This window comes from Streptomyces sp. UW30 (genome assembly GCF_008042075.1).
Lineage (GTDB): Bacteria > Actinomycetota > Actinomycetes > Streptomycetales > Streptomycetaceae > Streptomyces.
This window is the reverse complement of record NZ_RDBN01000043.1, coordinates 185,616-240,506: the sequence shown is the minus strand read 5'-3', so window position 1 is coordinate 240,506 and position 54,891 is coordinate 185,616. Positions and strand designations below refer to the sequence as shown.

Annotated in this window: 56 protein-coding genes (1 of these 56 cut by a window edge); 28 read left to right on the top strand and 28 right to left on the bottom strand. The window is 71.0% G+C overall.

Annotation, left to right across the window (positions count from 1 at the left end; genetic code table 11):
- The 3 genes in view from egtC to egtA are tightly spaced (each overlapping or abutting the next) and all read right to left on the bottom strand, a layout consistent with a single transcriptional unit that may run on beyond the window.
- A protein-coding gene (gene egtC, locus EAO75_RS31460) for an ergothioneine biosynthesis protein EgtC (protein ID WP_147998539.1) crosses the window boundary here: on the bottom strand, positions 1-383 show its start. The gene continues 409 nt to the left of window position 1, outside the view; only the first 383 of its 792 coding nucleotides appear in the window; the start codon lies at positions 381-383; its stop codon lies beyond the left edge, outside the window.
- A complete protein-coding gene (egtB, locus tag EAO75_RS31455) occupies positions 383-1,702 on the bottom strand; it encodes an ergothioneine biosynthesis protein EgtB (protein WP_147998538.1) in 1,320 nt (439 codons plus the stop codon). Before egtB ends, egtC begins: the two co-directional genes overlap by 1 nt.
- On the bottom strand, positions 1,699-3,006 hold the full coding sequence (egtA, locus tag EAO75_RS31450) for an ergothioneine biosynthesis glutamate--cysteine ligase EgtA (protein ID WP_147998537.1): 1,308 nt from the start codon (positions 3,004-3,006) through the stop codon (positions 1,699-1,701). Before egtA ends, egtB begins: the two co-directional genes overlap by 4 nt.
- A 339-nt stretch (positions 3,007-3,345) precedes the next feature.
- On the opposite strand from egtA, the gene EAO75_RS31445 reads away from it, so the two are divergent.
- Entirely contained in the window at positions 3,346-4,170 is an 825-nt protein-coding gene (locus tag EAO75_RS31445; protein WP_147998536.1) for a TIGR02452 family protein, read from the top strand.
- Here EAO75_RS31445 and EAO75_RS31440 read toward each other — a convergent pair.
- From EAO75_RS31440 to EAO75_RS31425, 4 genes are all read right to left on the bottom strand, one after another.
- Positions 4,155-4,601, bottom strand: coding sequence for a type II toxin-antitoxin system PemK/MazF family toxin (locus tag EAO75_RS31440; protein ID WP_147998535.1), 447 nt, complete (start codon positions 4,599-4,601; stop codon positions 4,155-4,157). The genes EAO75_RS31445 and EAO75_RS31440 overlap by 16 nt on opposite strands.
- 43 nt (positions 4,602-4,644) lie before the next feature.
- Positions 4,645-6,120 (bottom strand): flotillin family protein, encoded by a 1,476-nt coding sequence (locus EAO75_RS31435; RefSeq protein WP_147998534.1) that lies wholly within the window; start codon positions 6,118-6,120, stop codon positions 4,645-4,647.
- A 134-nt stretch (positions 6,121-6,254) separates the two neighbouring features.
- On the bottom strand, positions 6,255-6,473 hold the full coding sequence (locus EAO75_RS31430; RefSeq protein WP_261989494.1) for a hypothetical protein: 219 nt from the start codon (positions 6,471-6,473) through the stop codon (positions 6,255-6,257).
- 39 nt (positions 6,474-6,512) lie between these two features.
- Positions 6,513-7,937 carry an amidase gene (locus EAO75_RS31425; RefSeq protein ID WP_147998533.1) on the bottom strand — a complete coding sequence of 475 codons (1,425 nt, stop codon included), beginning with the start codon at positions 7,935-7,937 and terminating at the stop codon, positions 6,513-6,515.
- Between the two features lie 247 nt (positions 7,938-8,184).
- Between EAO75_RS31425 and EAO75_RS31420 the strand changes: the two genes are divergently transcribed.
- The 3 genes from EAO75_RS31420 to EAO75_RS31410 all read left to right on the top strand — a co-directional run bounded on the left by EAO75_RS31420 (position 8,185) and on the right by EAO75_RS31410 (position 11,211).
- Positions 8,185-9,573, top strand: a complete 1,389-nt coding sequence (locus EAO75_RS31420) for a glycoside hydrolase family 43 protein (RefSeq protein ID WP_147998532.1) — start codon at positions 8,185-8,187, stop codon at positions 9,571-9,573.
- Between the two features lie 124 nt (positions 9,574-9,697).
- Positions 9,698-10,336, top strand: coding sequence for a TetR/AcrR family transcriptional regulator (locus EAO75_RS31415; RefSeq protein WP_147998531.1), 639 nt, complete (start codon positions 9,698-9,700; stop codon positions 10,334-10,336).
- A 188-nt stretch (positions 10,337-10,524) separates the two neighbouring features.
- Positions 10,525-11,211, top strand: coding sequence for an alpha/beta fold hydrolase (locus EAO75_RS31410; RefSeq protein ID WP_147998530.1), 687 nt, complete (start codon positions 10,525-10,527; stop codon positions 11,209-11,211).
- Between the two features lie 80 nt (positions 11,212-11,291).
- Here EAO75_RS31410 and EAO75_RS31405 read toward each other — a convergent pair whose 3' ends face one another.
- Positions 11,292-12,047, bottom strand: coding sequence for a nuclear transport factor 2 family protein (locus EAO75_RS31405; RefSeq protein ID WP_147998529.1), 756 nt, complete (start codon positions 12,045-12,047; stop codon positions 11,292-11,294).
- 106 nt (positions 12,048-12,153) lie between these two features.
- Here EAO75_RS31405 and EAO75_RS31400 point away from each other — a divergent pair, with 106 nt between their 5' ends.
- Positions 12,154-13,110 carry an AraC family transcriptional regulator gene (locus EAO75_RS31400; protein WP_222724002.1) on the top strand — a complete coding sequence of 319 codons (957 nt, stop codon included), beginning with the start codon at positions 12,154-12,156 and terminating at the stop codon, positions 13,108-13,110.
- Between the two features lie 39 nt (positions 13,111-13,149).
- Here the strand turns inward: EAO75_RS31400 and EAO75_RS31395 are convergent, their stop codons facing one another.
- Positions 13,150-14,070 carry an RNA polymerase sigma-70 factor gene (locus EAO75_RS31395; protein WP_147998527.1) on the bottom strand — a complete coding sequence of 307 codons (921 nt, stop codon included), beginning with the start codon at positions 14,068-14,070 and terminating at the stop codon, positions 13,150-13,152.
- 124 nt (positions 14,071-14,194) lie between these two features.
- Positions 14,195-14,701, bottom strand: a complete 507-nt coding sequence (locus tag EAO75_RS31390; protein WP_147998526.1) for a hypothetical protein — start codon at positions 14,699-14,701, stop codon at positions 14,195-14,197.
- A 289-nt stretch (positions 14,702-14,990) separates the two neighbouring features.
- On the opposite strand from EAO75_RS31390, the gene EAO75_RS31385 reads away from it, so the two are divergent.
- Positions 14,991-15,461: a hypothetical protein gene (locus tag EAO75_RS31385; protein WP_147998525.1), complete on the top strand. Its 471-nt coding sequence runs from the start codon at positions 14,991-14,993 to the stop codon at positions 15,459-15,461.
- Positions 15,462-15,510: 49 nt separating this feature from the next.
- On the opposite strand, the gene EAO75_RS31380 is transcribed toward EAO75_RS31385, so the two are convergent.
- Complete coding sequence (locus EAO75_RS31380) at positions 15,511-16,485, bottom strand: alpha/beta hydrolase (protein WP_147998524.1); 975 nt, start codon at positions 16,483-16,485, stop codon at positions 15,511-15,513.
- 236 nt (positions 16,486-16,721) lie between these two features.
- Here EAO75_RS31380 and EAO75_RS31375 point away from each other — a divergent pair, with 236 nt between their 5' ends.
- Positions 16,722-17,690, top strand: a complete 969-nt coding sequence (locus EAO75_RS31375; RefSeq protein WP_147998523.1) for a TerC family protein — start codon at positions 16,722-16,724, stop codon at positions 17,688-17,690.
- Here the strand turns inward: EAO75_RS31375 and EAO75_RS31370 are convergent.
- Positions 17,602-18,864, bottom strand: coding sequence for an MFS transporter (locus tag EAO75_RS31370; protein ID WP_147998522.1), 1,263 nt, complete (start codon positions 18,862-18,864; stop codon positions 17,602-17,604). The genes EAO75_RS31375 and EAO75_RS31370 overlap by 89 nt on opposite strands.
- 56 nt (positions 18,865-18,920) lie before the next feature.
- On the opposite strand from EAO75_RS31370, the gene EAO75_RS31365 reads away from it, so the two are divergent.
- Together EAO75_RS31365 and EAO75_RS31360 are read left to right on the top strand one after the other, a co-directional pair.
- Positions 18,921-19,901: an ArsR/SmtB family transcription factor gene (locus EAO75_RS31365; protein ID WP_147998521.1), complete on the top strand. Its 981-nt coding sequence runs from the start codon at positions 18,921-18,923 to the stop codon at positions 19,899-19,901.
- Positions 19,902-19,975: 74 nt separating this feature from the next.
- A complete protein-coding gene (locus tag EAO75_RS31360; RefSeq protein WP_147998520.1) occupies positions 19,976-20,857 on the top strand; it encodes an LLM class F420-dependent oxidoreductase in 882 nt (293 codons plus the stop codon).
- A 10-nt stretch (positions 20,858-20,867) separates the two neighbouring features.
- On the opposite strand, the gene EAO75_RS31355 is transcribed toward EAO75_RS31360, so the two are convergent.
- Entirely contained in the window at positions 20,868-21,092 is a 225-nt protein-coding gene (locus tag EAO75_RS31355) for a hypothetical protein (RefSeq protein WP_147998519.1), read from the bottom strand.
- 116 nt (positions 21,093-21,208) lie between these two features.
- Here EAO75_RS31355 and EAO75_RS31350 point away from each other — a divergent pair, with 116 nt between their 5' ends.
- Positions 21,209-22,114: a LysR family transcriptional regulator gene (locus tag EAO75_RS31350; RefSeq protein WP_147998690.1), complete on the top strand. Its 906-nt coding sequence runs from the start codon at positions 21,209-21,211 to the stop codon at positions 22,112-22,114.
- Between the two features lie 58 nt (positions 22,115-22,172).
- On the opposite strand, the gene EAO75_RS31345 is transcribed toward EAO75_RS31350, so the two are convergent.
- Positions 22,173-22,736 (bottom strand): NADPH-dependent FMN reductase, encoded by a 564-nt coding sequence (locus EAO75_RS31345; RefSeq protein ID WP_147998518.1) that lies wholly within the window; start codon positions 22,734-22,736, stop codon positions 22,173-22,175.
- Between the two features lie 100 nt (positions 22,737-22,836).
- Between EAO75_RS31345 and EAO75_RS31340 the strand changes: the two genes are divergently transcribed.
- The 4 genes from EAO75_RS31340 (at position 22,837) to EAO75_RS31325 (ending at position 27,331) form a co-directional block, all read left to right on the top strand.
- Positions 22,837-23,511 carry a TetR/AcrR family transcriptional regulator gene (locus EAO75_RS31340; protein ID WP_187284649.1) on the top strand — a complete coding sequence of 225 codons (675 nt, stop codon included), beginning with the start codon at positions 22,837-22,839 and terminating at the stop codon, positions 23,509-23,511.
- A 91-nt stretch (positions 23,512-23,602) separates the two neighbouring features.
- Complete coding sequence (locus EAO75_RS31335; protein WP_147998517.1) at positions 23,603-24,637, top strand: LacI family DNA-binding transcriptional regulator; 1,035 nt, start codon at positions 23,603-23,605, stop codon at positions 24,635-24,637.
- Positions 24,638-24,686: 49 nt separating this feature from the next.
- On the top strand, positions 24,687-25,865 hold the full coding sequence (locus tag EAO75_RS31330) for a 4-hydroxybenzoate 3-monooxygenase (RefSeq protein ID WP_147998516.1): 1,179 nt from the start codon (positions 24,687-24,689) through the stop codon (positions 25,863-25,865).
- A gap of 29 nt (positions 25,866-25,894) precedes the next feature.
- The gene (locus EAO75_RS31325; RefSeq protein ID WP_147998515.1) at positions 25,895-27,331 is read left to right on the top strand and encodes a benzaldehyde dehydrogenase; all 1,437 of its coding nucleotides are present in this window, start codon (positions 25,895-25,897) and stop codon (positions 27,329-27,331) included.
- Between the two features lie 35 nt (positions 27,332-27,366).
- Here the strand turns inward: EAO75_RS31325 and trxA are convergent, their stop codons facing one another.
- Positions 27,367-27,753, bottom strand: coding sequence for a thioredoxin (gene trxA, locus EAO75_RS31320; RefSeq protein WP_147998514.1), 387 nt, complete (start codon positions 27,751-27,753; stop codon positions 27,367-27,369).
- 122 nt (positions 27,754-27,875) lie between these two features.
- Between trxA and EAO75_RS31315 the strand changes: the two genes are divergently transcribed.
- The gene (locus EAO75_RS31315) at positions 27,876-29,303 is read left to right on the top strand and encodes a dihydrolipoyl dehydrogenase family protein (protein ID WP_147998513.1); all 1,428 of its coding nucleotides are present in this window, start codon (positions 27,876-27,878) and stop codon (positions 29,301-29,303) included.
- Positions 29,304-29,324: 21 nt separating this feature from the next.
- On the opposite strand, the gene EAO75_RS31310 is transcribed toward EAO75_RS31315, so the two are convergent.
- Positions 29,325-29,972 (bottom strand): peptide deformylase, encoded by a 648-nt coding sequence (locus tag EAO75_RS31310; protein WP_147998512.1) that lies wholly within the window; start codon positions 29,970-29,972, stop codon positions 29,325-29,327.
- Between the two features lie 144 nt (positions 29,973-30,116).
- On the opposite strand from EAO75_RS31310, the gene EAO75_RS31305 reads away from it, so the two are divergent.
- Positions 30,117-31,517: a PepSY-associated TM helix domain-containing protein gene (locus tag EAO75_RS31305; protein WP_147998511.1), complete on the top strand. Its 1,401-nt coding sequence runs from the start codon at positions 30,117-30,119 to the stop codon at positions 31,515-31,517.
- An 80-nt stretch (positions 31,518-31,597) separates the two neighbouring features.
- Here the strand turns inward: EAO75_RS31305 and EAO75_RS31300 are convergent, their stop codons facing one another.
- Genes EAO75_RS31300 through EAO75_RS31290 form a run of 3 tightly spaced genes read right to left on the bottom strand, consistent with a single transcriptional unit; the run spans position 31,598 to position 32,938 of the window.
- Positions 31,598-31,945, bottom strand: a complete 348-nt coding sequence (locus EAO75_RS31300) for a tetratricopeptide repeat protein (RefSeq protein ID WP_147998688.1) — start codon at positions 31,943-31,945, stop codon at positions 31,598-31,600.
- A gap of 49 nt (positions 31,946-31,994) precedes the next feature.
- Positions 31,995-32,450: a MarR family winged helix-turn-helix transcriptional regulator gene (locus EAO75_RS31295; protein ID WP_147998510.1), complete on the bottom strand. Its 456-nt coding sequence runs from the start codon at positions 32,448-32,450 to the stop codon at positions 31,995-31,997.
- Positions 32,447-32,938, bottom strand: coding sequence for a MarR family winged helix-turn-helix transcriptional regulator (locus EAO75_RS31290; RefSeq protein ID WP_147998509.1), 492 nt, complete (start codon positions 32,936-32,938; stop codon positions 32,447-32,449). Before EAO75_RS31290 ends, EAO75_RS31295 begins: the two co-directional genes overlap by 4 nt.
- Positions 32,939-33,051: 113 nt before the next feature.
- Here EAO75_RS31290 and EAO75_RS31285 point away from each other — a divergent pair, with 113 nt between their 5' ends.
- On the top strand, positions 33,052-34,017 hold the full coding sequence (locus EAO75_RS31285; protein ID WP_147998508.1) for a pirin family protein: 966 nt from the start codon (positions 33,052-33,054) through the stop codon (positions 34,015-34,017).
- A gap of 234 nt (positions 34,018-34,251) precedes the next feature.
- Here the strand turns inward: EAO75_RS31285 and EAO75_RS31280 are convergent, their stop codons facing one another.
- Positions 34,252-34,974, bottom strand: coding sequence for a DedA family protein (locus EAO75_RS31280; RefSeq protein ID WP_147998507.1), 723 nt, complete (start codon positions 34,972-34,974; stop codon positions 34,252-34,254).
- 150 nt (positions 34,975-35,124) lie between these two features.
- Between EAO75_RS31280 and EAO75_RS31275 the strand changes: the two genes are divergently transcribed.
- From EAO75_RS31275 to EAO75_RS31250, 6 genes are all read left to right on the top strand, one after another.
- On the top strand, positions 35,125-35,499 hold the full coding sequence (locus EAO75_RS31275) for a BlaI/MecI/CopY family transcriptional regulator (RefSeq protein WP_147998506.1): 375 nt from the start codon (positions 35,125-35,127) through the stop codon (positions 35,497-35,499).
- Entirely contained in the window at positions 35,496-36,437 is a 942-nt protein-coding gene (locus EAO75_RS31270) for a M48 family metalloprotease (RefSeq protein ID WP_147998505.1), read from the top strand. The genes EAO75_RS31275 and EAO75_RS31270 overlap by 4 nt, the downstream gene beginning before the upstream one ends.
- Before the next feature lie 133 nt (positions 36,438-36,570).
- The gene (efeO, locus tag EAO75_RS31265; RefSeq protein WP_147998504.1) at positions 36,571-37,728 is read left to right on the top strand and encodes an iron uptake system protein EfeO; all 1,158 of its coding nucleotides are present in this window, start codon (positions 36,571-36,573) and stop codon (positions 37,726-37,728) included.
- Positions 37,729-37,757: 29 nt separating this feature from the next.
- A complete protein-coding gene (efeB, locus tag EAO75_RS31260) occupies positions 37,758-39,008 on the top strand; it encodes an iron uptake transporter deferrochelatase/peroxidase subunit (RefSeq protein WP_147998503.1) in 1,251 nt (416 codons plus the stop codon).
- Positions 39,009-39,050: 42 nt separating this feature from the next.
- Positions 39,051-39,896 (top strand): iron uptake transporter permease EfeU, encoded by an 846-nt coding sequence (gene efeU / locus EAO75_RS31255; protein WP_147998502.1) that lies wholly within the window; start codon positions 39,051-39,053, stop codon positions 39,894-39,896.
- Between the two features lie 45 nt (positions 39,897-39,941).
- Positions 39,942-40,589 carry a hypothetical protein gene (locus tag EAO75_RS31250; RefSeq protein WP_261989493.1) on the top strand — a complete coding sequence of 216 codons (648 nt, stop codon included), beginning with the start codon at positions 39,942-39,944 and terminating at the stop codon, positions 40,587-40,589.
- A 35-nt stretch (positions 40,590-40,624) separates the two neighbouring features.
- Here EAO75_RS31250 and EAO75_RS31245 read toward each other — a convergent pair whose 3' ends face one another.
- The 3 genes from EAO75_RS31245 to EAO75_RS31235 are packed head-to-tail and all read right to left on the bottom strand — an operon-like array spanning position 40,625 to position 43,405.
- Entirely contained in the window at positions 40,625-42,004 is a 1,380-nt protein-coding gene (locus EAO75_RS31245; protein ID WP_147998501.1) for a sensor histidine kinase, read from the bottom strand.
- A complete protein-coding gene (locus EAO75_RS31240; protein WP_147998500.1) occupies positions 42,001-42,663 on the bottom strand; it encodes a response regulator transcription factor in 663 nt (220 codons plus the stop codon). Before EAO75_RS31240 ends, EAO75_RS31245 begins: the two co-directional genes overlap by 4 nt.
- Positions 42,617-43,405, bottom strand: a complete 789-nt coding sequence (locus EAO75_RS31235; RefSeq protein WP_147998499.1) for a phosphatase PAP2 family protein — start codon at positions 43,403-43,405, stop codon at positions 42,617-42,619. Before EAO75_RS31235 ends, EAO75_RS31240 begins: the two co-directional genes overlap by 47 nt.
- A gap of 273 nt (positions 43,406-43,678) precedes the next feature.
- Between EAO75_RS31235 and EAO75_RS31230 the strand changes: the two genes are divergently transcribed.
- Positions 43,679-44,524 carry a hypothetical protein gene (locus tag EAO75_RS31230; protein ID WP_147998498.1) on the top strand — a complete coding sequence of 282 codons (846 nt, stop codon included), beginning with the start codon at positions 43,679-43,681 and terminating at the stop codon, positions 44,522-44,524.
- Between the two features lie 103 nt (positions 44,525-44,627).
- Entirely contained in the window at positions 44,628-45,179 is a 552-nt protein-coding gene (locus tag EAO75_RS31225) for a fused DSP-PTPase phosphatase/NAD kinase-like protein (protein WP_147998497.1), read from the top strand.
- A gap of 21 nt (positions 45,180-45,200) precedes the next feature.
- On the opposite strand, the gene EAO75_RS31220 is transcribed toward EAO75_RS31225, so the two are convergent.
- From EAO75_RS31220 to EAO75_RS31200, 5 genes are read right to left on the bottom strand one after another with little or no spacing between them, the layout of a single operon-like run.
- The gene (locus EAO75_RS31220; protein WP_147998496.1) at positions 45,201-46,646 is read right to left on the bottom strand and encodes an MATE family efflux transporter; all 1,446 of its coding nucleotides are present in this window, start codon (positions 46,644-46,646) and stop codon (positions 45,201-45,203) included.
- A 7-nt stretch (positions 46,647-46,653) separates the two neighbouring features.
- Complete coding sequence (locus EAO75_RS31215; protein WP_147998495.1) at positions 46,654-47,685, bottom strand: cysteine synthase family protein; 1,032 nt, start codon at positions 47,683-47,685, stop codon at positions 46,654-46,656.
- A 41-nt stretch (positions 47,686-47,726) separates the two neighbouring features.
- Positions 47,727-49,070: a Y4yA family PLP-dependent enzyme gene (locus EAO75_RS31210; protein WP_147998494.1), complete on the bottom strand. Its 1,344-nt coding sequence runs from the start codon at positions 49,068-49,070 to the stop codon at positions 47,727-47,729.
- Entirely contained in the window at positions 49,061-50,050 is a 990-nt protein-coding gene (locus tag EAO75_RS31205; RefSeq protein ID WP_147998493.1) for an ornithine cyclodeaminase family protein, read from the bottom strand. Before EAO75_RS31205 ends, EAO75_RS31210 begins: the two co-directional genes overlap by 10 nt.
- Before the next feature lie 49 nt (positions 50,051-50,099).
- Entirely contained in the window at positions 50,100-51,086 is a 987-nt protein-coding gene (locus EAO75_RS31200; protein ID WP_147998492.1) for a TauD/TfdA family dioxygenase, read from the bottom strand.
- A gap of 376 nt (positions 51,087-51,462) precedes the next feature.
- Here EAO75_RS31200 and EAO75_RS31195 point away from each other — a divergent pair, with 376 nt between their 5' ends.
- From EAO75_RS31195 to EAO75_RS31185, 3 genes are read left to right on the top strand one after another with little or no spacing between them, the layout of a single operon-like run.
- Entirely contained in the window at positions 51,463-53,022 is a 1,560-nt protein-coding gene (locus tag EAO75_RS31195) for an ABC transporter substrate-binding protein (protein ID WP_147998491.1), read from the top strand.
- Complete coding sequence (locus EAO75_RS31190) at positions 53,007-54,020, top strand: ABC transporter permease (RefSeq protein ID WP_410092499.1); 1,014 nt, start codon at positions 53,007-53,009, stop codon at positions 54,018-54,020. The genes EAO75_RS31195 and EAO75_RS31190 overlap by 16 nt, the downstream gene beginning before the upstream one ends.
- Positions 54,017-54,889, top strand: coding sequence for an ABC transporter permease (locus tag EAO75_RS31185; protein ID WP_147998490.1), 873 nt, complete (start codon positions 54,017-54,019; stop codon positions 54,887-54,889). The genes EAO75_RS31190 and EAO75_RS31185 overlap by 4 nt, the downstream gene beginning before the upstream one ends.
- Positions 54,890-54,891 lie beyond the last annotated feature (2 nt).

The following is a 54,891-nucleotide window of genomic DNA, read 5'->3' as shown; positions in this document are numbered from 1 at the left end:
AGCGGTGCGAGCGAGCCCGGCCAGCCCTTCACGGCGCCGTTGTGGCTGAACAGCCAGGGACCCGAGGCGAACGGCGCCGCCGCGGCCTCCTGGTCGGCGCCCGGCACCGTCGCGTCCCGTACGGCCGCGAGCAGCGCTGTGCTCCGTACGACCCGCGCGAGATCGGCGAAGGACGGATCCGCCCAGATGGGCCCGGCCCGGCGGTACCGCGCCGGCACCGGGTCTCCCTCGGCGTACCAGCCGACCCCGAAACCGTCGGCGTTGACGGTCCCGTGCCGCTGGCGCCGAGGTGCCCAGGACTGGCGGTACAGGCCGTGCTCGGGCTCCCCGAGGAGCCGGCCGAGCGGCTCCTCGGGGCCCAGGTAGGCCAGATGACGGCACATCAGACGGTTCCGGCGGAGCGGGCCGTGCGGAAGCCGGAGAAGATCTGCCGCCGTATCGGATAGTCCCAGTTGCGGAAGGTGCCCCGGCAGGCCACCGCGTCCACGGCGAACGAACCGCCGCGCAGCACCTTGTGCTCCGGCCCGAAGAACACGTCCGAGTACTCCTTGTACGGGAACGCCTGGAAACCCGGGTACGGCAGGAAGTCGCTCGCCGTCCACTCCCACACGTCACCGATCAACTGCCGTACACCGAGCGGCGATTCGCCCTCCGGGTAGCTACCGGCGGGCGCCGGGCGCAGATGCCGCTGGCCGAGGTTGGCATGCTCGGGCGCGGGGTCGGCGTCGCCCCACGGGTAGCGCGTCGAGCGGTCCCCGGCCGGGTCGTGCCGGGCGGCCTTCTCCCACTCGGCCTCGGTGGGCAGCCGGCGTCCGGCCCAGCGGGCGTAGGCGTCGGCCTCGTACCAGCACACGTGCAGCACCGGCTCGTCGGGCGGGACGACCTCCGTGACGCCGAAGCGGCGCCTGAGCCACTGCTTGCCGTCCCGGCGCCAGAACAGCGGCGCGTGGATGGAGTGCTGCCGGATGTGCGCCCAGCCCTCCGGCGTCCACCAGCGTTCGGTGTCATAGCCGCCGTCCGCGATGAACGCCTGGTACGCGGCGTTCGTCACCGGCGTGACATCCATGTAGAACGCCGGGACCTCCCGCCGGTGCGCCGGGCGCTCGTTGTCCAGCGCCCAGGGCTCGGTGGAGGTGCCCATCGTGAACGGGCCGCCGGGGACCAGGACTTCGGACGGCCCCGTGAACAGGGGCACCGGGTCCGGGTCCGGCGCGGTCAGGGCCTGCGGGCCCTTCCGGAGCTGATGCGTGATCAGCATCGTCTCGTCGTGCTGCTGCTCGTGCTGCGCGATCATCCCGAAGGCGAAGCCCGCCTCGGTCAGCCGCGTCCCGTGGAACGCGGTGCTCTCCAGGATGTCCAGCACTCTTCCGCGCACCTCCGCCGCGTAGTGCCGGGCCTCGGTCGGCGGCAGCAGTGGCAGCGTGGGCCGCGCGGCGCGCGGGTGCTCGAAGGCGTCGTAGATGCCGTCGATCTCGGGCCGCATCGCGTCCCGCCCGCCCACCGTCCGGAGCAGCCACTGCTCCTCCTGGTTGCTGATGTGCGCGAGGTCCCACACCAGCGGAGACATCAGCGGCGAGTGCTGGGCCGTCAGGTCGGGGTCCTCGACGCAGCTGGTCAGCAGGGTCGTGCGGGCACGGGCGGTGGTGAGGGTGGTCAGTGCCCGCTCGCGGAGAGTATCGGCGTCGAAAGCGGGGTCCGTCATGTGCGGATGTCCTTCCCGTGCAGGGTGCGGTCCGTGCCGTAGAGCTCGTCCAACAGGTCGTCGGCGGGGCAGCGGCCCCGTACGACATAGCGGTCCCGGTACGCCGCCACGGCGTCCACGACCTCGGTCGTGGCGCCCAGCCGGGGCAGGGCCCGAAGTGCCGTCGCGAAACAGATGTCCGCCACCTCCCGCAGCTCGGGGTCGGCGAGGCCCGAGCGGGCCGCGTCGATCCACAGCGGGTTGTGCGGGGCGGGCAGCGGCCGCGCGCGCTCGGCCAGCGGCTTCACGGCCCGGTACGCGGTCTCGGCCGCCTCCGGGTCGTCGAAGAGCGCGGTCGCCACGGCGAGCGGCACGATCCAGCCGTTCTCGCCGGGCTGGGCGTCGATCATGCGCAGTTCCAGATGGCCACGCGGTCTGACCGGCGGGAACAGCGTCGTGAGGTGGTAGTCCAGGTCCTCCTGCGTCGGCGGCCTGGGCGCCCCCGATCTGGTCCACTCCCGGAACGAAAGACCGTCCGGGACATCCCACGGGCCGTCGTCCTCCCGCCGTACGCACATCACCGGCGCGTCCACCACATGCCGCGCCCAGGCAGCCCGTGGATCGCCGTCCAGCGCAGGAGCGCCCGCGCGCCCCGCGCCTATCTCCATCCACAGCAACTGGCGGGTGGAGAGCCAGCCGGTGGGCTCGCCCCCGGCCAGCGGGGAGTTGGCGAAAGCGGCGACGAGCACGGCGCCCAGATGGTGTGCCAGCCACCAGCGCCGCCCGTGCCCGAGCGGTCCTGGCTCCTCGTAGCCCGCGTCCAGGCAGACCTGCACCGAGGCGGAGGTGCACATCATGGCGCGACCGGCCGGGCCCGCCCGGTCCAGGTACGCCTCCATGGCGTCATAGCGCGGCTGGCGCAGGAAGCGCCGGGGCGTGTGCCAGGGATCGTTGCCCATTCCGACCAGACCGAGATCGTGCTCGCGCAGTACCGCGCGGGCGGCGTCGAGGTCGGCGGAGACGGTACCGATGCACTCCATGAGCGAGGTGGCGGGCGGGGAGCTCAGCTCCAGCTGACCGCCGGGTTCGACGGTGAGCGCCGACCTCAGGGGCACGGTCCGTAGTGCGGCGTAGGCCGCTTCGAGTCGTTCGGGTGTCACGGGGAGCTGCGGGCTGCGCAGCTCATGGACGAGCCATTCCACTTCGACCCCGAGGGTGCGTGGCGGGCCGGTCTTGAAGCAGATGCCCCGGACCAGGGCCTCCACCTCGGCTTCGGTGACTGCGGAGCGCGGCTGCTCCGTACAGTCGCTCACCGAATCTGACATGTCTTGGATCCTCCTGAGAGTCCACGATGCCGCCCGGCCCGGATCTTGTGGGCGGGCCGGCACACTCGTCCCACCCAAGACCTTCTCGTCGCTTCGCACAAGGGTGCGTACTGGCACGTTCCGGGTACGTAATCTTTGCGTTCCTGGCGTTAGCAGGGGCTTTCCCGATTGTTCTCGGTCGGCTGTGGGCCCGGAATTTCTGTTGCACCGCATCACCAGCATCGCTCAGGATGCCCGCATGAGCACGGCGGGGGAGATCGCGGGCGGCCGCGAGGGTTGCACGACGAGGGCGCGCACATCGGTGGCGCGCGGTGACATGGCGCGCACAGGGGTCGCGCCATGAGCGCGCGCCTGCGCGGCATCGCGCAGCAGACGGAGCAGATCGTGGCGGCGGGGACGTACCGGGCGCCGAACGGCCGCGAGGTGTCCGTCGCGGCGGCGATCGAGGCGGCGCGGGCGGGCACGCGGATGTACGGGCCGGGTCCTGTGCCGGTGCCGTCGTTCTCCGCCGTCGATACGTCCTTCGAGGTCACCGGCGAGAGCAGCCTGGAGGCCGCCCACCGGCTCGGCGGCGACACGGCCGTACTGAACTTCGCCTCGGCCCGCAATCCCGGCGGCGGCTTCCTGAACGGCGCCCAGGCCCAGGAAGAGGCCCTGTGCCGCGCCTCGGCGCTGTACACCTGCCTGCTCGGGGCCCGCGAGTTCTACGACCACCACCGCGCCCACCGCGACCCGTTCTACACGGACCGTGTCATCCACTCACCCGGCGTGCCCGTCTTCCGCGACGACCGCGGCCGCCTGCTGGACGAGCCGTACACGACCGGCTTCCTGACCGCCGCGGCACCGAACGCGGGGGTCGTCCGGCGTACGGCCCCCGAGCGCACCGCCGAGCTGCCCCGCGCGCTCGCGACCCGCGCCGAGCGGGTGCTGGAGACGGCCGCCGCGCACGGGTACCGGCGACTCGTGCTGGGCGCCTGGGGCTGCGGGGTGTTCCAGAACGAGCCCGCGCAGGTGGCGGGCGCGTTCCGCGCGCTGCTCGGGTCCGGCGGCCGGTTCGCCGGGGCCTTCGACCACGTGGTGTTCGGGATCCTCGACCGCACGCCGGACAGCCCGGTGCGAGCGGCGTTCGCCAAGGCGTTCTCGCAGCGTCAGGTCCAGCCGTAGCGCTCGTGCAGACGCTGCCGGACCAGGTTGAACCGCCCCCGGTCCAGGGCGCACGCCTCCCGGCGCATGCCCTGCTCGTGCAGCCGCAGGATGCGGTCCACGTCCACCCAGGAGTCGCGGCCCGACCGGTCCCACGGCCCGCTGCCGATCGCCACCCACTCACGGTCCCCGTCGTGCCGCTTGCTGGAGAGCTGCACGGCGAGGAGGGTCCCGCCGTTCTCCCGCGCGACGACCAGCACCGGGCGGTCCTTGCCCCGTCCGTCGTTCTCCTCGTAGGGGACCCAGGTCCAGACGATCTCGCCGGGGTCGGGGTCGCCGTCGTGCGCGGGGGAGTACTCGGTGCGCACCTTGCCGACCGCGCGCGGGTCGGCCTCGGTCGTGGCGGTGGGGCCGAAGCGGCCCGGAACGTTCTCGTCGGTATACGTGCTCACGGGGGCACCTTAGGGGCTGCCCCCGTGAGTTACGCGTGAAGGGTCACTTCTCGTCCATCGGCACCTTCTGGTTCTGGGCGAGCCCATTGAGCGGCGAGGCCTCCGCAGCCGCCTGACCGTTCTGCTGCATCGACGAGAGCAGCTGACGCGCCAGACCCAGCCCCGTACCGCCCATGGTGAGCGCCTTGGCGAACATGTCCGCCATGCCGTCGGCGCCGTTGAGCACCACCATGTTGTCGACGTTGCCGAACGCGGACGCGCCGGCCAGCACGATCTCCGGCCAGTTCTCGGCGAGTTGCTGGGCGACGACCGCTTCCTGGTTCTCGGCGAGGGCCGCGGCACGTGCCTTGATGGCCTCCGCCTCCGCGAGCCCCTTGGCCTTGGTCGCCTCCGCGTTCGCGAGCCCCTTGGCCTGGGCCGCGGCTGCCTCGGCCTCACCGGTGGCCCGCGTGGCCGCAGCCGTGGCCGCGCCGCGCGTCTTCGTCGCCTCGGCCTCGGCGCCCGCGGCCGTCTTGACCCGGGTCGCCTCGGCGGCGGCCGCCAGCTCCGTCTCCTTCGCCTTGGCCTCGGCCGCCGAGATACGCGCGTCACGCTCGGCCTCGGCCAGTGTCCGCTTCTCGTAGGCCTGCGCGTCGGCGGGCTTGCGGACATCGGCTTGGAGCTGCTGCTCACGCCGGTGCGCCTCCAGTTCGGCGACCCGCGTCTCCTGGACGACGACCTCCTGCCGGGCGGCCGCGTCGGCGAGCGGCCCGGCCTGCCGGGCCTTGGCACCCGCCTTGTCGCGCTCGGCCTGGTAGCCGGCCTGGAGGATCTCGCTGTCCCGGGTCGCCTCGGCCATCCGCGCGTAACTCTGCTGCTCCGCCTCGGTGGCGAGCCGGTTCGACTCGGCCTGCGCGATGCGCGCGTCCCGCTGCACGGCCGCCGCGTGCGGGGCGGCCAGGTTCTTGATGTACCCGGTCGGGTCCTCGATCTCGTGGATCTGGAGCGAGTCGACGATGAGGCCGAGCTTCTCCATCTCCGTACCGCACGCCGCCCGCGTCTGCCCGGTGAGCTTCTCCCGGTCGCGGATCATGTCCTCGACCGTCAACCCGCCCACGATGGACCGCAGATGACCGGCGAAGACGTTGTGCACCCGCTCGGACATCAGCTTCTGCTGGTCCAGGAAACGGCGGGCCGCATTGGCGATCGACACGAAGTCGTCGCCCACCTTGAAGATGACCACGCCCCGCACTCTCAGGGGAATGCCCTGGTGGGTCACGCAGTCCACTTGCAGCTCGGTCTCGTTCAGGTCGAGCGACAGCTTGCGCACCGCCTGCACACCGGGCAGCACGAGCGTGCCGCGCCCGGTGACGATGCGAAAGCCCATCCCCTCCTCCAGCCCCTCCATGCGGTGCTTGGAGCCGGAGATGACCAGTGCCTCGTTGGGTTCTGCGACCCGCCACATCATCTTGAACAGACCGATCGATGCGAGGAATGCGGCTACCGCCACCCCCGCCACGACGCCGACAACCATCGGCATACGCCCCCTTTGCATGGTGCCCTTACGGCACCGAACGAATGGGAGTGTGCGCCTGTGCCGGGCGCAGGTACAGACGTTGACGGATCCTTGTCGCAACCTTGACGCACAGGTCTCTCACCTGCGACGGAGCGAGCTCAACTGTCGTATGCCGACTGGACGTAGACCGTGCGCGGCGGCTGGTACTCCACCACCATCACGACGGTGCCGCGCTCGATCCGCTCCGTCCCGGTGGCGGGATAGGCGAGGAAGTGCTCGGCGCCGCCGCGCACCCGCACGATCACCTCGCCGACGAGTCCCGGCCCGATCGTCCCCGTGACCCGCCCCATGAGCCCGACCATCGACGCGTCGTCCATGGTCACAGCGTAGGGCCTGTGCCCGGGAGTTGGTGTGGGTCAGGCAACCGCACTGGGCGCCGTCTCGCCCTGCTGCGGCGGCCACAGGTCGTGCCACCGCAGCTCCGCCTCCAGCTGCGCGGCCAGCGCGATCAGCAGCGGCTCGCTGTTCGCCGGCCCGAGCAGCTGGCCGCCGACGGGCAGCCCGCCCACGAATCCGGCGGGGACGTTGACGCCGGGCCAGCCCAGCACGTTCCAGGGCCAGGCGTAGGGGCAGGCGGCGATCATCGCCCGGTCGGTGGCGAAACCGCCGAGGCCGAGCATCGCGCCGATCCGGGGCGGGGCCGCGGCTGTCGTGGGCGCGAGGACGACGTCGTACGACTCGTAGAACCTGCCGATACGGCGGTGCAGGACCGCCTCCGCCCGCCGGGCCGCCCGCAGCGGGGCCCCGCCGAGGAGCCGGCCCAGGCGGGCGGCGCTGCGGGTGCGCGGGTCGAGCAGTGCGGGGAAGGGCACCTCGTCGGCCCACTCGGCGATACCGGCCGTCGCGCGCGGGATGAACGTCAGCCCGATCTGGCCGTACGGCGGATCGGCCTCCTCGACATGGTGCCCCAACGCGCTGAGCCGCTCGGCGAGTTCGACGATCCTGGCCCGCACCTCCGGTTGCAGCCGGGCGGGCAGGGCGGTGAACGGCGGCTTGAGGGAGAGCGCGATGCGCAGCCGGCCGGGGTCGCGGCCGACGGCCTCGGAGGCGTCGATGGCGGGCGGCCGGTGCGGGTCGCGTTCGTGGTTGCCGGCGGCGGCGTCCAGCAGCAGGGCCGCGTCGGCCACCGTACGGGCGAGGGTGCCGTTGACGGTGATGCCCTTGAAGGACTCGCCGCGCGGCCAGGTGGAGACCCGGCCGCGCTGCGGCTTGATGCCGATCAGGTTCGTCCACGAGGCCGGGATCCGCACCGAGCCGGCTCCGTCCGAGCCGAGTGCGGCGGGCACCAGACCGGCGGCCACGGCGGCCGCCGAACCGCCGGACGAGCCGCCCGGCGTGTGGTTGTGATCCCACGGATTGCGCGTCGCGCCGAAGGCGGGGCCCTCGGTGAACGGCCACTGCCCCAGCTCACAGGTGTTGGTCTTGCCGACGATCACGGCCCCGGCCGCGCGCAGCCGACGTACCGCCTCACCGTCCTCGGCGAGGGGCGGGAACTCTCCCGCGCACCCGAACGCGGTCGGCTCGCCCGCCACGTTCATGTCGTCCTTGACCGCGACCGGAACGCCGAGCAGCGGCCGGTGTGCCCCGGCTGCGAGCTCCCTGTCCGCGGCCTCGGCCTCGGCGAGCGCGGCCTCGGCCCGCACCACGCGGAAGGCGTTGAGGGACTCCTGCGTCGCCTCGATCCGCGCGAGCGCCTCCGCGACGAGGGCCCGCGACGTCACCTCCCCGTCGGCCAGCGCACGGGCGGACTCGGCGAGGCCTACGGCACGGTCGGGTGTCATACGGGGGCACCTCCGGGACGACGTTGTCTACCGAACGGTAACGTCAGTCGGGCCGGCGGCGGAACGTTTTCGCCCGGTGCGGCTCCGAGGTTCACCACAGGTTTCTCCCAGGTCCCGCTTCCACGTGTGCAAACCATTGACGCGCCGGGACCTCACCCCTACCTTCTGATCGAATTTCCGAACCATGTTCGAAACCACGAACATGCGTGACTCGGAATCGTCCCCTGAACCGTAGGGAGAGCCGCACGTGACCAGACGCCCTCACACCCCGTCCCGCCGCACCCTGCTGCGCGCGATGGCCGTCCTGCCGGCCTCGGCGCTGGTCCTGGGCGAGGCCCCCGGCCTGCTCGGCACAGCGCTGGCGGCCGCACCGCCCAGCGGCTCGGCCACCCGCTACACGATCGTGCCGTTCCTCAACAGCAACGACGGGACCGTGAACGTCTATCAGTCGGACGACGCCACCGACTTCCGTCTGGCCAAGGCCTCCGCCTACACGCCGCCGAGCAACCGCATCCGCGACGCGAGCATCCTCAGGCACACCAACGGCTCCTACTACATCACCTACACGACCCATACCTGGCAGGACACCAGCACCACCATCGGCTTCGCGCGCAGCACCGACCGGGTCAACTGGACGTTCCTGTACGACTACACGGTCCCGATCGCGAGTCTCTCCCGGGCCTGGGCGCCGGAGTGGTTCGTCGACAGCGACGGCAGCGTGAACGTCATCGTGTCCTGCTCCACCACCGACGACGAGTGGATCTTCACCCCGTATCTGCTGAAGGCCACGAACTCCGCCCTGACGGCGTGGAGTTCACCCGTCGCGCTGTCCGGCATCGGCGAGAACCACATCGACACGTTCCTCGTGAAGATCGGCTCCACCTACCACGCCTTCACCAAGAACGAGACGACGAAGTACATCGAGTACGCGACGGCCTCCAGCCTCACCGGCCCCTACGCGATCTCCCGCACCGGCGACTGGGCCGGCTGGGGCAGCTACCGCGAAGGCCCCGCGCTCATCCAGCTCGACAACGGCGGCTGGCGTCTGTTCTTCGACGGCTACGGCGACGGCACGTACTACTACAGCGACAGCTACGACACCTTCGCCACCTGGTCCGCCCCGGCCGGCCTGCCCGCCGTCTCCGGAACGGTCCGCCACTTCACGGTCATCAAGGAGACCGTCTCGGGCGGCCCGACCCTGGCGAAGAACGTCACCCGCTCCTTCCAGTCGGCCAACTTCTCCACCCGCTACTGGCAGGTCCAGTCCTCCCTGCTCAACCTCCCGGTGGTCAGCGCCTCCAGCACCACCGCCGAGAAGCAGGCGTCGACCTTCACGGTCGTGGCCGGCCTCGCCGACGCGAACGGCTACTCCTTGCGCGACTCCTCCGGCAAGTACCTGCGCCACTACGACTTCCGCGCCCGCTTCGACACCAACGACGGCACGTCGACATTCGCCAAGGACGCCACGTTCGTCGCCCGCACGGGTTCGTCGAGCGGCTCGATCCGCTTCGAGTCGTACAACTACCCCGGGTACTACCTGCGGCACTACAACTACCAACTGCGGGTGGACCGGACGGACGGCACGGATCTGTTCCGGCAGGACAGCTCGTTTACGCCGGTGACCTCTTGGGCCTGAGACCTGCTCGGCGCGATCGGTCTTGAGCCCAGCGGCCGGCCGGTTCCGGGGAGGGAACACTCCTCGGAACACCGCCGGCTTGGACCGGGAGGTCGGCATCCCGACGGTTCCTTAAAATGACCCCATGGCTTCCACCACTCGACGTCGCTCCAGCGCGGCTGACCGACGGTCCGCACTCGAAAAGCGGATCCTCTCCGTGATCGAGGAGCTGCTGCGCGATGGGGTGACCTACACCGAGCTGAGCGTGGAGCAGATCGCCAACGCGGCGGGCATCTCCCGCTCCACGTTCTATCTGTACTTCCGCGACAAGGTGGATGTTCTGCTCCGGCTGAGCGGATCGCTCAAGACGGAGAGCTACGCGATCACGTCTTCCTGGCGGCCCTGTGGTCCGGGCGGCGGGCTGGACGGTCTGGCGCGTACCTACGAGCTGATCCTTCGGCACTACCGCGAGCATGCGGCTCTGCTGTCGGCGATCAACGAAGTGGCCGCGTACGACCCGGCGGTCCGGGACGCATGGACGGCGGATCAGGACCGTTTCACCGACAACCTGGTGACGGTACTGAAGGAGGAGCAGCGGGCCGGGCGGACACCCGCAGACGTCGACCCCGGGCTTGCCGCCAGGATCATCGTCCAGGGCGGCGGTCAGGTCATCGCCCAGCAGGTGCACGGCAGCGACGAGGACGACGTGACCGTCGCACGTGAGCTGGCAAAGGGTTACTGGTACGGCGTGTTCCGCCGCGCCCCCGAACCGGCCGTCGACTAGCCGGTGCACGCCCCGCATCGGGGCTGTGTGCGGTGAACTCGGGCCTCCTGGAAGGCCCTTGCCTCGGTCCGGTCGAAAGGTCCCTCCTGGACAGTACGTTGGACAGTGTGTCCGATGACCTTTAGGCTCGGTGCGTCAGCGCCGCTGGGCGCTTTTGGCATTCCCTACCGATCTGAAAGTGGACTGCTGTGACTGATGGGGATTCCCGTCCGGCTCTGCTCCTGGTGCACGGGGCATGGCACGGCGCATGGTGCTGGGAGAAGCTGACGTCGGTGCTGGAGGCCGACGGGTGGCGGACTCGGGCGGTCGATCTGCCGAGCGCCGGTGAGCAGGCCGGCGTGCAGGACGACGCGCAGGCGGTCCTCCGGGAGTTGGAGACCATCGACGGCCCGGTCGTGGTCGTCGCGCACTCATACGGTGGCATACCGGTCAGCCAGGCCGTTGCCGAGGCGGGGAACGTGTCGCGCATCGTCTATCTGGCGGCGTACCAGCTGGAAGCCGGTGAGAGTCTCCTGGGGTTCCACGGTGCGCCGGTCTCGCCGGAGCCGGGTGGTTTCGTGGCCGTACCCGACAATCCCGTCGCGCTGTTCTACGGCGACGCGCTCCCGTCCGAGGCCGACGAGGCCGCCAAGCGACTGGTGCCGCAGAGCGCGAGGTCCTTCAACGACACCCTGACCGCGGCGGGGTGGCACACCGTCCCGTCGACGTACGTACTCTGCGAGGACGATCAGGCCCTGCCCGCGCAGAGCCAGCAGATCATGGCGGCAAGGTCCGGCGCGGTCCACCGGATCGAGGGCAGCCACTCGCCGTTCCTGTCGAAGCCGGCGGAACTCGCAGCCCTCCTGGCGAGCATCACCCTCCAGTCGGACAGCTGAGCCGAGTCCGCAGCCTCACACGAGCACTCACCCCAGTTCAATCACCTGGCAGTGTCCGCTGCCGATGACGGGAGTTCGGGTCAGAACAGGCCGTTGCTGTGCGGGAGTTCGGCGGGGATGGGGGCGATGACGTCCCAGTGCTCGACGATCTTGCCGTCGGCCACCCGGAAGAGGTCCCAGTAGGCGACCGGGACGCCGAACTCGCCCTCCGACTGCAGCAGTACGAAGTCGCCCTCGGCCACGACCTTGTGGACGGTCTTGTAGACCAGGTTCTTGCCCTGCTCGGCCCACTTGCCGGCGGCGACGCCGAAGCCGCCCAGGCCGTCGCCGGCCTCGGGGTTGTGCTGGTCGTAGGTCTCGGTGGAGATGTAGTCGGTGAGCACCGAGTAGTCGGCGCCCTTGAGGACCTTCTCCGCGAACTCGGTGACCAGGGCGCGGTTGGCCTCGGTCCTGTCGAGGTCGGTGGCCCGGGTCGGACCGTCGGTCTGGGTACGTCCGCTGACGGTGTCCTCGACGACCGGCGTCAGGGCGTCCCAGTGCTCCGCGAGCCTGCCGTTCTCGACGCGGRAGAGGTCGAAGGCGACCAGCGGGACGGGGCCGAAGCCGTGGTAGGTGCCGTGCAGCGCCACCAGGTCGCCGTCGGCGATGACCCGGGCGCCCTCGTAGCGGAAGCCGTCCGGCAGCGAGGAGACCAGGGCGCGCAGGGCCTCCGGGCCGTCGGCCGCGAGCGAGCTGTGCTGGACGTAGCCGGGGGCGACCCAGCGGTCCACCGCGGTGGGGTCCTTCTTGCCGAACAGCTCGCCGGCGGCTTCGACGGCCAGGTCCTTGTTGCTCATGACGCGTTCCGTTCTGCTGCGGTGGCGGCGGTGCTCCGGTGCCCGCGGCCTCCCCTTCATCCTGGGCGGCGCCTGCCCGGCGAGCGAGGTAGCATCTGGAACCATCATGGTCAGAAGTGGACAGGCTGCTGACGGGTCCGCGCTCGCGACGGTGGGCTACAACAACCCCGCCCGGCCTCAGCTGGGCGTGGAAACCCTCACGCACAGCGAGCTGACGAGCCGACTGTCCCTGGAGGAGTTGAGCAGGCCGCACCGGCCGGACTTCCACCAGCTGACCCTGGTGACCGGCGGCCGGGGAGTCGCCATGGTCGATTTCGTCGAGTACCCGTGCGCGGCCGGGACGCTGCTGCACGTCCGGCCGGGGCAGGTCCAGCGCATCCCGCGACCCCTGCCCGACGGGTCCGACAGACGCGGCGCCCCCGACAGTTCCGGCGTCCTCGAAGCAGCCGTCGTTCTGTTCACGGGCGCGTTCCCGTCCCACCTGGAGCGGATCGCCCCGCTGCTCGGCCACCCGCTCGGGCCGGCCGCCCGGACCGTTCCCGAGGGCGAACGCACCGGTATCTCCCACGCGTTGGACGAACTGGCCCTGGAGTACCGACGCGCCGTCGAGGAGGCGGAGGCCGCCGGCCCGACCATCGACCTGCTACGGCAACTCCTCGGCGCGCTGCTGCTGCGCATCGCCCGGCTGCCCGGCCCCGACGGACCGGACGAGGGCGACACGGGCGGTACCGGCGGTGCCGGTGACGACGCCTACCGCCGCTTCCTGCACGAGCTGGAACGCTCTTTCACGGACACTCGCAATACCGCCGACTACGCCGCCCGCATCGGCTACTCCCCGCGCACCCTGAACCGCCTCTGCCAGGCCGCGACCGGTCGCACCGCAAAGACCCTCATCGACGCACGTGTCGTCCTGGAGGCCAAGCGGCTCCTCGCCCACACGACCCTGCCGGTGGCAGCCATCGGCCGCCGCCTCGGCTTCACCGAACCGACCAACTTCGGCAAGTTCTTCACCCGCGAGACCGGCGGCACACCGGGGGCCTTCCGCACGCGGGAACGGGGCTGAGCAAGGGCGTCCCGGCGTCCGGGGTCGGCCTCTTGCTCCTCAGACGGCGAGTGCCCTGGTGTTGCGCAGGCCCGAGTCGACGAACGCGGCGATCTTGCTCGGATTGAACACCCACATCAGCTGGTGAACGCCCTCGCGCGAGGCCGCCATCGTCATGAACGTCGAAGGTCGGCCGTCCCGGTAGAGCAGCACGCCGCCGCGTCCGTTGGCCTCGACGTGGCGGACCTCCACCCCGACCCAGAACCGTCGAGTGGCGGTCGCCAGGTTCGCCACCCGCGCACGGCCCAGTACGGGGACGCGAGCGGCGCCCCGGATGCCGTTGCCGTCGGACAGGCTCACGGCATCAGGCGTGAGGACGGCCTCCAGCGAGGCGACATCTCCGTTCCGCGCCGCCGAGACGAAGGCATCGAGCAGCTGTCGATGGGCCACCGCGTCCACCGTCTCGCGCTGGTCGGCCTCAAGATGCTTGCGGGCCCGGCTCACGATCTTGCGTACGTTGACGATGCTGAGCCCGAGCATTTCCGCGATGTCGGAGTAGGCGTAGTCGAACGCCTCCCTCAGAACATAGGCGGCCCGTTCCGTGGGATTCAGTTTCTCCAGTACGAGGAGGAGAGCGAATTCCAGGGCTTCGGCCCGTTCGGCGCCCACCTGGGGATCGTGGCTCGTGTCGACGGGCTCGGGAAGCCAGGGGCCGATATACGTCTCGCGGCGGACGCGGGCCGACTGAGCGACGTTGATGGCCAGCCGGGTGGTGGTGCTCGACAGAAAGGCCGCCGGGCTGATCACCACGGAGCGGTCGGTCTTCTGCCACCGCATCCAGGCCTCCTGCACCACGTCCTCGGCCTCGGCCGCGCTTCCCAGCACGCGATAGGCGATACCGAAGAGCCGCGGGCGGAGTTCCACGAAGACGGAAACGGCGTCGTCCAGGTCGCTTTCCGTGGGGGACGTCTTGAGATGCATGATCCTGCGGTCTCCGTTCCTCCGGGTACCCGTGCCCGGTGGCGGTCCTTGAGCTTCGCGGCTCTTCCCGACGCGTCTGCTTCACTGACCGGACGGCTCCCCGTTCTGTGACAGGCCTGCCGTGTCAGAGAAGACCGCAGGTGTGGTTCCAGGTGCGCAGCTTGTCGGGGTTGACGGTGACCCAGACCTGCACGACCTGTGGCCCGGCGACATCAAGGCTGATCACGGCGGCGACCTGACGTCCGTACTGCACCATCAGCCCGGTCCGCCCGTTGACAGCGTGTGTGTCCAGAGTGGTCCGCGGGTGCCGCGCCAGCAACGTCAACAGACTCCGCGCCACCTGCGCACCCCCGTGCACCGGCTTGACCAGCGCACGCACCTTCCCGCCGCCGTCGAAGAAAGCCGTCGCATCCACCGCGAGCAACGACGCCAGCACCCCTTCGTCCTCACTCACGCACGCCGCACGCACCGCCCCCACCACCGCGTCGTGCTCCGCCACCGACGTCGGCAGCCCGCGCCGCGCCCGCAGACTCTGCCGCGCCCGGTCCGCCGGCTCCACGCACTGTGGCTCGCTCTGCCGGACGATGTCCGCGACCGCCCCCGGCGCCAAGGCGAACACATCGTTCAGCACGAACGCGGCCCGCTCCGCCGGAGGCAATGAATCCAACGCCTCCAGCAACACCCCGCTGACTCCAACATCCCGCCGTGAGCGACCGACCGCACCTCACGCAGGTCGGCGACGGACAACGCGGCTGATCACACAGCGCCCTCCTCCCGATCGACGAGGGTCGCGACGCACGGGTGAGAAACGGGCCGATGTCACAGGATCCGGGCCTGTTCGGTCTCACCTGACAAGCGGGCGCATCACGAAATCGATGTGGCAGTTGTCCTGTGAAGCTGCGCGCGAGGGAGGTCGGGCTGTGGCGGGCGCGGACGATGCGGTGTCGTTGGTGGAGTTGCTGGATGAGCGACGGCATCTGGTGGACGTGGCGTTCTGGATGTTGGGCCGTGAGCGTGAGGCCGAGCGCGTGATCGACGAGGCGTATCGGCAGTGGTTCGGGCTGTCGGATGCCGAACGGGCCCGCATCGTGGACCCGCGGTCGTGGCTGGCGCGGGTGGTGGGGGGTATCTGTCTGTCCCGGTTGGCGTCGCCCGGTCGGGACAGGGCCTGCGTGACGTCGGACGCGGGCGATGCGGTGGGGCGGGGGGTGCTCGCGGAAGAGGTCAGCGGGGTGTTGCTGGAGGCGTTGGATTCATTGCCTCCGGCGGAGCGGGCCGCGTTCGTGCAGGCCTTTCTCGCGGCGGCCGAGTACGGGGACCTCGCGCATCTGGAAGCGGCCCTCGTGACGGGCGTGGGCTGCGAGTCGATGCCGCACGGGGCGAGCGCGTAGACCGTACGGCCGCTTACGACCATGACCCGAATTCATGAACACCCCACCGTCACCGGCTCAACAGCCGCCTCAGCCAAGCCAGATGCGCCGCCCGGCACGCCTGTGACACCACCGCCTGCGGAGCAAAGCCGTCGAAGCCGTGGAAGCCCCCGGGCCACACATGCAGTTCGGCCACACCGCCCGCCTGCCAGATCCGCGAGGCGTAGTCGACGACCTCGTCGCGGAAGGTCTCCGCGGACCCCACGTCCAGGAAGGCCGGCGGCAGCCCGGAGAGGTCCTCGGCGCGGGCCGGCGCCGCGTAGGCGGACACGTCGGGGCCACCGCGCCGCGCGCCGAGCAGCGCCGTCCAGCCGGTCTCGTTCGCCGTACGGTCCCAGACACCGAGGCCCGCCATCTGATGGACGGAAGGGCTGTCGTTGCGGTCGTCCAGCATCGGGCACATCAGCATCTGACCGATCAGCTCCGGACCCCCACGGTCCCGGGCGAGCAGCGCCAGCGCCGCGGACAGCCCGCCACCCGCGCTGGCACCGGCGACGACGACGCGCCGCGGATCACCACCGAACTCCGCCGCGTGTCCCGCCGTCCACTCCAGACCGGCGTACACGTCCTCGATCGGCGCCGGGTGCGGATGCTCGGGCGCCAGCCGGTACTCCACCGACACCACGACCGCGTCCAACTCCTTCGCCCAGGCCAGCGGAGCGTCGACACCGACACGGTTGGTGCCGATGATCATTCCGCCGCCGTGGACGTGGTAGATCACGGGCCGCGGGCCCGTGTCGGCCGGAGCGGCGGGCCGGCAGATCAGCAGCGAAATCTCCGGCGCGCCCTCGGGGCCCGGCACCGCACGGTCCTCGACCTCGAAGTAGCCGTCCAGAGTCAGGTCCAGGTCGGCCAGCATCTGTATCCCCGCACCCTGGCGGACCTCGGCTATGTCGTCCATCGTGAGGCCGGGTGAGATCACGTCCTTGATGAGCTCCAGCGCGGCGGCGAGCTCGGGATCGAACGGGGGCGGGGCCTGGGTCATGGCAACTCCTCACACAGGGGGCACACATGTGCCTCGCGGCTCTGCCGTCAGCATCCGCGCACCGGCCCCGGACACGGGGCCGCCGGACGGCGGAAGCTGCCCGCCGTCCGGCGGGTGGCACACCCGTGACCTGGACCTTGCCAGGAGATGACCCGCTGTTCACCGCCCCTGGGTGGAAGCGGTCGCCGGGTGGCAACGACGCTGGCAAGGCCCCACCTGCACCGGGAGTAGCACCTGTGAACGTTTCCCCCACCCTCTGGCTGCTGACCGTCGTCGCCCTGTGCGCGCTCGTCGCCGTGGACTTCTTCATCGGTCGCAAACCTCACGACGTTTCCATCCGGGAAGCCGGCACTTGGACGATCGTGTGGATCGTACTGGCCTGCCTGTTCGGCCTCGGGCTGTCCGCGTACGGCGGTGCCGGGCCCACCGGCGAGTTCTTCGCCGGGTACATCACCGAGAAGTCGCTCAGCGTCGACAACCTCTTCGTGTTCGTCCTGATCATGGCCAAGTTCGCGGTGCCGTCCCAGTACCAGCAGCGCGTCCTGATGGTCGGCGTGATCGTGGCGCTCGTGCTGCGTGCCGGCTTCATCGCGGCCGGCGCGGCGATCATCTCCGCGTTCTCGTGGGTGTTCTACCTCTTCGGCGCCTTCCTGATCTGGACCGGCTGGAAGCTGATCCAGGACGCCCGCAAGGAGGAACACGAGGAGGAGTACCAGGAGAACAAGCTGCTGAGGATGGTGGAGAACCGCTTCGGCGTGGCCGACCGCTACCACGGCACCAAGCTGTGGATCGAGCAGAACGGCAAGCGTGTCATGACCCCGATGCTGGTCGTGATGCTCGCGATCGGTTCCACCGACGTCCTGTTCGCGCTCGACTCCATCCCCGCCATCTACGGGCTGACGCAGGACCCGTACATCGTGTTCACGGCCAACGCGTTCGCGCTGATGGGGCTCAGGCAGCTGTACTTCCTCATCGGCGGTCTGCTGAAGAAGCTGGTCCACCTCAGCTACGGCCTGTCGATCATCCTCGGCTTCATCGGCGTGAAGCTGGTGCTGCATGCCCTGCACGAGTCCGGGGTCCACGTCCCCGAGATCGGCATCCCCTTCTCGCTCGGCTTCATCGTGCTCGTCCTGGCGGTGACGACGGTGACCAGCCTGCGTGCTTCGAGGCAGCAGCAGGAACGGGCATCTGCCGAATCCGTGTGAGCCGATGCAGTAGATGGCGTCCGAGCGCCACCGCGGTCAGCCCCGCGACCAGCACGCACACGCCGGGCCACCCGAAGCGGCCGTAGGCGCGGGCGCCCAGCCAGGAGCCCACGGTGCCGCCGAGGTAGGCGCACGTCATGTAGGCGGTGTTGAGCCGGCTGCGGGCGTCGGCGCCGAGGCCGTAGATCCGCACCTGGTTGGCCACCATGCCGGACTGCATGCCGACGTCGAGCAGCAGTGTGCCGACGACCAGCGCCGTCAGCCCGGGCACGCCTCCCAGGCCGCCGAAGGCAAGGACCGGTGCCGACGCGCCGACCACGAGAAAGCACACGAGGTTGACGCGGTCCGGGCCACGGCTGTCCACCAGCCGCCCCGCGACCGGCGTGCACAGCATCGTCGCCGCGTTGACCAGGGCCAGCAGCCCGGCCGCCGTCGCATCCAGGCCGTACACCGGGCCCGTGAGCAGCAGTGCCACGCCGGTCCAGACCGCCGAGAACCCGGCGAACACCGTGGCCTGGTACAGGCACGAGCGGCGCAGCTCGGGCTCGGTGCACAGCAGACGCAGGGGCGCGGCGAGCAGCGCCGGGTAGGACGCCGCGGTGGACGCGGGCAGCGCCGGCAGCATGCGGGCCAGCAGGGCGGCGACCGCGAGGGAGAGCGCGGCGGCGACGACGTACGGCGCCCGCCAGCCCAGCCAGTCGCCGAGCGCGCCGCCGAGCGCGCGGGACACCAGCATGCCGGCGAGGGCGCCGCTCAGCAGGGTGCCGCTGACCACGCCCCGCCGCTCGGCGGGCACCAGGCCGGCCGCCAGCGGGCCGGCGAGCGGGGCGATCACCGTCGCCGTGCCGACGAGGACGCTCGCGGCGACGAGCGGCAACAGCCCCTGGGCGGTGCTCGCGGCGAGCAGGCCCAGGCCGGTCAGGGCGAGCAGGGTGACGAACAGCGGGCGGGGCCGCAGCCGGTCGCCGAGCGGCACGAGCAGGAAGATGCCGGCCGCGTAGCCGAACTGGGTCGCGGTCACCACCGTGGCGGCCGCGTCGGGGGAGACGCCGAGGCCGGAAGCCACCAACGGGCCGATCGCCTGCGGGAAGTAGACATTGCCCACGGCGACTGAGCACGCGAAGGCGAGCAGCGCGATCGCGGAGGTAGTCTGCCGGTGGTTGTGATCCGTCATGTGCCGAAGTCCACGCCGGTGACGGCCGGTTGCCAAAGGATGTAGCCCGGGGCTTAATGATCAGCTTCCTGCTCGACGTCGACGACCTCGCGGACACCCGGTTCGCGATCTCGCCGCTGCGCGAGGTCATGGGCAGTCTGCGGGCCCTGCGCGCCCCCGCCCTCTTCCCCCTGCACTCCCCGTGGCGCCGCTCGGTGCTCGACCGGCTCGAAGTGGCCGACGCCCGGCTGCTGCGGGCCCTGGTCGGGCAGACCCTCGTCCTGCCCGACTTCCTCACCCCGCGCCCGACGACCTTCGCGCCCACGCTGGAGGACCAGCTCGCCGTCGTACGGGCGACGCCACCCGCACTCGTACGCCGCGACCTGCTCGCCACCCACACCCCGCACCCCCTCCCCGAAGCCCTGCGGCAGATCACCGCACCCGGCGACGGGCCGGTGGCAGAGCTGCTGGAGGAGTTGTCCGAACTGCTGCTGCGGTACTGGGAGTTGGCCATACGTCCGGACTGGCCGCGGATGCGGCTCGTGCTGGAGGCCGACATCACCCACCGTGCCCGGCAGCTGGCCACGGGCGGCGCCCAGCTCCTCTTCGCCGACCTGCACCGCAACGTGCGCTGGCGCGACGGTGTCCTGCGCGTCGAGCAGATGATCGGCCGGCACGAGGTGGACGGATCCGGGCGCGGACTGCGCCTGCTGCCGTCCCTGTTCGCCCACAAACCCGCGCCCCCGGTCAGCGCCGACGAACCCCCGATGCTCGTCTATCCCGGCCGGGGCGCCGCGACCCTGTGGGAACCGCCGCCCGAGCCCGACACCTCCGCGCTCACCGCGCTGCTCGGTGCACCTCGCACCACGGTCCTTCGGCTGCTCGCCGAACCGCTGCCCACGGTCGAGTTGGCCCGCCGCCTCGGTGTGACGCCGAGCGCGGTCTCCCAGCACCTGAAGGTGCTGCACGCCACGGGACTGGTCACCCGGACCCGCGACGGCAGGCGCGTGCTGTACCGGCGCACGGGGCTCGGGGACCAGCTTTCCGAACGGGCTTGACTTCGAGAGCGCTCGAAGTTCTAGCGTCGTCAGGGACAGGGCACGGTCAGGGTCAGGGCGAACGGAGACAGGACATGCGGGTCGGCGTGCACATCAACCGGTTCGACCATCCCGGAGGGGGTCCCGCGCTCGGCGCCGAACTCGCCGCCGCGGGCGCCGCCGCCGAGGCTGCGGGCGTGAGCTGGCTGTCGGTGATGGACCACTACTTCCAGATGGAGTTCAACGACCGCGCCGAGGACCCCATGCTGGAGGCCTACACGACCCTCGGCTTCCTCGCCGGCCACACCTCGACGGTCCGCCTCGGCGCCCTGGTGACCGGCGTGACCTATCGCCACCCCGGTCTGCTCGCCAAGATCGCCACCACGCTCGACGTGCTGTCCGGCGGCCGGGCCACCCTCGGGATCGGCGCGGCCTGGTACGACCGCGAACACGCCGGGCTCGGCGTGCCGTTCCCACCGGTCGCCGAACGCTTCGAGCGGCTGGAGGAGACCTTGCGGATCTGCCTCCAGATGTGGGACCCGGACACGAACGGCCCGTTCGAGGGCAGGCACTACCGGCTCGCCGAGACCCTCGGCGTCCCGGCGCCGGTCAGCGCCCCGCACCCCGAGATCATGATCGGCGGGGGAGGGGAGAAGAAGACGCTGCGGCTGGTGGCCCGGTACGGCGACGCGTGCAACCTGTTCATCACCTCGCCGGAGGAGGTCAGGCACAAGCTCGACGTGCTGCGCGGCCACTGCGACACCGAGGGGCGCGACTACGACGAGATCCGCAAGACCGTCGTCTACTCGGGCGAGGCCGCAATGACGGGCGACGTCGACGCCTTCACCCGCGAGATCGCGGGCTACACCAAACTCGGCATCGACACGGTGATCCTCGGTCCCCGTACGGGGGAGCCGGCGGCGTTCATCGAGAACTTCGCGGCTCCCGCCGTACAGCGGCTGGCCGGGCTCGACTGAGCGCCGGCGGCTATCGGCAGGGTGTGCTCGACCGGGTGCCGGCGTCGGCGGGGCGGCTGCGGGAGACGATCCGCATCCCGCGGGCGTCGACGACCCGGACCTGCAGCGAACCGCAGCCGCACCGCGTCCACACCGTGCTGCCCGCCGCCGTGGTGTGCCGGGAGATGACCTGGAAGGGCTCGGCGCCGTCGGGCCACCCGCAGTGCGGGCAGAGGGTGCCGGTCGTGCTGGTCATGGTGACTCCTCGCTCCTGGTGTGGCTGATCGACCGTCGCGACACCATCAAGGGTGCGATGCGCCTTCGTACACGTCCAGGTTGACTTTGTGGACCTCACCTTGAAGCGTGGGCTTCATGATTGACCTGCGCCGACTGCACGTACTGAGGGCCGTGGCGCACTACGGCACGGTCACCGCGGCCGCCCGCGCCCTGCACTTCACCCCGTCCGCCGCCTCCCAGCAGATCCGGCAGCTGGCCCGCGATCTGGGCGTCGACCTGCTGGAGCCGCAGGGCCGCGGGGTGCGCCTCACCTCGGCGGCCGAGAGCCTGCTCGCGCACGCGGACGCCATCCAGGCGCGCTGGGAACAGGCCGAGCTCGATCTGCGGGCCGACCACGGCGCGCCGGCGGGGCTGCTGCGGGCCTGCGGTTTCCCCCTGGCCGTCTCGGTGCTGCTCGCGCCCATGGCGTCCCGGCTGCGCACGATCCATCCGCGCCTCAGTGTCCGGATCCAGGAGACGGTGGTGCCGGTCAGCTTCGACCTGCTCTTCGAGGGGGAGAGCGACCTGGCCGTCGTCGAGGCCACGATCTACAACCCGCCCCTCGGCGACAGCCGCTTCGACCAACAGCCGCTCCTGGACGACCCGTTCGACCTCGTCGTCCCCGAGGACCATCCACTCGCCGGGCGGGACGACGTCGGCCTGGCGGAGGCGGCGCGCGAGGAATGGATCGCGCCGGTGCCGGAGAGTCCCTGCCGTCCCCATGTGCTGGCGGCGTGCGGCGAGGCCGGGTTCACCCCGGACATCGTCCACCACGCGATGGACTGGAACGTCATGGCCCACCTCATCGCCCATCGCCTCGGCGTCGCCCTGATCCCCCGTCTCGCCCAGTTGCCCCCGCACCTGCCGATCACCCGGGTCCGCTGCACGGGAAACCCGCACCGCAAGCTCCTGACCTGCACAAGGGGCGGCGGCCACGAACGCCCGGCGGTCGCCGCCGCACTGTCGGAACTGCGCGAACTGGCACCCAAGGCGGTGGCCTGAGGCGCGAGAAAGGGCCGGAGCACTGAGCTCCGGCCCCTCGGGGTGACCCGTGGTGGGGTCAGGCGGCGACCGCCTCGCCCGCGTGCCCGTGGACGCGCGCGATGACCTCGGTCAGCTGGGCGGCGACCTCGGCGTCGTCGACCGGGTGGGTCTCGGCGAAGCGGGTCACGGAGCCGGGGATGGACAGCTTGACGTCCTCCAGCACCTTGCCGCCGGCGATGCCCACGGCCTTGCGGGCCTCGTCCTGCGCCCATACGCCGCCGTACTGGCCGAAGGCGGTGCCGACCACGGCGACCGGCTTGCCGCCGAAGGCGCCGGCGCCGTACGGGCGCGACAGCCAGTCGATGGCGTTCTTCAGCACGGCCGGGATCGTGCCGTTGTACTCGGGGGAGAAGAACAGGAACGCGTCGGAGGCCTGCGCGGCCTCACGCAGCGTGGCGGCGGCGGCCGGCACGCTGCCCTCCACGTCGATGTCCTCGTTGTAGAAGGGGATGTCGGCCAGGCCCTCGAAGAGCACGACCTCGGCGCCCTCGGGAGCGAGCTTGACGGCCGCCTCGGCCAGCTGACGGTTGTGCGAACCGGCACGAAGGCTGCCGACGAGCGCGAGGATGCGAACAGACATGCGAACTCCAAGGATGCTGAAACATTGCCGTTACGATCCGGACCGGGGTCCGTTTACGTTTCTAGCACCCTAAGCGGACCGCGGTCCAGTTTCATTCCCGATGCTTTACGCTGTCTTCATGTCCGCCGCCCTGCCGCCGTTTGCGAAGCCTGAGGAGCCCTTCGGCACGCCCGAGTTGCTGGAGGTCGGCTCCGCCCCCGACGAGCCCTGCCTGCGCGCCGACGCGGCCCGCAACCGCGCCCGGCTGCTGGAGGCCGCCTCCGAGCTGATCGCCGAGCACGGCGCGGCCGGGGTCACCATGGAGGCGGTGGCCGCGGCAGCCGGGGTGGGCAAGGGGACGGTCTTCCGCCGCTTCGGCGACCGCACCGGCCTGCTGACGGCGCTCCTCGACCACTCCGCGAGGAAGCTCCAGGCCGACTTCCTGAGCGGGCCGGCGCCGCTGGGCCCCGGTTCGCCCCCGGTCGACCGGCTGCGCGCGTTCGGCGTGGCGGTGCTCTACCGCTCAGCCGAGCAGCTGGACCTGCAGCTGGCGGCCCAGCCGGAGCCGACCCGCCGGTTCAGCCACCCCTCGATCAAGGCGCTGCACACCCACGTCATGGTGCTGCTGCGGCAGATCCAGCCCGACGCCGACTGCGACCTCCTCGCCCAGACCCTCATGGCGTACCTCGACCCCGCCCTGGTCCACCACCTGACCATGCAGTGCGGTATGCCCATGGAGCGGCTGGAGGCGGGGTGGATCGACCTGGTGGCCCGGGTGACACGCACACAGGTGTGAACGTTCCGGGGTGCCCCGGAGCACGCCGACCGAGCGGCGGCAGACCCTAAACGGAAGTCCGCACACAGGTTCTGCAAAGATGCCGTACGTCATGGTGCAGATACCGAAAACGCCCGCGCCCGCTTCCCCCGCACAGCGCTCGGTACCCACGAGCGCCGATGTGGCCCGCCTGGCCGGCGTCTCGCGCGCGACCGTCTCCTACGTCCTCAACAACACCAGTGCCGTCCGTATCAGCGAGCCCACCCGCCGCCGCGTCCACGAGGCCGCGAAGGAACTCGGCTACGTCCCGCACGCCGCTGCCCGCAGCCTGCGCGCCGGGCACAGCCGCATGGTCCTGATGCCCGCGCCCAGCTTCCCCATCGGCTCCCTGTACGGCCGGTTCCTCAGCGAGCTCCAGCTGGCCCTCGGCCGCCTCGACTACACCGTCGTCCAGCACGGCAGCGTCGGCCTGCACAGCGACGAGGCCGCCCGCGCCTGGGCCGAACTGCGCCCCGTCGCCGTGCTGGTGTCGGGCTCCGGCCTCGGCCCGAAGGGCGTGACGGTGCTCAAGCGCTCCGGCGCTCGGGCCGTCGTCACCCTCGGCCCCGAGTCCGTCGACGGAGCGCACGCCCTGCTGATGGACTACGAAGCCGTGGGCCACTGTGCGGGCAGCCACCTGTACGAGCGCGGCAGGCGCCGTATCGGCGTCGTCGTGCCCGAGGAGGACGGCCTGGAGTCCTTCTCGGCGCCCCGCCTGGAAGGCGTACGCCGCGCCCTGCACGGCACGGACGCCACTCTCACCGAGCTGCCCCTGGCCTACGACGAGGAGTCCGCGGCCCGCCTCGCCGCCCGCTGGCGCGACCTCGGCCTCGACGCCGTGTTCGCCTACAACGACGAGTACGCGATGCTGCTGACCCGCGCCCTCAAGGACGAGGGCATCCGTGTCCCCGCCGAAACGTCCGTCATCGGTGCCGACGACCTGATGCTCGGACGGCTGCTGCGGCCTAGGCTGAGCACGGTCCATATCGAGCTGCCGTCCGGCCGGGACCTCGCGGAACTGGTCGACCGCGCGGTGCGCAGCCCGGGCGCCGCGCCCGAGACGCACAAGGTGCTGGGGGCCACGGTGGTCCACCGCGAGTCCAGCTGAGGCCTCGCGAGCCCGGCCGACGTACCGTCGAAGCCAGGGAGGCGTGGGAATGCGCACGACGGTCGGCATCATCGGCGGCGGTCCCGCCGGACTGCTCCTCGCCCGGCTGCTGCACCGCGCGGGCGTCGACTGCGTGGTCCTGGAGGCCAGGACGCGGGAGTACGTCGAGCAGCGCCAGCGTGCCGGAATGCTGGAACAGGGCACGGTCGACGCGCTGCGCGAGGCCGGCGCCGCCGAGCGGCTGGTGGCCGAGGGTCTGGTCCACCAGGGCATCGAGCTGCGCTTCGACCGGGAACGCCACCACATCGACTTCCCGGCCCTCACCGGTGGCCGTACGGTGACGATCTACGCGCAGACCGAGATCGTGAAGGACCTCGTCGCGCTGCAACTCGCCGACGGGCCACCGCTGTTGTTCGAGGCGGCGGCGCTCGCCGTCGAGAACCCGCAGGGCGCCACGCCCGTCGTACGGTTCCGGCACGAGGGCCGTGAGCGGACGCTGACCTGCGACTGGATCGCCGGCTGCGACGGCTTCCACGGCATCTCCCGCGATGTCTTCCCGGCCGGGACCGGCCGCTCGTACGCGCACGAGTACCCGTACTCCTGGCTCGGGATCCTGGCCGAAGTCCCGCCGTCCTGCGACGAGTTGATCTACGCGCGCGGTGAGCGCGGCTTCGCCCTGCACAGCATGCGCTCACCGTCCGTCTCCCGGCTCTACCTCCAGGTCCCCAACGGCACCGACGCCGACGACTGGCCCGACGACCGCATCTGGGACGAACTTGCCGCCCGCTTCGCGATCGACGGCGACTGGACCCTCGAACGCGGCCCCATCTCTGCCAAGTCGGTGACGACGATGCGCAGTTACGTCCACGAACCGATGCGCCACGGCCGCCTGCTGCTCGCCGGGGACGCCGCCCACATCGTCCCGCCGACGGGCGCCAAGGGCCTCAACCTCGCGGTGGCGGACGTAAGGGTGCTGGCCCGCGCCTTCATCGAGCTGCATCGCACAGGGAGCACACAACTCCTCGACAGGTACTCGGAGTTGTGCCTGCAGCGGGTGTGGCAGGCCACCCGGTTCTCGGACGACATGACTAGGATGTTGCACGCTCAACCAAACGGGGATGCGTTCGACGACCGGATGCAGCTCGCACGTCTGCGCCGGATCACCGCATCCCGCCACGCCGCCGCCGAACTGGCCGTGAACTACTCGGGACTTCCGCTCCCGCTGTGAGTCCCGCCGGTGACCGAACGGAGAGTCGCATGCCGTTGCTCGACCCCAGCACCTGGCAGTCCCCGTCCCTGTCGGGAGACGAGCACGTCGTCACCGAGCCCGCCACGGGCGACACGCTCGGCACTGTCACCCTGGCCACCGCCGAGGACATCGGCAGGGCCGCCGAGGCCGCCCACGCCGCCCAGGGCGAGTGGGCCCGCGTCCCGCACTTCGTACGCGCCGCCGTGCTGCGCAAGGCCGGCGACCTGTTCACCGAGCACGCCGACGAACTGCGCGAATGGCTCGTCCGCGAGTCCGGCTCCATCCCGGGCAAGGCCGACTTCGAGCTGCACGTCGCCGCTCAGGAGTGCTACGAGGCCGCCGCCCTCGCCTCCCGCCCGGCCGGCCAGGTCCTGCCCAGCGAGGCGCCCCGGCTGTCGTACACGCGCCGGGTGCCCGTGGGCGTCGTCGGCGTGATCCCGCCCTTCAACGCCCCGCTGATCCTCTCGATCCGCTCCGTGGCCCCGGCCCTCGCGCTCGGCAACGCCGTCGTGCTGAAGCCGGACCCGCGCACGGCGGTCTGCGGCGGCCTGTCGCTCGCCGCCGTCTTCGCCGAGGCCGGTCTGCCCGAGGGGCTGCTGCACGTCCTGCCGGGCGGCGCGGAGGCGGGCCAGGCGCTGGTCGCGGACCCGCACGTGCCGGTCATCTCCTTCACCGGGTCCACGGCCGCCGGCCGGGCCGTCGGCGAGGCCGCCGGACGCCATCTCAAGCGCGCGCATCTGGAACTGGGCGGCAACTCCGCCCTGATCGTGCTGGAGGACGCCGACATCGACGCGGTGATCTCCACGGCCGCCTGGGGTTCCTTCTTCCACCAGGGCCAGATCTGCATGACCACCGGCCGCCACCTCGTCCACCAGTCGCTGTACGAGGAGTACGTCGAGCGCCTCGCCGCCAAGGCCGACTCCCTCGCGGTCGGCGACCCGCACCGCGCCGAGGTCCACCTCGGCCCGCTCATCGACGCAGGTCAGCTGGGCAAGGTGCACGGACTGGTGGAGGCGAGCACCTCCCGGGGCGCCAAGCTGGCCGCGGGCGGCACCCACGAGGAGCTCTTCTACCGGCCGACCGTGCTCGCCGGCGTCGACGACGAGACCCCCGCGTACGCCGAGGAGGTCTTCGGACCGGTCGCTCCGGTACGCCCCTTCGCCACGGCCGACGAGGCCGCAGCCCTCGCCGCGGCGAGCTCCTACGGCCTCTCCCTGGGCATCGTCACCCGGGACACCGCCCGCGGGCTCGACCTGGCCGAGCGGATCCCGACCGGGATCGTGCACATCAACGACCAGACCGTGAACGACGAGGCCGTCGCCCCCTTCGGAGGCCTCGCCGCCTCCGGCACCGGAGCCCGGTTCGGAGGCGAGGCCAACCTGGAGGCGTTCACCGAGATCCGCTGGACGACGGTGCGCGGGGATGTGGCGGCGTACCCCTTCTAGATCCGGCGGTCGGGGCCGGATCCGGAATCCGGCCCTTACTGGCCGTCCTGCTCGGCCTGCGCCTGCTGGGTCGCCACGGCCTTGCGGACCTCGTCCATGTCGAGCCCCCGGGCCTGCCCGATGACGTCCGTCAGGGCGGCCTCGGGCAGGGCACCCGGCTGGGCGAACACGGCGACGCGGTCACGGACGATCATCAGCGTCGGGATCGACTGGATACCGAAGGCGGCGGCCAGCTCCGGCTGCGCCTCGGTGTCGACCTTGCCGAACACCAGGTCCGGGTTCTCCTCCGCGGCCTTCTCGTAGACCGGGGCGAACTGACGGCACGGCCCGCACCAGGACGCCCAGAAGTCGATCAGGACGAAATCGTTCTCCGTGACCGTCTCGTCGAAGTTCTCCTTGGTGAGCTCCACGGTGCTGCTCATGGCGTAATTCCCTCTTCCTGGTGTCGGGGGCGAAGCCGTCGGCGACAACACGACCGTACGGTCACGTATTCCGCGCGCGTACCCGTGTGGCCACGTCGCACACCACCCGCAAGACTGACCCCATGACGGAAACGGATTCCATCGCTTACGACGTCGTTGTGCTCGGAGCCGGGCCTGTGGGGGAGAACGTCGCCGACCGCACCCGTGCGGCCGGCCTCTCCACCGCGGTCGTGGAGAGCGAGCTGGTCGGCGGTGAATGCTCGTACTGGGCGTGCATGCCCAGCAAGGCCCTGCTGCGCCCGGTCCTCGCCCAAGCCGACGCCCGCCGACTGCCCGGCCTGAGCCAGGCGGTCCAGGGCCCCCTGGACACGGCCGCTGTCGTCGCCCGGCGCAACGCTTTCACCTCGAACTGGCAGGACGACGGCCAGATCCAGTGGCTGAACGGCATCGATGTCGACTTCTACCGTGGCCACGGCCGCCTCGCCGGACCCCGCACGGTGGAGGTGACCGGCCCCGACGGCGAACGGAAGGTCCTGACGGCCCGGCACGCCGTCGCCGCGTGCACCGGCACCCGAGCCGTCCTGCCCGATCTGCCCGGACTCGCCGAGGTCAAGCCCTGGACCAGCCGCGAGGCCACCAGCGCCCAGGCCGCGCCCGACCGGCTGGTCGTGGTCGGCGGGGGAGTGGTCGCCACCGAGATGGCGACGGCCTGGCAGGGCCTCGGCTCGCAGGTCACGCTCCTCGTCCGCGGCAAGGGCCTGCTGAACCGCATGGAGCCGTTCGCCGGGGAACTGATCGCCGAGGCGCTCACCGAAGCCGGCGCCGATGTCCGCACCGGCACCTCGGTCGAGTCGGTGACCAGGGAGAACGGCACAGTCGTGGTCATCACCGACCAAGGCGAGCGGATCGAGGCCGACGAAATCCTCTTCGCTACCGGGCGCGCCCCGCGCACCGACGACATCGGCCTGGACACGGTCGGCCTGGAACCCGGCTCCTGGCTGCCCGTCGACGACACCCTGCGCGTCACCGGCAGCGAATGGCTGTACGCGGTCGGCGACATCAACCACCGGGCCCTCCTCACCCACCAGGGCAAGTACCAGGCCCGCATCGCGGGCGCGGCGATCGCGGCACGTGCTGCCGGTGAGCCGCTGCTGGACGCCGAGTGGGGTGCCCACGTGGCCACCGCCGACCACGGCGCCGTCCCCCAGGTCGTCTTCGCCGACCCCGAGGCGGCCGCCGTGGGCCTGTCCCTCGCGGAGGCGGAACAGGCAGGCCACCGGGTCCGCGCCGTCGACCACAACCTCGTGGTCGCGGGCTCCTCCCTGTACGGCGACAACTACCGCGGTCGCGCCCGCATGGTCGTCGACCTGGAGCGCGAGATCCTCCTCGGCGTCACCTTCGTCGGCCCCGGCGTCGGCGAGCTCATCCACTCGGCGACGATCGCGGTCGTCGGCCAGGTGCCGATCAGCAGGCTCTGGCACGCGGTGCCGTCGTACCCGACGATCAGCGAGGTGTGGCTGCGGCTGCTGGAGACGTACCGGGACAACTGACGCACGGCGCCGAACGGCCGCTCACTCGGGCAGTGCGAAGCCGAGGGCCCTCGCCGCCCCGTCCGGGGCCGGCTGGGCCCAGTGCTCGGCCATCGCCTGATTCGAGGAGAGCGAGCGCAGTTCGGCCCGGTCCAGGTAGAGCACGCCGTCGAGGTGGTCCGTCTCATGCTGCACGATGCGGGCGGGCCACCCCGAGAACACCTCGTCGACGGCCCGCCCGTGCTCGTCCTCCCCGGTCAGCCGCACCTCGGTGTGCCGGGCCACCACTGCCTGGTAGCCCGGGACGCTCAGACAGCCCTCGAAGAACGCGGCACGCCCGCCCCCGAAGCCTTCGTACGACGGGTTCACCAGCACCCGGAACGGCTGCGGCACCCGTCCGCGCACCAGCCGGATCTCCTCCGGCACCGGGGCCGGATCCTCGATCACCGCGATCCGCAGCGATACGCCCACCTGCGGCGCGGCGACGCCGACGCCCGGCGCCGCGTGCATGGTGATCCGCAGGGCTTCTACGAAGCGGGCCAGCAGCGCGGAGTCCAGCTGGCCGTCGAAGCGCTCGGTGGGACGCCGTAGCACCGGGTCGCCGGCCGCCACGATGGGCAACGGACCCCCGGTGGCCAGGAGTTGCTCGACCTGCTCGGCCAGCGGTGCGCGATGGTTCGGAAGTGCCATCGCGCCAGGATGCCACGGTGCCCGCACGAGGGGCGGACTCCCTTGTGACGTACGTCACTTGAGAGGGCGGGAACTCGACGGCTCGCTTCCCCGACTACTGGACCGCCACAGCACCACACGTCCCCACCTCCGGAGAAGCCGCCGATGTCCACCGCTCCCTCGACCACCACGGCGGAGGCGACACCCCCCGACGCCCCGGCGTCGTCGCCCCGCAGATGGGCACCGCTGCGCCCGCTGATCCTGCGTCTGCACTTCTACGCCGGCGTCCTCGTCGCGCCGTTCCTGCTCGTCGCCGCGGCCACCGGCTTCCTGTACGCCGGGGCGTTCCAGGCCGAGAAGATCGTGTACGGGCACGAGATGTACGTCCCGGTCGGTGACGCGAAGCTGCCGATATCCGAGCAGGTCGCCGCCGCGCGCAAGGCCCACCCCGAGGGCACCGTCTCGGCGGTACGGCCCTCCCCGGCCGACGACGAGTCCACCAGGGTGATGCTGTCGGGGGTCGAGGGCATCGACGCCGACCACGCGCTGGCCGTGTTCGTCGACCCGTACACCGCCGAGGTGCGCGGCGCCCTCGAACAGTACGGCTCGACCGGCGCGCTGCCGCTGCGCACCTGGATCGACGAGTTCCACCGCGATCTGCACCTCGGCGAGTCCGGCCGCCTCTACAGCGAACTCGCCGCCAGCTGGCTGTGGGTGATCGCGGCCGGCGGCCTCGTGCTGTGGTTCTCCCGCCGCCGCGCCCTGCGCAAGGTCCGGGGCACCGGCGGACGCCGCCGTACGCTCGGCCTGCACGGCACCGTCGGCGCCTGGGCCGCCGTCGGCTTCCTGTTCCTCTCGGCGACGGGCCTGACCTGGTCGACGTACGCCGGAGCCAACATCGACGAACTGCGCACCTCGCTGCGCCAGGCGACCCCGTCCATCTCGGCTTCGACGGGCGGTGAGCACGGTGGCCACGGCGGCGCCGCCGGTGCGGGCGGCAGCGGCGAGCACGGCGTCGGCCTCGACAAGGTCCTGGCCGCGGCGCGCGCCGAGGGCCTCGGCGATCCCGTGGAAATCGTGCCGCCCGCCGACGCGTCCTCCGCGTATGTCGTGAAGCAGGTGCAGCGCACCTGGCCGACCAAGGGGGACTCGGTCGCGATCGACCCGACGACCGGCGAGGTCACCGACGTGCTGCGGTTCGCCGACTACCCGGTGCTCGCCAAGTTGACCCGCTGGGGCATCGACGCCCACACCGGTGTCCTGTTCGGCCTGGTCAACCAGATCGCCTTGATGGCGCTCACGCTCGGCCTGATCCTGCTGATCGTGTGGGGTTACCGCATGTGGTGGCAGCGCGGCCGCGGCTCCGCCTTRGGCCGGCCCATCCCGCGCGGCGCCTGGCAGCAGGTGCCGCCGCAGATCCTGGTCCCGCTGGTGGCGGTCGTCGCCGTGATCGGCTACTTCGTGCCGCTGCTCGGCATCTCGCTGGCGGCCTTCATCGTGGTGGACGTGGTGCTCGGCGAGATATCCCATCGCCGGGGGAAGCGCACACCGGCCGACGCGAGCTAGTTCGAACGCACGGCCAGGGGCCCGGTTCCGGAGGGAACCGGGCCCCTGGCATTTCCTCTGTTCCTCTGTCGCTCTGCTGATCAGAGTTGCTCGAAGTCACCCGTCAGCGCGGAGGCGAGGCGGATGTGCGGCTCCGCCTCTACGTCCCGCCCCTGGCGTTGCAGGGTGCGGCCGAGCATCAGCCGGGCGTACTGCTCGACGGGGTCGCGCTCGACGATGACGCGCAACTCGGTCTCCGCACGACGCAGTTGGGCCGAGTGGTAGTAGGCGCGCGCCAGCAGCAGCCGCGGACCCGTCTGCTCCGGCACCTCCTCGACCAGCTTGCCGAGGACGCGCGCGGCGCCCGCGTAGTCCTTGGCGTCGAAGAACAGCTGCGCGCGCTCCCAGCGCTCGGCCGGTGTTCCGTGGTCGTAGTACATCGTCTCCACCATGACCTCCTTCGTCGCGCTCAACGAAGGCCGGTGGTTCAATATTCCACTACTTGTTCGTGCTGGTCATGGCCGCGAACTCGGCGTTGGCGCGCTCGGTGATGAGGCTCAGCACCCGTCCGGCGACGGCCAGGTCCTCCTTCGGGATGCCGGCGTAGACACGGGCGGTGATAGGGGCGGTCGCGGCGGACGTGCTGCTGTACAGCTCGCGTCCGGCGTCCGTGATCCGTACCGCGGACGGCTCCTGAGGGGCCAGCAGCTCCGCCGCGATCAGCTCGTCGACCGTGGAGTGGGCCAGTGCCGGGTCGATCTTCAGCGCGTCGACGACACCGCCGACCAGGGCGTCCCGGTCGACCGGTCCGTCGGCGACGGCGACGAGGCGGAGGGTGACGGACCACTGGAACGTGGCGCCGTGGCGGGCCAGTACGTTCTCCAGCAGCGCGCGGCTCGCGTAGTGGGCCAGGGCTATGACACGGGGGTCGAGCAGGGGAGTGGTGGTGGTCATGACTGCTCCTTCTCGGACTCACTGTCCATGGCGAACGGGTCAAGAGGTGCGTCGAGCAGGGTTGCCAGGTCGCGCGTGAACTCCCGCGTACGCGCGCTGTCCAGCCCGCCGAGCGGCGTCAGCAGCTGTTGCAGGAGACCTTGGACGACCTCGATCGCCTGCCGGGTCCGCTCCCGGCCCTGCTCGGTCAGCGCCAGCTGGACCGCGCGCGGGTCGCGGGGATCCCGGGTGCGTTCGAGGAGTCCGGCGGCCTCCAGGGAGCGCGCCAGCTTGGACACGTACAGCGGTTCGAGCCCGGTGTGGTCGGCGAGGCGCCGCTGGCTGGGGCGCTCGCCGCGGCGCTGCATGCCGTACAGCGACGCCACCAGGGCGTACTGCGCGTGGGTGAGCCCCAATGGGGTGACGGCCCGGTCGACCGCGACCCGCCATTTCGTGGACAGGCGCCACACCAGGAACCCAGGCGAGGCGCTCTCGGAACCCTTGCTCATGCTGCATACAGTACATGGCTACTATATCCATGGCTACTATTTTCTCGAACGCATCGAGCCAGCCCGGGGTTACGGACTGACGAGGCGGCCCCGGCAGGGCTAGGTTGGGCGTCATGAGCAACCTTGATCGCGAGGCGGTGCCCGCCGTCTGCGGCGGCCGCGGCTTCGTCGTGGCGGAGCCCGTACGCGAACTTCTCAGCCCTCGCCGCGTCAAGCTCGGCGAATCCACCGAGGTCCGCCGCCTGCTGCCCAATCTGGGCCGTCGTATGGTCGGCGCCTGGTGCTTCGTCGATCACTACGGTCCCGACGACATCGCCGACGAGTCCGGCATGCAGGTGCCGCCGCACCCGCACATGGGCCTGCAGACGGTGAGCTGGCTGCACGAGGGCGAGGTGCTGCACCGGGACTCGACGGGCAGCCTCCAGACGATCCGCCCGCGCGAGCTGGGCCTGATGACGTCCGGCCGGGCGATCAGCCACTCCGAGGAGAGTCCGAGGCCGCACGCCCGCTTTCTGCACGGCGCACAGCTGTGGGTCGCCCTCCCCGACAGCCACCGCCACACCGACCCGCACTTCGAACACCACGGCGAGCTGCCGATCGTCACGGCACCGGGTGTGCGGGCCACGCTGATCCTGGGCGGCCTCGACGGCGCGACCTCGCCCGGCACGACCTACACCCCGATCGTCGGCGCCGACCTGGCCCTGACGCGCGGCGCCGACGTACGCCTCCCGCTGGAACCGGACTTCGAGTACGCCGTCCTGTCCATGTCCGGCGAGGCCCACGTGGACGGTGTGCCGGTGCTGCCCGGCTCCATGCTCTACCTCGGCTGCGGCCGCACCGAACTCCCGCTGCGCGCGGAGTCGGACGCCGGCCTGATGCTCCTCGGCGGCGAGCCGTTCGAGGAGGAGCTGATCATGTTCTGGAACTGGATCGGACGGTCCCAGGAAGAGATCGTGCAGGCGCGTCAGGACTGGATGGAAGGCTCGCGGTTCGGGGAAGTGAAGGGGTACGACGGGGACCCGCTGCCTGCCCCTGAGCTGCCGGGGGTGGCGTTGAAGCCGCGGGGTAGGGTGCGTTGACCTGTAGGAATGCCTGAAGTCACGCGGTTGACGAGCGGGCGGCGGTCGGGCGCTGCTTCCCGCTTTTGGATCGCTGGCGGGAGCGCGGCAAAGCGGGTGTCGGGAGTGGTTTCGGGTGGCGGACGATTCCACGGTGTGGCTGTCTGTGGGCGGCCGCGGCAGGACGCTTGCTGGCCTGATGCTGACTTTGCTGACGTCTAGTCAGCTGTCGCAAACTGAAATTTGAGAGGGGAGCTATCCCCGCCTGCGCGGGGCACGTGGGGATGGCTCTGTACCGGGCCTGGGGGCGAACCTGTCACGTGCCTGACGCGCCCGGCGTGAGCGGAGCAGTTCGAGGCCGACCGGCACGAGCGAGACGGCGACGATCACGGCGATGATCGGCAGGAGGTAGCGGTCGACGTTGGGTACCGAGGTGCCCAGGCCGTAGCCGGACAGGACCAGGCCGACGGTCCACACCAGGCCACCGAGGATCTGCCACAGGGTGAACGTGCGGGCCGGGACGGCCAGCACGCCGGCCAGCGGGTTCAGTACGGTGCGCACGATCGGCAGGAAGCGGGCCAGGACAATCGCCTTGGCGTGGCCGTATCGGTGGAGGATGTCGGCGGCGCGGTCGGCGCCGTCGCGGACCTTGCGGGACTTCGTCCGGGCCAGGAACGCCGGGCCGGCCTTGCGGCCGAGCAGGTAGCCGGTCTGTGCGCCGGCCAGGGCTCCGGCCGCGGCGGCGACGAGAACCCAGGGCAGAGAGAGACGGCCGGGATGGCCGGCCGGGCTCGCGCAGAGCAGTCCGGCGGTGAACACCAGCGAGTCGCCCGGCAGGAAGAAGCCGACGAGCAGGCCGGTTTCGGCGAAGAGGATGACGGCGATCCCGAGCGTGCCGAAGGCGGCGAGCAGTGACTGCGCATCGAGCAGGTTCACAGCGAGGTGCACCGGCGCTGCGGCGGGGTGCGCGAAGGTCATGGACGAGCCTCTTTCACTGGGCCGATACGGGCATGGGTCAGGCGGGACTCGGACGCTCGAAGGCGCAGGCCGTCGGCGAGCGTCTATTCTGTCTACAGGACAGTAGTCGGTCTACATCACTGTAGACGCTTTGGGGGCGGAGGGCGTTCCATGACGGACACCGAGGGTGAGCGCAGGCCCGCCGGCGAGCTGGAGGCCAGCGTGCTCGCGGCACTGTGGGCGGCCGGTGCACCGCAGTCGGCCGCCCAGGTCAGAGCGGCGATATCCCAGGATCTGGCGCGCACCACGGTGGCAACCCTGCTGGGGCGGCTGTGCGAGAAGGGGCTGGTGGGACGGCAGCCCGGCCGACGCGGGTTCGTCTACTTCGCCGTGCAGGACTCCCATGGTCTGACCGCCCGGCGCATGCACCGAGAACTCGAGCAGGGAGGCGGGGACCGCAGTCTGGTGCTGGCCCGGTTCGTCGAGGGGCTCAATCCGAACGACGAGGCCGAGCTGCGCCGCCTGCTGGAGGAGGGCCGCTCGTGATCGCCCTCCTGCTGATCCCTCTGCTGCTGCCCTGGGCGCTGGTGCCGCTGGCGCGGCGTACCGCCGAGCGCGTGCGCCCGGACATCGCCCTGTGGACGATCACCGGCGCCGTGGCCGCCCTGGCTCTCGGCGTGGCCGCCTGCCTGGGTGCCCTTCTGCTTCCGCTCGCGCTCCGCCTCCCGGCGCTTGCCGAACTTGCGCACCTGCTGCAGCCGGTCCAGGCGGGCCCGGCACTCCTGGTGTCCGGGGTGTCCGCGCTGGCGGCCGGCGCGCTCGCGGTGACCGTGGTCGCCGCAGCGCGGGGCGCGGCGGCGGAGGTGGTGCGGCTGCGCGCAGCCCACAAGCGCGTGGCGGGACTGCCGGACGCCGGGGGGATGTACGTGCTCGACGACGACCGGCCGGACGCGTACGCACTGCCCGCAGGCCTGCGGGGAGCGGGACGGATCGTGGTGACCGCGGGCATGCTCCGGGCTTTGGACCCGGCCGAACGCGAAGCACTCCTGGGCCACGAACGCGCCCATCTGGCCGGCCGCCACCACCTGTTCCTCGCCGTCGCGCAGCTCGCCGGCTGGTGCCATCCGGCCCTCGCCGCCGTCATCCCGCAGGTCTCCTTCGCCGCCGAACGCGCTGCGGACGAGGCCGCCGCCCGGGCGTGCGGAGACCGTCGGCTGGCCGCGCGGGCCGTCGGGCGCGCCGCCCTGGCCGCCACCTCCCGCGAGGCCGGGGCCCAGTTGCCGACCGTTGCGGCCGGAGGAGCCACCGGCCCGGTGCCCGCACGGGTCAAGGCCCTGCTCGCCCAGGCTCCCGCGCGGCGCATCGCCCCCGCCCTGATGGCCATGGCCCTGGTGTGCACCGCGGCGGGCGCATCCTCCCTGGCCGGGGCCGTCCTGTTGCACCGCGGCGTGGAGATCGCGCAAGGCGAGCACCCCTCCGAATAGCGCGGTCTGCCCCGAGAGTGACGCCTACTTAGGTCAGCCTTCCCTGAGCGACTACATTTATGTAGACTCCGCGACGGCTCGCGACGTGCTCCGTCGCGGGCTGCTCTGACCTACCCCCGTGAATCGAGGCACCATGTCCGCCAGCTCCCGCCGTCTTCTTCTCGGCGCCGGCACCGCGATAGCCGCTGTCGTATCGCTGGCGGGCTGCACGCAGAAGAACGACGCCAAGGCCGGGGACGGCGCGATCCAGGTGGTCGCGAAGGACGACGCCTGCGAGGTCTCGAAGAAGGAATTCCCGGCCGGTCACCTGAGGCTGGACGTGGAGAACAAGGGCTCCAACGTGACCGAGGTCTACGTCCTCTACCCGGACGACCGGATCGTCACCGAGCGCGAGAACATCGGCCCCGGCACCAAGGCCACGGTCACCGCCGAGATCAAGGCCGGCGACTACGAGATCGCCTGCAAGCCCGGCATGAAGGGCGATGGCATCCGCCAGAAGGTCACCGCCACCGGCGGCGCGGCTGCCGCCAAGCGTTCTCCCGAGATGGACAAGGCTGTCGCCGCCTACCGCCAGTACGTGCAGACGCAGGCCGACGAGACCCTGCCGAAGGTGAAGGTGTTCACCGACGCCGTGCGCGCCGGTGACGTCGAGGCCGCGAAGAAGGCCTACGCACCCTCCCGCATCGGCTGGGAGCGCACGGAGCCGGTCGCCGAGTCGTTCGGCGACATCGACCCGAAGGTCGACGTCCGCGAGGACGGCCTGGAGGACGGTCAGGACCCGGCGAAGGACTGGACCGGCTGGCACCGCCTGGAGAAGGCGCTGTGGCAGGACAAGAAGATCGGCGACCGCGAAAAGCAGCTCGCCGACCTCCTCGACAAGGACCTCGTGGACTGGGTCAAGCGCGTCGGCCGTGCCGAGATCACCCCGACCTCGATGGCCAACGGCGCCAAGGAACTTCTCGACGAGGTCGCCACCGGCAAGGTCACCGGCGAGGAGGAGCGCTACTCGCACACCGACCTGGTCGACTTCAAGGCCAACGTCGAGGGCGCCCAGAAGTCCTTCGAGCTGCTCAAGCCGGTTGCGCGGAAGAACGATCCCACGCTGGTCGCCGAGCTCGACAAGCAGTTCGCGGCGTTGAACACGCTGCTCGACAAGTACCGCACCGACAAGTCGAGTTACGTCTTCACCTCCTACGAGAAGGTCGGCAAGGAGCAGCGCAAGGAGCTTTCGGACGGCGTCAACGCGCTCGCCGAGCCGCTGTCCAAGCTGGCCGCCGCGGTCGTGAAGTGAGCCCCCACACCGAGGAAGGCGAAGCAGCTGTGAGCACGGGTGAGAACACCGCGCCGTCACGGCGTGCGGTCATCGGCTGGGGCGGCGCCGGAATCGCCCTAGGTGCCGCCGCCGCGGGCACGGCCGTCGCCCTGAGCGGCGATGGCGGCTCCACCGCCCCGGTCGCGGTGACGGGCGGGGCTGTCCCCTTCCACGGCGTGCACCAGGCCGGTATCGCCACCGCCGTCCAGGACCGGCTGCACTTCGCCGCCTTCGACGTGAAGACGACCGACCGCGCCGAGCTGGTGCGGCTGTTGAAGGACTGGACGAGGGCCGCCGAGCGCATGACGGCGGGCCGGGAGGTCGGTGAGGGCGCCTACGGCGGGCTGCCGGAGGCGCCGCCGGACGACACCGGCGAGGCGCTCGGCCTCAAGGCGTCTCGGCTCACCCTCACCATCGGCTTCGGTCCCTCACTCTTCGACGACCGCTTCGATCTCGCGGCCCGGCGGCCCGGCGCCTTGGTCGACCTGCCCCGGTTCCCCGGTGACAACCTGGACGCGGCCCGCTCGCACGGCGATCTGTGCGTCCAGGCATGCGCCGACGACCCTCAGGTCGCGGTACATGCCATCCGCAACCTGGCCCGGATCGGCTTCGGCACGGTCGCGGTGCGCTGGTCGCAGCTGGGCTTCGGCAAGACGTCCTCGACGACCCCCGACGCGCAGACGCCGCGCAACCTGTTCGGCTTCAAGGACGGCACCCGCAACATCGCGGGCACCGAGACCGAGCGGCTGGACAAGCACGTGTGGGTGTCCGGCAAGGACGCCGAAGGTGCGGCCGCATGGATGGACGGCGGCTCCTACCTGGTCGCCCGCCGGATCCGGATGAACGTCGAGACGTGGGACCGCACTCCGCTCGGCGAGCAGGAGGACATCTTCGGCCGCGACAAGCGCGAGGGCGCCCCCGTCGGCAAGGCCAAGGAGCACGACGAGCCGTTCCTCAAGGCGATGAAGCCGGACTCGCACGTGCGCCTCGCCCACCCCGACACCAACGGTGGGGCGACCATCCTGCGCCGCGGCTACTCCTTCACTGACGGCACCGACGGCCTCGGCCGCCTGGAGGCCGGTCTGTTCTTCCTGGCCTACCAGCGCGATGTGCGCACCGGATTCATCCCCGTGCAGACCTCGCTGGCCCGCGGCGACACCCTCAACGAGTACATCCAGCACGTCGGTTCGGCGCTGTTCGCGATCCCCTCGGGCGTCCGGGACACGGACGACTGGTGGGGCCGGGCGCTGTTCGCGTAACCCGCCCCCGGCCCCGCTGCTTCACGTGAGAAAGGACCCGGCATGTTCGGGAATTACCTGATCGGCCTGCGCGAGGGCCTGGAGGCGAGCCTCGTCGTCTGCATCCTCGTCGCCTACCTCGTCAAGACCGACAACCGCCGCCAACTGGCGCCCGTCTGGGCCGGAGTCGGCATCGCGGTCGCCCTCTCCCTCGCCTTCGGCGCGCTGCTGCAGTTCGGGTCCTCCACCCTCACCTTCCAGGCCAAGGAAGCCCTCGGCGGCAGCCTGTCCATTCTGTCCGTCGCCCTGGTCACCTGGATGGTCTTCTGGATGCGGCGCACCGCGCGGCACCTGAAGTCCGAGCTCCAGGGCAAGCTGGATGCCGCGCTCGCCATCGGCACCGGCGCCCTGGTCGTCACCTCCTTCCTCGCCGTCGGCCGTGAGGGCCTGGAGACCTCCCTGTTCATCTGGACCGCCGTCCAGGCCACCGGCGACGGCATCCGCCCCCTCGTCGGTGCCGTCCTCGGGCTGGCCACCTCCGTCGTCCTCGGCTGGCTCTTCTACAAGGGCGCCCTGAAGATCAACCTGGCCAAGTTCTTCCGCTGGACCGGCGCCATGCTCGTCGTCGTCGCCGCAGGCGTCCTCGCCTACGGCATCCACGACCTCCAGGAGGCCGACTTCCTGCCCGGCCTGCGAAGCCTCGCCTTCGACATCTCCACCACCATTCCCCCGGACTCCTGGTACGGCACCGTCCTCAAGGGCGTGTTCAACTTCCAGCCCGACCCCACCGTCCTGCAGACCATCGTGTGGGCGCTGTACGTCGTACCGGTCATGGTCCTCTTCCTCCTCCCCGAACGTCCGAAGCAGACGGTCCCGGCGCCCGCGGCCAACCAGCCCGCGGCGCAGTAAGACCGCCATGGGGCGCAAGGACGCGTGCGTGCAACGGGAGGGACGGTGTACGAACCCAATGAGTCCGAACCCAATGAGTCCGAACCCACTCCGGTAACGGATTCGCCGAGCCCTGATCAGGTAATCGCCTGGCTGAAGGAACGCGGCGCCATCGAGCATGCCCTGCACACCTCGGTGGACGGCCTGCCCAGCGAACGCGACGTCACCCTGGCGCGGATGGGGGACGTACTCCAGGCCACCGCTCAGGGCCTGCAGCCCCAGGCCGCCGCGGTGTGGGCGGGCGTCCCCGAACCCGTCCTGCAGGGCTGGATCGACAACGACCCCGCGTTCGCCTCCGCTCTGTACGCGGCCACCGCTCTGGCGGCCGCACACGGGCTGAAGCGGGGTCGGCACACACCGGCGATGCTCCGAGTCCTGCTGGTCGCGATGAGCAACGGCACCACGACGGTCGGCGCGATCAAGCTGGCGGGCTTTCCAGGGAGGCACTTCCGTTCGCTGGTCAGGGCTTCGTCCGCGCTGGAGGCCCTCCTGGAAGCAGCCCGTCGCGCGCGGCCGCTGAAAGCGAGGAGCGGTGCCTTCGTTCCGTCGTCGTACCGGCCCAGGCGGCCCGGACAGAAGCCGCCTTCGCCGTGGACATTCCGTCTCGTCCGGCGTGGTGATCCGGACATGTCACAAACCGAGCCTGACGCATAGGCGGTAACGCTGGTCATGCCTGACTGGAGCCGGCGTCACACGGTCGGCAGGCTGACCGTGAATCGGGCACCGGGCGTGTGCCTGGGGTCGTACGTCACCTCGCCTCCTGCGTTTCGGGCGAGGCGTCGGGCCAGGGGCAGCCCCAGGCCCGCTCCGCCGTGTCCGTCGCCGGGATCCGCACGGCTGCCGGCCTCGAAGAGCCGCGGGGCGAACGGGGCCGGTACGCCAGGTCCGTCGTCGATGACGTCGATGAGGACTGCGTCGGGTGCGCTGTACGCACGGACGGTGACGCGGGAGCGGGCGTAACGGCAGGCGTTGGCCAGGAGCGGACTGACGATCCGTTCGAGGAGGGCCTGCGGGACTCCGGCCACCAGGCGTGGGCCGTCGGTGACCACTGTCAACTGGGATGCCGCGTCGAAGGTTTCGGCCAGTGAGTGCACGGTGGTCAGGACCTCGGCGGTGCCCGGATCGGCGAGTGTGCCGTCGCGGGCGTCGTCCAGGAGGACGTCGCAGATGCTGCGCATGGACTCGGCGGCATCGGCGATGACCTTGTGGGTGGCCTGGGTCTGATCGGCCGTGCGGGGGCGGCTCTGCCACCAATCGAGTTCGGCGATGATCCGGCTCAGAGGTGTGCGCAGCTCGTGCGAGAGTTCTGCGGTGAGCTGCCGCTCGTGGCGCAGCAGGGTGCGGATGCGGTCGAGCAGGGCGTCCAACGACGTGCCGAGGCGGGCGAGTTCGGTCGGGTGTCGGATATGGCCGAAGCGTTCGTCGGAGGCGACGGCGCTCCTGCGGATGGCCTGGTCGGTCATCGTACGGACGGGCCGCAGTGCACGGCCGACCGCCAGCCATGTCAGGGCGTACGTGCAGGCGAGCATCACGACGTCCAGCGCGAGCGATCCCAGGAGCAGGGTGTCGGCGGAACTGCGGTAGGGGGAGAGATCCAGCGCGGTGACCACCGCGGCCTCGCTCCTTCCTCCGGGCAGCGGGTGGGAGCACAGCCGGAGGGGGCCGTGGACCTCGGTGGTGGCACACCGGTGCCCGCCGCGTGCCACGAGCGCGTCGGCGACGGGGGTCAGGTCGCCTGCGGTCGGCGGCTGCTCGATCCGGCGTTGGGCGGCGTAGATCCACACGTTCGAGTCGAGGGGGTCGTCGTGGGAACTCTCCAGGACGCGCACGGTCGTGCCGCTGGTATCGACGGTCGTCGCCACGGCAGCGGCGCGGTTGCGCAGTTCGTCGTCCGCCTGGTGCTGGAGACGGTGCTGGGCCACGGTGTTGAAGGCGACGGTGAGGACCAGCATCAGCAGTGCGGCCGTGATGAGGGCCACGAGGGAGAGCCGGCCACGCAGTGTGGAGGGTGCCAGGCGATGCAGGAAGGCGGTCGCGGCGGACTTCGGCAGGTGGCGGCTGTCCCTCATGACAGGCGGTGGCCGACCCCGCGGGCCGTGGCGATCGTCCGGTCGCTGCCTGCCTCGCGCAGCTTGCGGCGCAGTCGGGTCAGGTACTGGTCGAGCGTGTTGTCGTGGACGTGGGCCCCTTCGGGCCAGGCCGCCCGGACCAGGTCCCGGCGGCGGACGATTCCGCCGGAGGCCGACATGAGCGCGGCCAGGAGACGGAATTCGGTCGGTGTCAGATCGACCGGAGTGCCGCGGACGCGGACCGCGTGCCGGACGGCGTCCAGTGTCAGGTCACCGGCTGTGGCGGCGGGCGGCGGCGAGGCCCGTTTGAGTGCTGCCCGCAAGCGGGAGGCGAGCTCGGCGAGGTGGAAGGGCTTGGGCAGGTAGTCGTCGCCTCCGGCGGAGAAGCCGGCCAGTCGGTCGGTGAGCCGGTGATGGGCGGTCAGGAAGATGACGGGAGAGAGGAATCCGTTCGCGCGCATCGCCTGGCACACGTCTCGCCCGTCGGCGTCGGGGAGCCCGATGTCGAGCACGGCGGCAGAGACTTCGGTGGTCGCCAGCCGCAGGGCGGTGGCCCCGTCCGGTGCGGGGACGGTGTCGAAGTCCTCGTCGCGCAGTCCGCGCATCAGCACGTCACGCAGGGCGTGATCGTCCTCGACGACCAGGATCGTCTGACGCATGGTTCTTCCTCCACTCCCGCGACGGGTCCGTTGGCATTTCGGGGGTGCTCATCGGCCTCGGGTGTCCCTCGCGCTGGGTCTCGGTCCGTCGCGTCGGGGTCCATCGCCCGGGCAGCAAGTAGGCAGCGCCGCACAGGCAGACGCCGAGCCAGCCGAGGGCGAACAGCCAGCCGCCGACGACGTCGGTGAACCAGTGGACGCCGAGGTAGACGCGGGTCAGCCCGACCAGTACTCCCCAGCAGCCGACGACCAGGGCGAACAGGGTTCTGCCGCGCGGGCCGTACACGCAGATGGCGATGATCAGCAGGCCGGCGGTGAGGGCCGCCGTGGTGGTGTGACCGGACGGGAACGCCCATCCCGAGGCATGTGTTTGCCAGTCCGTCCGGGGTGGCCGCGGCCGGGCGACGAGCATCATCAGTGCGTGTCGCAGCGCCTGGCCCGACCCGAGGCAGGCCAGACACAGCGCGACGGCGAGCGCGCGCTGCCGCAGTGTGCGTCCCGCGATGATTCCGGCCAGAGCGGCCAGTCCGAACGGGACGGCACCCGTTCCGGTGGCGGTCAGTCCGCGAGCGAACGCCACCATGACGTCCGGCCGGTGGCCGACGGACCAGGTATGAAGGCCCCCATCCGCGAACAGCATTGCGCCGTCGTGGCCCACCACGAACATGGTCAGCACGCCGAACGCCGTCCATGCGCCAAGGCCACAGCAGCCTGCCAGCTCGGCGATGTCGCGGCGCTTCACGACGCCGCCGGCAGCAGACGCAGGCTGGTCGCCTTGAGGCGCAGGACCAGTACGCAAGGAGCGACTACAAACATGTAGACAGTCTACTGGACTGTAGACGGTGGCAGGGCTGGGGGCGTACGGCCGCTGGTTCTCGTCCCAAGGGTGGAGGATTCAATGAGGCCCGCTCTCGGCACGATGGCTCGGGCGGGACGGGGCGCCGGGTGCGGGTGCGGGGTGATCGCGGCGCGCAGTCAGGATACGTTCAGGGAACCGCTGGCACGGTCGTGACTCATGACCTACGGACTGCCCAAAACACCAGACTCCGCACGGGACGCGAGCGATCCCACCCGGCACTCACATCGCCTCCGCCTGAACAAGGTCCCCGAAGTCACCGTCTACTTCTGGATCATCAAGGTCCTGTGCACGACAGTCGGCGAGACCGCAGCCGATCTGCTCGACGAGAAGACCGGGCTCGGCCTGACGGGCGTGTCCGTGCTCATGAGCGCTCTCCTGGCGGTCGTCCTGGTCGTCCAGTTCCGCACGATCGCCTATCGCGCGGGGGTGTACTGGCTCGCCGTCGCCCTGATCAGCGTCGTCGGCACGCTGATCAGCGACAACCTGACCGACAACATGGGTGTACCGCTGGAGACGAGCACGACGGTGTTCGCGATCGTCCTGGCGGTCGTGTTCGTCATTTGGTTCCGGCGCGAGCGGACCCTGTCCATCCACAGCATCGACACCACCAGCCGCGAGTCCTTCTACTGGCTGGCGGTGCTGTGCACCTTCGCCCTCGGCACCGCAGCCGGCGACCTGGTCTCCGAGCGGGTGAACCTCGGCTACTGGCCGGCCGCGGTCCTGTTCGCCCTGGCCATCGCAGCCGTGGCGCTCGCCCACTTCACGCTGGGCCTGGACCCAGTGTGGAGCTTCTGGATCGCCTACATCCTCACGCGCCCGCTGGGCGCTTCGATCGGCGACTACCTCTCGCAGCCGACCGGCAACGGCGGCCTCGGACTGGGCACCGTCGTCACGAGCGGGCTCTTCCTGGCGGTCATCCTCGGCCTCGTGGTCCACCTGACGGTGACCCGCAAGGACGTCACCGATCCCCGACGCGTCCCAATCTCTGCCCGCAACCGGTGATGAGAGAGCTGTCCGATGCCACCCGCCAGCGGCATGCACTGGCACTCACGGGCGGCCTGGCTTTTGCGACAAGACCTACCTCCCGTCAGCGCCCGTGGTGCTCATGGCCGTGATTCTCGCGCCGCTGCCCCATAACGATGACCAAGATCGCCCCTCGTCGAGGCGGGCGCTGCGTGTCCTCATCGTGCTTGCCATCGGGTACTTCGCCCTCTGGGCCACCGGCACGCTGGGCGTCATGGCGCTGTCGTACTGGGCGCGGGCGGAGACGCCTGCCCCAGCGGGAACCAGGACAGTCCAGGGGATAGGCCACTTCCAGCCGGTCGACGACGCCGGACATCTGTGGCGCGGCGCCGCCCCGTCGCCCGCCGGCTACCGGGCACTGGCGGGTCTGGGATTCACCACGGTCGTCGACCTGCGCGCCGAGCATATGGACGCGGCCGAACTGGCGAAACCGGGCGACGCAGGGCTGAAGGTCATACGGCTGCCCATTCGCGACGGTCAGACACCGGAGCCCTCACAGGTGCACCGGTTCCTCGACGTCGTAGCCCATTCCAACGGCAAGATCTTCGTGCACTGCGGTGCAGGAGTCGCGTTGCCGGTGGTGATCCTCAGCCGACTGGTGGATGCGCCGCGACGCATCCTGTCGTTCCTGTAGGCCGCACCGTGCCGGATCCGATCACGTACTGGGCACGGGTGTGGCGGGTGCGGTCGAGGCTTGAGCGTTCAGGCTGCGGCTGTAGCGGCGCAGAAGGAGGACGGCGGTGGTGGCGAGGCCGATGAGGAGGCCGAGCCACAGGCCCCGGGTGTCGCCGCCGAGCGGGTAGGCGAGCAGCCAGGAGGCCGGCAGACCGACAGCCCAGTAGCCGATCAGTGTGATGCGGAAGCCGCTCTTGGTGTCGTCGAGACCGCGCAGCAGGCCGATGCCGATGTTCTGGGCGCAGTCGAAGAACTGCAGGACGGCAACGATGACGAGCAGGCTGGTGGCGATCTGCAGCCCCTGATGGTCGGCCGGCGCATTCGGGTCGAAGTAGGGCCGCAGGACAAGGTGAGGCACTGTGAGGTAGAGGATGCCGACGAGCGTGGTGACGGCGGCTCCGCAAGCAAGGGCGGTGTTCTTGATGCGGCGTGCGGCCGGGTGGTCGCCGAGGGCCAGTTCGCGGCTGACGTTGATGGATGCGGCGTGGGACAGGCCGACGGCGACCTGGAAGACGATGTAGATGAGTTGGTTGACGGCGGTGTGGGCGGCGAGCGCGGCGGCACCGAAGCTGCCGGCGAGCAGGGCGGTGACAGAGAAGAAGCCGGCTTCGGAGCCGTAGGTGGCGGCGATGGGTGTGCCCAGACCCAACAGGCGGCGGACGGTGGGGGCGTCGGCGCGCCAGAAGGCCAGGCTCAGCAGCGGGGCGAGCTGGGGGTCGCGGCGTGCGGAGGCGTACAGGGCGAGGAAGGACAGCAGGTAGACGCTGCTGGTGGCGACGCCGATGCCGGTGAGGCCGAGCTTGGGCAGGCCGAACGTGCCGTGGATGAAGATCCAGTTGAGTCCGGCGTTGACGGCAACGGAGGCAAGGGTGATCTGCAGCAGGGCCTGGGGGCGGCGCATGCCGACGGTGAATTGGCGGATCGCCTGGAACCACAGGCAGGGCACCAGCCCCGGGGCGAGGGCTGTGAGCATGCCCTGGGCGCGGTCGGCGACGGCGGCGTCCTGGCCGAGGAGGGTGGCGGCCTGCCCGATGAGGATCATCAGGACCGCGCCGGCGATGCCGGCGAGGGTGCCGACAGCCATAGCGGCGCGCACCAGGCCACGTACCTCGTCCTCGCCCGCAGCCACGTCGCCGGTAGCCGCGGCTTGTTCGGCCTGATCTGCCTGCTCGGCCTTTTCTGCGCGGGCTGCGGCGGCCGCGACCTGGTTGCCGACGGAGGTGACGAGCCCGACGCCCATGGTGCGCAGCTGGTTGAAGATGACCAGGGCCAGGCCGCCGGCGGCCAGGGCCTCGGTGCCGAGCAGGCCCATCATGATGGTGTCGGTGGTGGTGAGGGCGACTTGGGCGAGCTGGGTGAGGGCGAGCGGGATCGCGAGGGCGGCCAGGGCGCGGCTGTCGCGGACGAGGGTGGCGAGCTGCTGCATAGGGGTGTCAGTTCCTGCGGAGTTTGGTGAGGGTCTCCTCGATCTCGGCCTCGATGACCGGGTCGAGGAGCGTGCGGTCGGTCATCCAGTCGTCGTTGAAGACGGTGTCCATGTACTTCTCGCCGCCGTCGTTGATGAAAGCGACCATCACGTTATCGGGGGCGAGCTGGGGCAGGCGGGCCAGGGCCTCGTGGACGACGCCGCCGGCGGAGCCGCCGATGAGCAGGCCGCAGTTGCGGGCGACGGCACGGGCGGTGGCGAAGGCTTCGACGTCGCCGACCTTGGCGCCCTCGTCGATGAGGTCATAGTCGACGAGCAGGCCGATGGTGGCGCCCTCGGGGGTGCCGGTGCCGGACTGGTAGTAGTCGTGCGCGGGCGGGCCGAAGGCGATGGAGCCCTTGGGCTCGACGCCGATCACGGTCAGGTCGGGGACGCTCTTCTTCAGCTCGCGGGCGGTGCCGCACAGGCCGCCGCCGGTGCCCACGGCCCCGATGAGTACGTCGACCTGGTTGTCGAGGGCCTGGGCGATCTCGCTGCCGACGTCGTAGTAACCGACCGCGTTGCTGGGGTTGTTGTGCTGTTCGGTGAAGAAGGTGTTGTCCCTGTCCCGGGCCATGTCCTCGGCGAGTTCCTCGCGGGCGGCGGTGTGCAGCTCCTCGCCGTCGCTGTCGGCGTCGACGTAGACGAGTTCGGTGCCCATGGCCTTCATGCCGCGCAGTTTGTCGACGGCGGCGTGGTTGTCGACGACGGCGGTGAAGCGGTAGCCGCGCTCGGCAGCGAGGACCGCGAGACCCAGCCCCGTGTTGCCGGAGGTGGACTCGATGATGTGCCCGCCGTCGCGGAGTTGGCCGCGGGCCTCGGCGTCGTCGACCATCTGGCGGGCCATGCGGATCTTGGCGCTGCCGGTGGGGTTGAACATCTCGAGCTTGAGCAGCAGGCGGGCGCCGTTGTCGGCGCGGGCGAGCTCGAACAGCGGGGTGTAGCCGATGAGGTCGGATATCCGGCGGACCACCGGCGGGCGGTGAAGGGCGTCGGTCATGGCGTCAGGGCTCCGTGGGGACGGCGGGTGTGGACGAGAGATCAGCGGTCGAGGCGCCAACGGGGCCGGCCGGTGTCGTCGGGGTAGTCGATGACGACCTTCGGGGGCAGCGGCAGCTCGTGGAAGGACGACTCGTTGGAGTCCATCTGGTAGCCGGCGGTGTTCGGGTAGACGAGCAGATCCCCGGCCTGTGGCCGGACCGGGAAGGCGATCTTGCGCCAGGTCAGGAGGTCGGAGTCCAGGCAGCTGGCACCGGCGACACACGCCCGGTAGGGCATGGCCCCGTGGGGGTCGGCGATGCGGTCGGTCAGCAACCGCGGGTCGGGCAGGTACTCGCTGTTGAACCACTGCTCGGACAGACTCAGGCTGGTGCCGTCGACGGTGACGATGCCGTACCCGTCCCGGTCCTTGACGCCCTGAACGGTGAAGACGGATGCTCCGGCCCGGTCCAGCAGGGCGCGGCCGGGCTCCAGCAGCAACATCACCCCGGCCTGCCGCAGCTGCTCGGCCAGGCTCGGGCCGTTGCCCGAGGGGCGGGCTGTGAGGACGGCGCGCAGCGCGTCGGCGCCGGCGACGGGCGAGTGGTAGGGGTAGAAGTCGCTGTTCGTGAACGTCTTGCCGGCGTGGTAGTCGCCGGGGTGCTGCTCCTGCTGGAACGTCTCCCAGGCGTCTTTGGGAACGTAGTCGACGGCGAATCCGCCGCCGATGCTGATCCGGTCGGCTTGGAGGCCCAGCACCCGCGCCTTCAGGCAGAGGTCGACCAGGTCGCCGGCGAGGTCGGCGCGCTGCTGGGGGTCGTAGCCGGACAGGTGGAAGCTGAAGCCCTCCATGCGGATGCGGTCGCCGGCCTGGGCGCAGCCGCGCATTGCCTCGTCCAGGTCCTCGTCGTTCAGCCCGAAGCGGCTCTCCGGTTGGGCCGGCGGGTGGACACGCAGCAGCACCCTGGGCGGCCGGTGCACAGTGAGGGTGAGGACGCGGTCGAGTTCGTCGAGGGCGTCGACGGCGATCAGCGCGCCCTGCTGGGCGGCGACGCGCAGCAGCGCGTCGGCCTTGGCGGGGCCGGTCACGACGAGGTCCTCACCCCGCACCCCGTGCCCGAGCGCCTCACGCAGTTCCCCCAGCGAGGCGACGTCGACGCCGCCGCCCAGGGCGGCGCAGCGGTCGATGAACACCGCGGCCTTGTTGGCCTTCTTGCCGTAGTAGACCCGGCCTTCGACCCCGGCGTCCGCCAAGGCGCTGTGGAAGGCGGCGAGGCTCGTGTCGAACCGGTGCGGCAGCAGGTAGTGGAACGGCCCGCCGAGACCGTGAGCGAGTTCCTTCAGCAGCCCGCTCGTGCGAAGACCATCGTCGATCGGGTCGGGATGGACGGGCAGGGTCAGCGCCACAGGGCCACCTCGGTCCCGAGCTTCTGCTCGGAGGCGAGCTGGGCGAAGCGGTGCCCGAGGGCGATGTCGGTGACGACCAGGCCGCTGTTGTAGGCGAAGATGCGCTGCTTGGCAGAGGTGCGGGCCTTGGAGACGCCGGACATGATGACGGGCAGCTCCAGGTCCACTGCGGGCAGGCTGCCATCGCTGTCGGCCATGTCGGTGCCGGTGACGTTCATCTGGGCCTCGCTGGTCGCGATGACCCGGTCGGCGCGGTGCAGGGTGGAGGGGGCCAGACCGTGGCCGACGAGGATCGCCGTCGCGCCGGGCTTGAGCCAGTCGGCCTCGACGGCTGCGGGGGTGTGGGCGCCGGCGGTGGCCACGATCACGTCGGCCTCGCGTGCCGCGGACCTGAGGTCGTCCACCACCTCGACGTCGCGGTCGGGGAAGTGGCGGGCGAGTTCGGCGCGGACAGCGGCGATGCCGTCCGGGTGGGTGCCCGACAGCAGCAGGCGCCGCAGCTTCGGCAGGGTGGTCAGCAGGAACGGCAGCGCGAGGCGGCCCTGGGTGCCGGTGCCTATCACCAGCGCGGTCGTGGCGTCGGGTGCGGCGCACTCACGGGCCAGGAGCGCGGAGACGGCCGGGGTGCGCAGGGAGCCGATGCGGGAGCAGTCCATCATCGCCACCGGCAGGCCGGTGACGTCGTCGTAGATGGTCAGGGTCGTGTAGTAGTGCTGCTGGTCGCGGCCCTTGTCGAGGCCGTGCTTGTAGGACGTCTTGATCGCGACGACGTTGCGGACGCCGTCGCGGCCGAGCATGGCGTAGGAGACGGAGTGCCCGTCGGCGGGCTTGACCGTGAGCTTGCGCGGGTTGTCCGACTTGCCTGCGGCGAGGGTGCGGTAGGCCTGCTCGACGGTGTCGACGACGTCGGCGAGGGAGATGTCCAGGCCGGCGAGGTCGCTGGTGGACAGTACGCGCAGGGTGGTGTCGTCCCGGTCCATGAGGTGGCCCTTTCGAAGTGGTGGAGCGGCGGCAGAGGAAAAGGCGGGTTCAGTCGGCCCAAGCGGTCAAGGCGGCTTGGCCGTAGCCGTGTTCGTCGTGCTCGGCCGACGGACGGGTGGGGCGGCCTTCGACGCGGACCGAGGCGCGCTTGAGCCAGCGGTCGGTGCCGTCGTAGCGGGCGCGGAACGGCACCCGGCCGTGGACGACGATGTCGTTGTCGACGACCAGGACGTCACCGGGCTGAAGGCTCACCGCGACCGACACCCGGGCCAGTTCGTCCTCCAGACGCTCATACGCCTGGCGCCAGGCTTCGTCGGCCTCGTCGACGGGGGTGTAGGCGGGGTCGAAGCGCATGGTCAGACCCTCGGGCGTGTCGAAGAGGGTCGGGACCGGGGCGGGCCGTCCGGCGAACTGCTGGGCCTGCTCGTACGCGTCGTCGGGCAGGATCGGCACGACCGGACGCTTGAGCTGGGCGACGTCCTCGRCGGCGAGAGCGGTCAGACGGATGCTGGCCGCGGTGGTGGCGATGTCGTCGTGGTTGCGCATGCAGCACAGCAGGAGCAGGTGGGCACGGCCGGGGTGGAAGGCGTCCTCGGTATGCGGGGTGAGCAGGACGGCGCTGGAGGCGCCGGTCTGCGCGCTCTCGTGGCCGGGCGAGGGAACGATGTTGTGCACGAAACGGCCGTCCTGCTGGCCGTCCCAGGCGATCGGCGTGCCCATCAGCGCCGAGACGAGCAGCAGGACCACATCCCACAGCGCGCCGGCGTCGCCGACGGACGACCAGTGGCCCGGGGTGGGCCCGAGTTCGGCGTCATCGAGGTGCAGGCCACGGAGCACGAACAGTCCGTCGGCGGTGTCTACCGGTCGCAGCGCCTGCCGCACGCTGTCCGCGAGCTGGGCGCATGCCGCGGGGAGGGCGGCGAGCAGTCCGGGAGCGGTGGCGGACCCGTGGTCGGCGAGCAGTTTGGCCGCGGCGGTGGTCAGTTCGGCGGCGGATGCAGCGTCGAGAGAGCGTACGGGGGCAGGGGTGGGCACGATGGCACCTTCCAGGGCAGGGCGAAGCGAAGCGCGGGCATGCGGCAGCGCCGCACCGGCTTGAAAGTGGCGGGGAGAAGGCGGAAGTCGTCGAGGTCCGGAGCGGCTCGGGGTGCTGCCGGACGCCAGGAACGTAACAACGCCACGAAGGTAAGGCAACCCTAACCGATTGATTGACTACATCAACGTAGTCTCAGTTTCGGTCGAATTGGCCGCATTCGCAGGAACGTCAACCCCCGCTCTGAGCAGGCAAGTTGACGATTCCACTGCTCTGTCCGGATGTGCCCGAAGCCGTTGGGGCCACCTTGCGTAACCTGGCCGGAATCGGTTAGGTAAGCCTAAGCAACCCGAGTACGACCTGAGACGAGGACCAGACGTGGGTGTCACCAGACGACAGCTGCTGTGGGCCGGCACCGGTATCGGTGTGGCCGGATTTCTCGCCGCTTGCAGCAGCGGCAGTGGCGACTCCAAGGGCACAGCGCCTGCGGGCGGGGAGGGCGAGAAGCCCCGCGCGGGCGGCACGTTGAGAGTCGGTGCACTCGGCAAGGCTGCCGCCATCACTCGCGATCCGCATGGCACCCAGGCCAACGAGAGCGACTACCTCATCATCAGCCTGATCTACGACACGCTCACGGTCCCCGGGGACACCTCGAACACCGTCCGCCGCCTGGCCGCCTCCTGGAAGCCGTCCGCGGACCTGAAGACCTGGCGGTTCACCCTCGCGGAGGGCGCCACGTTCCACGACGGCACCCCCGTGACGGCCGAGGACGTGGTCTGGTCGCTCAAGCGGCTGCGGAACACCCCTGCCGGCAGTGCGCGTCTGCCGGGCATCCGGCCCGAGTCCATCAAGGCCGAGGACGCCAAGACCGTCGTCCTGGTCTCCGACTACGCCAACGCCGAACTGCCGCTGCTGACACGGCTGACGACCTTCGTCCTGAAGAAGGGCACCAAGGACGGCGAGCTCGCCAAGGCGCCGGGCACCGGCCCGTTCAAGCTCGACTGGTACCGCGACGGCAACGCCCGCCTGGTGCGCAACGACGACTGGTACGGCGGCAAGGTTCTCCTCGACGCCATCGAGGTGAAGATCTTCGAAAGCCCGCAGGCCATGGCCAATGCCCTGCTGGCCGGGCAGATCGACCTCGCCTCCAACGTCGGTGCCGTCGCGGCCCGTACGGCCGAGGCACGCAAGGACGTCCAGGTCCTGCGCCGTCCCAACGACATGGCGATGCCCATCGTCATGCGCACCGCCGACGGCCCGTTCGCCGACGCGCGGGTGCGCGAGGCACTGCGGCTGGTGGTGGACCGCAACGCCATGGTCAAGCAGGTTCTCTCCGGCTACGGCACCGTCGGCAACGACATCCTCGGCACCGGCGACCCCGCCTTCGCCAAGGACATCCCGCAGCGCAAGCGCGACATCGCCAAGGCCAAGAAGCTGCTGGCCGAGGCCAAGTTCGACACCTCCAAGACCTACGAGCTGCTCACCACCGAGGACATCGCCGGCCTCGCCGAATCCGCGACGCTCTTCGCCACGCAGGCCCGCGAGGCGGGGGTGAAGATCAAGGTCGTCAAGCAGGACTCCAAGGCGTTCTGGGACAGCACCTGGCTCAAGGGCGACCTGTACACCACGTACTGGGGCACCAACGACTCGGTGGTGTTCTTCGCCTCCAAGACGATGCTCTCCGACGCCGGACAGAACGAATCCGGCTGGAAGAACTCCGCCTTCGACGCGGCCTACCGCAAGGCCATGGCCACCAAGGACGCGACCGAGCGCGGCGAGTTGCTGCACAAGCTGCAGGAGATCGAGCACGTCGAGTCCGGCTACCTGCTGTGGGGCATGGCCGACGGCATCGACCTCGCCGGCTCCGCCGTCCGCAGCCTGCCCAAGCTGCCCGGCTACGGCCGTGTCCAACTCGAGAAGACCTGGCTGGCACGTTGACCACGCTCCAACCGCCCGGCGCGGCCGTCCCCGCGCCGCCACGTGGCCCGGCTCGCATCCTCCAGGGTGCGGGCCGGGCCGCCTGGCTCGCCGCCCGCCGCCTGGCGATGCTTGTCGTGCTGCTCGCCGTCGTCTTCGCGGCCGTCGAGGCGCTGCCGGGCGATACCGCGGGCGCCACCGCCGACCGCGGCGCCGGTGCGGCCGAACTCGCCGCCCGGCGTGCCGCCTTGGGCCTCGACCGGCCGCTGGCGACACGGTTCTGGGACTGGATGACGGGACTGCCCACCGGCGACCTCGGCACCACCGCCCGCGGCGAGCGGGTCACCGACGTGCTGTCCGGCCCCTTCCCCAACACCCTGCTGCTCGGCGTCCTCGCGCTAGTCCTCGCCTTCAGCGGCGCCCTGGCACTGGGCAGTTGGTCCGCGCTGCGACCCGGCGGGCGAGCCGACCGCACGATCGACGCGGCGGCCACCACGGCGTTCGCGCTACCGGAATTCGTCGTCTCCGTCGCCCTGTTGCTGCTGCTGTCCCAGTGGGCCGGCTGGCTGCCCGCCGTCACACTCACCGGGCCCGACGGCGCACCTGAGTCCTGGAACATGCTCGTCCTGCCGCTGCTCGCCCTCGCGATCCCGCAGATCGGCTGGAACACCCGGATCGTGCGCGGTGCGCTCGCCGACCAGGCCGCCCTCCCGCACGTGAAGGCCGCCGTCCTCGACGGCCTCTCCCGCCGCCGGATTCTCACCCACCACATGCTTCCCGGGGCCCTGCCCGCCGTCGCCGCCGGCCTGGCCACCTCGGCCGGCATGCTCCTGGGCGGCGCCGTCGTCGTCGAGACACTCTTCAACTACCCCGGCATCGGAGCGGTCCTGGCCGGCGCCATCACCGACCGCGACACCCCGCTCGTCGCCGGAGTCGTCGCCGCCACGGGCGCCGCCATCAGCCTGCTCCTGCTGCTCGCCGACCTCGTCCGCACCACTGCCCTGGGAGAGCGCCGATGACCGCCCCCACCCCGAGCGGCACCACAGCCGAAGACGCCGCGGCGGTGCGCATCCCTCGCTCCCGGCAGCGGGCCGGAGTCCTGCTACGGGCCCTGCCCGCAGGACTGCTCGTGCTGCTCGCCCTGACCGGGCCGCTGATCGCGCCCCACGCCACGGACACCCCCCTCACCTTCCCCTACGCCACCTCGGGGGACGGTGCCCTCCTCGGAGGCGACCTCCTGGGCCGCGATGTCCTCAGCCGCCTCCTGGCCGGCGGTGCACCCTTGATCGCGACCGCCCTGGTCATCGCCGTCGCCGTCACCACTGGCGCCACCGTCCTCGGCATCATCGCCGCACTGCGGCCCGCCCTCGGCCGCTGGATCGAACGCGCCGCCGACCTTGTCATCCTCCTGCCGGCCGTCCTCGGCATCATGCTCATCGCCCTGGCCTGGCCCGGCGGAGGACGCCTCGCCATCGGCGCAGCCGCCACCGTCCTCGGCATCCCCTACGCCGTGCGGATCGTCGCCGCCGCGGCCGCACCCATCGCCGCCACCGGCTATGTCGAAGCAGCCGCCGCAGGCGGCGAGCGCCTGTGGCACCTCGCCGTCCGCGAAGTACTGCCCAACCTCCGTGCCACCCTGCTCGCCCTGTTCGGACTGCGCTTCGTCGAAGGCGTCTACGTCGTCTCCGTCGCCGCCTTCCTCCAGCTCGGCCCCCAGCCACCCGAAGCCGACTGGGCCCTGATGATCCGTGAGAACGCCGCCGGCATCACCCTCAACCCCTGGGCCGTCGCCGCACCGTGCCTGGCCATCGGGCTGCTCGCCGTCAGCGTCAACCTTGCTGCCGAAGCCCTCGCCCCCGCCCGGACCACCCCGGAGACACAGCTGTGAGC

What these genes read in the sequence shown, in the direction of transcription:
- egtB (WP_147998538.1), bottom strand. Translation starts at nt 1,702, where the DNA reads ATGACGGACCCCGCTTTCGACGCCGATACTCTCCGCGAGCGGGCACTG.
- egtA (WP_147998537.1), bottom strand. Translation starts at nt 3,006, where the DNA reads ATGTCAGATTCGGTGAGCGACTGTACGGAGCAGCCGCGCTCCGCAGTC.
- EAO75_RS31445 (WP_147998536.1), top strand. Translation starts at nt 3,346, where the DNA reads ATGAGCGCGCGCCTGCGCGGCATCGCGCAGCAGACGGAGCAGATCGTG.
- EAO75_RS31435 (WP_147998534.1), bottom strand. Translation starts at nt 6,120, where the DNA reads ATGCCGATGGTTGTCGGCGTCGTGGCGGGGGTGGCGGTAGCCGCATTC.
- EAO75_RS31430 (WP_261989494.1), bottom strand. Translation starts at nt 6,473, where the DNA reads ATGGACGACGCGTCGATGGTCGGGCTCATGGGGCGGGTCACGGGGACG.
- EAO75_RS31425 (WP_147998533.1), bottom strand. Translation starts at nt 7,937, where the DNA reads ATGACACCCGACCGTGCCGTAGGCCTCGCCGAGTCCGCCCGTGCGCTG.
- EAO75_RS31415 (WP_147998531.1), top strand. Translation starts at nt 9,698, where the DNA reads ATGGCTTCCACCACTCGACGTCGCTCCAGCGCGGCTGACCGACGGTCC.
- EAO75_RS31400 (WP_222724002.1), top strand. Translation starts at nt 12,154, where the DNA reads ATGGTCAGAAGTGGACAGGCTGCTGACGGGTCCGCGCTCGCGACGGTG.
- EAO75_RS31395 (WP_147998527.1), bottom strand. Translation starts at nt 14,070, where the DNA reads ATGCATCTCAAGACGTCCCCCACGGAAAGCGACCTGGACGACGCCGTT.
- EAO75_RS31380 (WP_147998524.1), bottom strand. Translation starts at nt 16,485, where the DNA reads ATGACCCAGGCCCCGCCCCCGTTCGATCCCGAGCTCGCCGCCGCGCTG.
- EAO75_RS31370 (WP_147998522.1), bottom strand. Translation starts at nt 18,864, where the DNA reads ATGACGGATCACAACCACCGGCAGACTACCTCCGCGATCGCGCTGCTC.
- EAO75_RS31365 (WP_147998521.1), top strand. Translation starts at nt 18,921, where the DNA reads ATGATCAGCTTCCTGCTCGACGTCGACGACCTCGCGGACACCCGGTTC.
- EAO75_RS31360 (WP_147998520.1), top strand. Translation starts at nt 19,976, where the DNA reads ATGCGGGTCGGCGTGCACATCAACCGGTTCGACCATCCCGGAGGGGGT.
- EAO75_RS31355 (WP_147998519.1), bottom strand. Translation starts at nt 21,092, where the DNA reads ATGACCAGCACGACCGGCACCCTCTGCCCGCACTGCGGGTGGCCCGAC.
- EAO75_RS31350 (WP_147998690.1), top strand. Translation starts at nt 21,209, where the DNA reads ATGATTGACCTGCGCCGACTGCACGTACTGAGGGCCGTGGCGCACTAC.
- EAO75_RS31345 (WP_147998518.1), bottom strand. Translation starts at nt 22,736, where the DNA reads ATGTCTGTTCGCATCCTCGCGCTCGTCGGCAGCCTTCGTGCCGGTTCG.
- EAO75_RS31340 (WP_187284649.1), top strand. Translation starts at nt 22,837, where the DNA reads ATGCTTTACGCTGTCTTCATGTCCGCCGCCCTGCCGCCGTTTGCGAAG.
- EAO75_RS31335 (WP_147998517.1), top strand. Translation starts at nt 23,603, where the DNA reads ATGGTGCAGATACCGAAAACGCCCGCGCCCGCTTCCCCCGCACAGCGC.
- EAO75_RS31330 (WP_147998516.1), top strand. Translation starts at nt 24,687, where the DNA reads ATGCGCACGACGGTCGGCATCATCGGCGGCGGTCCCGCCGGACTGCTC.
- EAO75_RS31325 (WP_147998515.1), top strand. Translation starts at nt 25,895, where the DNA reads ATGCCGTTGCTCGACCCCAGCACCTGGCAGTCCCCGTCCCTGTCGGGA.
- trxA (WP_147998514.1), bottom strand. Translation starts at nt 27,753, where the DNA reads ATGAGCAGCACCGTGGAGCTCACCAAGGAGAACTTCGACGAGACGGTC.
- EAO75_RS31315 (WP_147998513.1), top strand. Translation starts at nt 27,876, where the DNA reads ATGACGGAAACGGATTCCATCGCTTACGACGTCGTTGTGCTCGGAGCC.
- EAO75_RS31310 (WP_147998512.1), bottom strand. Translation starts at nt 29,972, where the DNA reads ATGGCACTTCCGAACCATCGCGCACCGCTGGCCGAGCAGGTCGAGCAA.
- EAO75_RS31295 (WP_147998510.1), bottom strand. Translation starts at nt 32,450, where the DNA reads ATGACCACCACCACTCCCCTGCTCGACCCCCGTGTCATAGCCCTGGCC.
- EAO75_RS31290 (WP_147998509.1), bottom strand. Translation starts at nt 32,938, where the DNA reads ATGAGCAAGGGTTCCGAGAGCGCCTCGCCTGGGTTCCTGGTGTGGCGC.
- EAO75_RS31285 (WP_147998508.1), top strand. Translation starts at nt 33,052, where the DNA reads ATGAGCAACCTTGATCGCGAGGCGGTGCCCGCCGTCTGCGGCGGCCGC.
- EAO75_RS31280 (WP_147998507.1), bottom strand. Translation starts at nt 34,974, where the DNA reads ATGACCTTCGCGCACCCCGCCGCAGCGCCGGTGCACCTCGCTGTGAAC.
- EAO75_RS31275 (WP_147998506.1), top strand. Translation starts at nt 35,125, where the DNA reads ATGACGGACACCGAGGGTGAGCGCAGGCCCGCCGGCGAGCTGGAGGCC.
- efeO (WP_147998504.1), top strand. Translation starts at nt 36,571, where the DNA reads ATGTCCGCCAGCTCCCGCCGTCTTCTTCTCGGCGCCGGCACCGCGATA.
- efeU (WP_147998502.1), top strand. Translation starts at nt 39,051, where the DNA reads ATGTTCGGGAATTACCTGATCGGCCTGCGCGAGGGCCTGGAGGCGAGC.
- EAO75_RS31245 (WP_147998501.1), bottom strand. Translation starts at nt 42,004, where the DNA reads ATGAGGGACAGCCGCCACCTGCCGAAGTCCGCCGCGACCGCCTTCCTG.
- EAO75_RS31240 (WP_147998500.1), bottom strand. Translation starts at nt 42,663, where the DNA reads ATGCGTCAGACGATCCTGGTCGTCGAGGACGATCACGCCCTGCGTGAC.
- EAO75_RS31230 (WP_147998498.1), top strand. Translation starts at nt 43,679, where the DNA reads ATGACCTACGGACTGCCCAAAACACCAGACTCCGCACGGGACGCGAGC.
- EAO75_RS31225 (WP_147998497.1), top strand. Translation starts at nt 44,628, where the DNA reads ATGGCCGTGATTCTCGCGCCGCTGCCCCATAACGATGACCAAGATCGC.
- EAO75_RS31220 (WP_147998496.1), bottom strand. Translation starts at nt 46,646, where the DNA reads ATGCAGCAGCTCGCCACCCTCGTCCGCGACAGCCGCGCCCTGGCCGCC.
- EAO75_RS31215 (WP_147998495.1), bottom strand. Translation starts at nt 47,685, where the DNA reads ATGACCGACGCCCTTCACCGCCCGCCGGTGGTCCGCCGGATATCCGAC.
- EAO75_RS31205 (WP_147998493.1), bottom strand. Translation starts at nt 50,050, where the DNA reads ATGGACCGGGACGACACCACCCTGCGCGTACTGTCCACCAGCGACCTC.
- EAO75_RS31185 (WP_147998490.1), top strand. Translation starts at nt 54,017, where the DNA reads ATGACCGCCCCCACCCCGAGCGGCACCACAGCCGAAGACGCCGCGGCG.